Raw genomic sequence first — 56240 nt, 5'->3', positions numbered from 1 at the left:
GCGACAATCCGCGTGGCATGATGAACCTGCGGCGGCTGCGGGTCGAGGACGTGGCGATTCCCACCGTCGAGATCGTCGCCGTGCCCGATACCATCGGTCTGGACGAACTGGTGCAGGTGTTTCGCGAAAGCGGGCTCAGCCGGATCCCCGTCTATGAAGGCACGCTGGACCGGCCGCTGGGATTCGTCCACCTCAAGGATCTGGCGCTGACCCACGGATTCAATTGCGAAGAGCGGGAATTCGACCTGCGCTCCATGCTGCGCCCGCTGCTGTTCGTGCCGCCCTCGATGCCCATCGGTGTGCTGTTGGCCAAGATGCAGGCGGAACGGCGCCACATGGCGCTGGTGATCGACGAATATGGCGGGGTGGACGGGCTGGTGACCATCGAGGACCTGATCGAACAGGTGGTGGGCGAAATCGAGGACGAACACGACACCGAGGAAGATCGCACCTGGGTCAGGGAAAAGCCGGGCTGCTACGTGGCGCTGGCAAAGACCCCGCTGGAGGAATTCGAGGCCGAGATCGGCCGTTCCCTGACCGCGCATGAGGACGTGGACGAGGAAGAGATCGACACCCTGGGCGGGCTGGTCTTCATGCTTTCCGGGCGGGTGCCCGCGCGCGGAGAGGTGATCGTGCACCCCGACGGCACCGAGTTCGAGGTGATGGATGCCGATCCCCGCCGGATCAAGCGGCTGCGCGTGCGCCTGCCGGAGGCTGCCGCGTGACGGCCTTGCACCGCTGGCCGCTGTGGCTGCGCATGGGCGCGGCTGCGCTGCTCGGGGCGCTGGCTGCGCTGGGGCTGGCGCCCTGGGGCTGGTGGCCGCTGACGCTGGCGGGGCTGGCGGCGATGCCTGCCCTGCTGCTTTTCGCCGAGACACCGTGGCGCGCGGCGTTGCCGGGCTGGGCTTTCGGGGCGGGCTATTTCGCCCGGGCGCTGACATGGATCGTCGAGCCGTTCTTCGTCGAACCGGACCGCTATGGCTGGATGGCGCCCTTCGCGCTGATCTTCATGGCCGGGGGGCTGGCGCTGTTCTGGGGGGCGGCGTTCTGGGCCGCACACCGGCTGGCGCGGGGGGCGGGGGCGCGGGTCGGGCTTCTGATCCTTGCCTTCGGGCTGGCCGAATTCGGCCGCGCCTATCTGCTGACCGGCTTTCCCTGGGCGGGGCTTGCGCAGATCTGGACCGATACCCGCGTGGCGGCGCTGCTGGCGTGGATCGGGCCGCACGGGCTGGGGCTGGCGACGCTGGCAGTGGCGCTGCCGCCGGGGCTTGCCCTGGTGCATGGGCGGCGGCCGCGTGCGGTGCTGGCCGGGCTGATCCCGGCGGGGCTGCTGGTGCTGGCCGGGCTTGCCGCAGTGCGGGCGCAGCCCGATGTCGTCCCGACCGGCAAGACCGTGCGCCTGATCCAGCCCAACGCCCGGCAGGACCGCAAATGGGATCCCGCCTGGATCCCCGTCTATTTCCGCCGGCAGGTGGATTTCACCGCCGCGCCGGGCAGGGACGGGGCACGGCCGGACCTGATCGTCTGGCCCGAAAGCGCGGTGCCGGTGCTGCTGAACGATGCGGACGCGGCCTTTGCGGCCATCGCCCGGGCGGCGGACGGGGTGCCGGTGGCGCTGGGCATCCAGCGGCGCGAGGGGGCGCGGATCTACAATTCGCTGGTGGTGCTGGACGAGGCCGGCCGTGCCGCCGGTATCTATGACAAGCAACACCTCGTGCCCTTCGGCGAATACATCCCCTTCGGCGATCTGGCGGCACGCTTCGGGTTGCGCGGTTTCGCCGCACGCGAGGGGCAGGGCTACACGCCCGGCCCCGGCCCGAAGCTGCTGGAGCTGGGCGCGCTGGGCAGCGCGCTGCCGCTGATCTGCTACGAGGCGGTCTTTCCCCAGGACGTGAACGGCGCACCCGGGCGTCCGCGAATGCTGTTGCAGATCACCAATGACGCATGGTTCGGAACCCGCTCGGGGCCCTGGCAGCACCTGGCGCAGGCGCGGATGCGGGCCATTGAACAGGGCCTGCCGATGATCCGCGTGGCCAATACCGGAATCTCGGCCATGATCGACCCGCTGGGGCGCATCACCCGCAGCCTGCCGCTGGGACAGGCTGGGTATCTCGACGCCGAATTGCCGGCGCCTCTGGCACCGACCCTTTATTCCCGCACCGGCGATTCGCCGGTCTTCCTGCTGCTTCTGGCACTGGCCGGGGTCGTCGTCATGCAACAACGTGCCCATGCCCGCCAAAAGGGGAGTTGACCCCGCAGGGGGCGCCGCGTAACTGGACCCCTGACCCGTCACAACGGCTTCCTGGCGTGGCGGGGTTACACACCAATGGAGCACCTTTCATGTCCCGCAAGAACTACATCTTCACCTCGGAATCCGTCTCCGAGGGCCACCCCGACAAGGTTTGCGACCGCATTTCCGACGCCGTTCTGGATGCCTTCCTGACCGAAGACCCCTATGCGCGCGTCGCGTGCGAAACCTTTGCCACCACCGACCGCGTCGTGATCGGTGGCGAGGTGCGCGGCCCTGCCAGCGTGATCCAGCGCGTCGAGGAGATCGCGCGTTACTGCGTGCGGGACATCGGCTATGAGCAGGAGGGCTTTCACTGGGCCAACCTGAAGGTGGACAGCTACCTGCATGCCCAGAGCGCCGACATTGCCCAGGGCGTCGATGCCTCGGGCGACAAGGACGAGGGCGCCGGCGACCAGGGCATCATGTTCGGCTATGCCACCAACGAGACCGAAGCGCTGATGCCGGCCCCGATCCAGTATGCCCACGCGATCCTGCGCCGGCTGGCCGAGGTGCGCAAGAACGGCACCGAGCCCGCGCTGGGCCCGGACGCCAAGTCGCAGCTTTCGGTGATCTACCGCGACGGCCGTCCGGTGGGGGTAAGCTCGGTCGTTCTTTCGACCCAGCATCTCGACCCGGAACTGACCAGCGACGACATCCGCGAAATCGTCGCGCCCTATATCCGTGAAACCCTGCCCGACGGCTGGCTGACCAACGAAACCGAATGGCACGTCAACCCCACGGGCAAGTTCGTGATCGGCGGGCCGGACGGCGATGCGGGCCTGACCGGGCGCAAGATCATCGTCGATACCTATGGCGGCGCGGCCCCTCATGGGGGCGGTGCGTTTTCGGGCAAGGATCCCACCAAGGTGGACCGCTCGGCGGCCTATGCTGCGCGCTATGTCGCCAAGAACATCGTCGCCGCCGGCCTGGCCGACCGCTGCACGCTGCAGCTGAGCTATGCCATCGGGGTTTCCAAGCCGCTGTCGATCTACGTGGATACCCACGGCACCGGTCGCGACGTGCCGGATGCCGAGATCGAAAAGGCCGTGGGCAAGATCATCGACCTCAGCCCGCGCGGCATCCGCGAACATCTGAAGCTGAACAAGCCGATCTATCAGCGTACCGCGGCCTACGGCCATTTCGGCCGCGAACCCGATGCCGAGGGCGGCTTCAGCTGGGAGCGGACCGACCTCGTGGACGCGCTGAAAAAGGCGATCTGACCCCTGCGAGGACCAACCGGCGCGCCGGTTACCGGGCCGCCGGGCCCTCGCGGACCCATCCCGGCCCGAGCACCAGCCCGGCGTATTCCGCGGCCCGCTCGGCTTGTCCGGCCGGCAGCGGGCTGCCGCCGGGGGCAGGATGCGCCGACAGCTTTTCGAGTCGCGTCTCCACCTTGCCGTTGACGGCTGTGCAGTTGCGCAGCACGGGGGTGAGGCGGACCTTCTCCACATAGGTCCGCGTCTCACCCTGCCACGTCCCCTTGGCGAGCTTGAGGTTGAGGATCAGGCTGAGCGCAACATGCGGGGCCATGAAGCCCCATGTGAGAGTGCCCAGCGAATAGGCGATCACCGCGATCCGGTCCGGGTCGCGCCGGGTGCGGTAGAACTCGACCGGCTGGATGACGTGCGGGTGATGCGAGATGATGGCATCCGCCCCGTATTCGGTCAGCTCGCGGGCGGCGGCGATCTGGGCGTTGCGGGGGAAGAATTCGAACTCGTAGCCCCAGTGGAGCGAGGCAATCACGAAATCGCAGCCCTGTTCGCGGCAGTCGTCGATCTGGCGCCGGAGCAGGGTCAGGTCCGGCGCCCGCCCCTTGGGAACGAGCGGCGCGACGTGGATCCGGTAGCGCTCCTCCTCGGGCAGCGCGTGCCCGTTCAGCCCGAACCCGGCGGCGGCGAAGCCGATGCGGATGCCGTTGCGCTCCAGCACCATGCCGCGCCCGTAGCTGCTCGGCGTGCGGTTGGTGCCCAGATCGGCAATGCCCGCCGCGTCCATCGCCGCAAGCGTGGTTTCGAGCCCCTTCAGCCCCAGGTCGAAAATGTGGTTGTTGGCGGTGTGCAGAAGGGTAAAGCTTCGGTCGCCGTGCCGTGTCATCACCTCGAAATGGCGAGGGGCGCAGCATTCGATCGACGGACCCGTATCGCCGATCACCTCCTCCATCAGCGGCTGCGTCGTCACCGGTGATTCGAGGTTGGCCATGGAGATGTCCTGATCGAACAGCAGGTCGGCGACCCCTTCGAACAGGATGCCGACCGATTCCTCGATGTCCCAGACGCGAAGAAGATCGCCGGCCGCGCCGATGGTGACCGAGGCCGCGGGCTCGAACCCCTCGGGCAGGCGGACAGTGCCGGGATCGCGGTTCATCTCCCCGCCCGGCGGCGGCGCCGGTTCGGGCCGGGCGACTGGGTTTTTCGACTTGTGGATCCAGTAAAGCGAATCGAGCGGTCCCATCTCCTCGCTTGCGGCGGCGGCGTTGCGCAGCGGTGTTCGCCAGAAGCCCAACCGCTCGGCCAGCCCCGTCACCACGGGGATGATCAGCCGCGATGATGCAGAGGTGATGTGCAGCACCTCGGCCGGCGTGGATGGAAGCGGTGGCTTCATCATCTCCTCCTGCCCTGCGGCGAACGGCACGGCCATCGAACCACGCGACCGGGGCCGGCGTCAAAGGAAACGGGTCGGGGAGGGATCAGTCGCGATGCCGTGCGAGGAACCGGCGGATGTCGCTGTCCGACGGCTTGACCCCCGTGAACACCTCGACATAGGCCGGCATCCGGGCGATCCGCGCCGCGCGATCCTCGCTCACCCGCATCGAGATATATCCGATCTGGGTATAGATCACGGTCATGGCGCGCACCTCGGCCTCGGCCCGCGCATAGCCGAAGCGGGTGAACATCGCCTCGATCGCTGCCTTGCGCCGGGCATCGGCACGGTCCAGCCGTTCCTGCAGGGCCGGATCGTTGCGCGCCCAGTTGCGGATGGCCAGATCGAGCCCCGCGTCGAACAGCGCGTCGTCGAGCCAGCAGTCGAACAGGTTGAACATCGCCTCGCAGATGTTTTCCGCATAGGCCTCGCAGCGCGCCACGAGCTGTCCGGTATTGCGTTCCTCCCAGCGTCGAACCAGGGCCTCCAGCAGGGCGTCGCGGTCCTTGAAATGCCAGTAGAAGCTTGTGCGCGACAGGCCCAGCCGCTGCGCCAGCGGCATCACCTTGACCGCCTCCACGCCGGCCTCTTTCAGCAACGCGCAGGCGCCGCGCAGCCACGCCTCTTCCGATCCGCGCTGGCGGGATGTGGTCTTCATGTCCATGCCGAGCCCTTAACAGCGGCCGGTCGGTTCAGCAACAAACTTGACATGATAGTAGCTATGCTCGACACATATGTCGAGAAATCGGTTCGCGACGGGAGGAGTGGCGATGACGGCGACCGGGGCGCCGGGAACGGTGCGGCGGCGGGCACGGCGCGGGCGGACCGGCGGAGGGGCCGCGCCCAACGCTCATCTTCGGGTGCCGTGGATCACCCGGCGCATTCCGCCCCACGACCTTCTGGACGAGGACAGCCTCGAGCGGATCGAGCGGACCGCCGAGCGTATCCTCGCCGAGATCGGTATCGAGTTCCGGGACGATCCGGAGACCGTGCGCCTTTTTCGTGAAGCCGGGGGAGAGGTGCGGGAGATCTCGAAAGAGGTCTGGAACATCCGGTTCGAGCCGGGAATGATCCGGGAGATCCTGAAATCGGCGCCAGCGCGCTTCACCCAGCACGCGCGCAATCCGGCCAACTCGGTCGAGATCGGCGGCGACGCGGTGGTCTTCGCGCCCTCCTACGGCTCGCCCTTCGTGATGGATCTGGACCGCGGCCGCCGCTACGGCACGATCGAGGATTTCCGGAACTTCGTGAAGCTGGGTCAATCCTCGCCCTGGCTGCACCATTCGGGCGGCACGATCTGCGAACCCACCGACATCGCGGTGAACAAGCGCCATCTCGACATGGTCCATGCCCATATCCTCTATTCCGACCGGGCGTTCCTGGGCTCGGTCACCGCGCCGGAACGTGCCGCTGATTCGATCGAGATGTGCCGGATCCTGTTCGGTGCGGATTTCGTTGACCGGAACTGCGTCATCATGGGCAATTTCAACACCACCTCGCCGCTGGTGATCGACGGGGTGACCTCGCGCGGCATCCGCACCTATGCCGTGGCGGGGCAGGGCTCCATTCACCTGCCGTTTCTTCTGGGCGGGGCGGTTTCGCCCCTGACCATGGCCGGATCGGTGGCGCAGTGCCTTGCCGAAAGCATGACCTCCTGCGCCATCGCCCAGCTTGTCCGCCCCGGCGCGCCCGTGGTGCTGGGTTCGTTCCAGTCCACCATGTCGCTGCGTTCGGGCTCGCCCACCTTTGGCACGCCCGAGGCGGCGCTGGGCTCGCTGGCGATGGGACAACTTGCCCGGCGGCTGAACCTGCCGCTGCGCTGCGCGGGCAATTTCACCAATTCCAAGCTGCCCGATGCGCAGGCGATGAGCCAGGGGCTGATGTCGATGCTGTCGGCGGTGCAAAGCGGGGCGCACTACATCCTGCACTCGGCCGGGTTCCTCGACGGGCTGCTGTCCATGTCCTACGAGAAGTTCGTGATCGACACCGACCTTTGCGGCGCCCTGCACGCGTATCTGCGCGGGATCGAGGTGAACGAGGATGCGCTGGGTTTCGAGGCTCTGACCGAATGCGGGCCGGGGCAGCATCTATTTTCGACGGCCCACACCCTGCGCCACTACCAGAGCGCCTATTGGGACAGTGCTCTGGACGACAACCAGCCCTGGGAGACGTGGGATGAGCAGGGAAGGAGCGACATGGCTGCCCGCGCCAATGCCCGCTGGAAGAAGCTGTTGGCGGAATACGAAGCCCCGCCGCTGGATGAGGGAATCGATGAAGGCCTGCGGGATTTCATTGCCCGGAAGAAGGAGGCGGTCCCGGATGTCTGGTACTGAGGGGATCGGATCGCTTGCGCGATCCGATCGAGGCAGGGGGCGTTGCCCCCCGCACCCCCCAGAGTATTTCCGGCAAGAGGAAGGCTAAAATCACCTCTCTTCCTCTTGCCAGAAATACTCCCGCCGGAGGTATTGTGACGCGCTGCAGGCGCGACACAGACTGAAGCTGTGCCGCGTAGCGGCTCATTTTGATTGTAACCGCGAGGAAAACGGAACCGAGCCATGTCCAACGATCCGCTGCTGCAACCGTTCCGGCTGAAGCACCTCACGCTCCGCAACCGGATCATGACCACCAGTCACGAGCCGGCCTATCCCGAGGACGGAATGCCGAAGGACCGCTATCGCGCCTATCACGAAGAGCGGGCGAAGGCAGGGGTGGCGCTGACCATGACCGCGGGTTCGGCGGTGGTGTCGAGAGACAGCCCTCCGGTCTTCAACAACATCCTGGCCTGGAGGGACGAGGTGGTGCCGTGGGTCCGGCAGCTGACGGATGCCTGCCACGAACATGGCGCGGCGGTGATGATCCAGCTGACCCATCTGGGCCGGCGCACCGGCTGGGACAAGGGGGACTGGCTGCCCTCGGTGTCGTCCTCGCATCACCGCGAGCCGGCCCACAAGGCCTTTCCCAAGCTGGCGGAGGACTGGGACATTGCGCGGATCATCGCTGATTTTGCCGATGCCGCCGAGCGGATGAAGGAAGGCGGCATGGACGGGGTCGAGCTTGAGGCCTATGGCCACCTGATCGACCAGTTCTGGTCGCCGCTGACCAACGATCTGGACGGGCCATATGGCGGCGGGTCGCTGGACAGCCGGATGAGGTTCGGACTCGACGTGATTTCCGCGATTCGCGCCCGCGTGGGGAAGGATTTCATCCTCGGGGTCCGGTTCACGGCGGACGAAGCCCATCCCGGAGGGATCACGCCCGAGATCGGGGTGGAGATGGCCAAGCGGCTCGAGGCCACCGGGCAGGTCGATTTCATCAACGTGATCCGGGGGCGCATCCACACCGACCCGGCGTTGACCGACGTGATCCCGGTGCAGGGAATGCGCAGCGCGCCGCATCTGGATTTTGCCGGCATGGTTCGGGCCGAAACGGGGCTGCCCACCTTCCATGCCGCGCGCATCGCCGACGTGGCCACGGCCCGGCACGCGGTGGCCGAGGGGCTTCTGGACATGGTCGGCATGACGCGGGCGCACATGGCCGACCCCCATATCGTCAGGAAGATCGCTGAGGGGCGCGAGCATGACATCCGCCCCTGTGTCGGCGCCACCTACTGCCTGGACCGGATCTATCAGGGGGCGCCGGCGCTGTGCATTCACAACCCGGCGACCGGGCGCGAACTGACCATGCCGCATGTGATTGCGCCGGCCGCCGAGCGCAGGAAGGTGGTGATCGTCGGCGCCGGCCCCGGCGGGCTCGAGGCCGCGCGGGTGGCGGCCGAGCGCGGCCACGACGTAACCGTGTTCGAGGCCGCCTCCGAGCCGGGTGGCCAGGTGCGGCTTGCCGCGCGCAGCCCGCGCCGGCGTGAGATGATCGGCATCATCGACTGGCGCATGAGCCAATGCGCCGCCCGCGACGTGACATTCCGGTTCAACACCTGGGCCGAGGCATCGGATGTGCTGGGCCTGGACCCGGACGTGGTCATCGTCGCTACCGGCGGCCTGCCCGCCACCGAAATGTTCGAGGATGGCGAAGGGACCGACCTGATGGCGACAAGCTGGGACATCCTGTCGGGCGACGTGAAACCCGAGGGGTCAGTCCTGATCTACGACGAATCCGGCGATCACGCCGCGCTGCAGGCGGCCGAGGTGGTGGTGAATGCCGGGGCGCGGGTCGAGGTGATGACACCTGATCGGACGTTTTCGCCGGAGGTCATGGGGATGAACCTCGTGCCCTACATGCGCAGCCTGCAGGGCAGGGCCGCGACCTTCACCATCGCCCGGCGCCTGATCGGCGTGCGCCGGGAGGGCAACCGGCTGGTGGCCATCATCGGAACCGACTACAGCGACCACAGCTTTGAGGCCGAGTACGACCAGGTGGTGCTGAACTACGGCACCCGGCCGCTGGCCGACCTCTATTTCGAGCTGAAGCCGCATACGGTGAACCTGGGCGAAGTCGATCACGATGCGCTTGTCGAGGGGCGTCCGCAGGCGGTGGCGACCAACCCGGACGGGGCGTTCCGCCTGTTCCGCATCGGCGACGCGGTGTCGTGCCGCAACACCCATGCGGCGATCTACGACGCCCTGAGGCTGATGAAGGACATCTAGATGCGGCTGGGCGTGATCGGAACCGGCGAGATTGCCAGCGCCGCCCTGCGCGGGATCGCCGCGGATGGGCACGACATCGTGGTATCGGAGCGCAGCCGCGCCCGCTCGGCGGCGCTGGCGGCCGCGTTCCCCAACATCTCGGTCGCCCGGAACCAGACGGTGCTGGACCGCTCCGAGGTGGTGTTCCTGGGGCTCATGGCCGGGGCGGCGGCGCAGGTTTTGGAGGAGCTCCGCTTTCGCCCCGGTCTTCGCGTGGTCAGCTTCATGGCCGGGGTCTCGCTTGACGAGGTGCAGGACATGGTGCGCCCGGCCCGCGCGGCCGCCGTCATGATTCCCTTTCCGGCCATCGCCCGCGGGGGATCGCCGATCATGGTGCATGGCGATGCGGGGCTGATCCGCGACATTTTCGGTGCCCGCAACCGGGTGTTCGAACTGGCCAGCGATGACGAAATGGCGGCATGGCTCTGCGCGCAGGCGGTGCTGTCGCCGGTCGTTCGGATGGTAGGCGATGCGGCCGCCTGGCTGGGGCGGCGTGCGGCGAATCCGGAGGACGCCGAGAAATTCCTGCGCCTGCTGGTGGCGTCGAGCCTTTCCGCCAGCGACTGCGCATCGCTGATCGCGGCGCTTGATACCCCCGGCGGATTCAACCGGCGCCTGCGGCGTTACATGGAAGAGGGCGGGATGCGCGAGCGGCTGCTCCGGGGACTCGACCAGCTGGAGGGCGAGGCATGAAGTTTCCGCACATCTTCAGCCCGGTGCAACTGCGCCACCGGAGGCTGCGTAACCGGGTCGTGTTCGGCGCGCATACCACGAACATGGGGCGCGATGGCCTGCCCGGCGATCGGCACCTGGCCTACTACGTCGAGCGGGCCAAGGGGGGCGCTGCGATGATCGTGGTCGAGCCGATGCCGGTTCACCCTTCGGCGGTGCTCACGCGCGGCAATTTCCGCCCCGGCACCGACGAGGTGATCCCCCATTTCCGCCGCATCACCGAGGCCGTGCACGACGAGGGCGCGGTGATCCTGCAACAGCTTTACCATGTGGGCGCGCATGGGGATGCGGACAATTCCTGGCACGCCCACTGGTCGCCCTCGGGCGGGCCGAGCTGGCACGACAGCGACGCCAGCCACGCCATGAGCGAGGCCGAGATCGAGGAGACCATCGACGGCTTCGTGCAGGCGGCGGCCCGCTGCCGGAAGGCCGGTTTCGACGGGGTCGAGGTCTGGGCGGCCTATCACGGCCTGCTGGACCAGTTCTGGACACCCTTTTCCAACACCCGCGACGACAGGTGGGGCGGCAGCCTCGAGAACCGCACCCGGCTTTCGCGCGAGATCTGCCACCGGATCCGGCAGGCCTGCGGCGATGACTTCATCATCGGGCTGGCGGTCAATGACGAACCCGATGTGCCTGCCGCGCTGAGCCGCGAGAGCATGGCCGAAATCATTGCTCTGCACGATGCCCAGGAGGCGATGGATTACGTCACCTGCGGGGTGGGCAGCTATTTCGATTTCTACAAGCTGATGCCGACATTCCTTTACGGCGAAAAGCTGGGCGTCGATCTGGCGCAGACGCTCAAGGGCGTGGTGAAATACGCGCTGGTCACGGCCGAGGCGCATATCCGCACGCCCGAGAACGCCAACACCGTCCTTGGGGCGGGCGAGGCAGACCTGGTGTCGATCGTGCGCGGCCAGATTGCCGACCCGCACCTGGTGGCCAAGGCAGCCGAGGGACGCGAGGAGGACGTGCGCCGCTGCATCTCGTGCAACCAGCAGTGCTGGGGCCGGCGCGGCCGGGACTACTGGATTTCCTGTCTCGTGAACCCCTCGGTGGGGCGCGAACACGAATGGGGCGGGGACCGGGTCACGCCATCGCTCGCGCCGAAATCGGTGCTGGTGGTGGGCGGCGGGCCCGCGGGGCTGGAATGCGCGCGGGTGGCGGCCGAGCGCGGCCACGAGGTGACGCTGGCCGAGGCCGGGCCCGAGATCGGCGGGCAGTTCCGCCTTGCCGGGCAGCAACCGCGCCGGGGGCAGGTGAGCGACCTGCTGGGCTGGTATCGCCGGCAACTGGAACGTCTGGGCGTCGATCTGCGCTACAACTGCTTCATGGAAGCCGATGATATTGCCGCCTTCGGCGCCGACAAGGTGATCCTCGCCACCGGCTCGCTTCCTCCCGGCACCGGGTTCCAGCGCGCCCTGCCGCATCTGGCGACATTGCCGGGGCTGGAGCGCGGCCGCGTCTGGTCGGCCGAGGACGTGATGACCCGCACGGCCCGGCCCGGCAAGCGGGTGATCGTGTTGGACGAAGGCGGCAACTGGCGCGGCTGCGGCACCGCGTGGTGGCTGGCCGAGCAGGGGCACGACGTCACCCTCGTCACCCCCGACGCGCTTGTGGGCAAGGAATTGCAGCGCAGCGCCACCGACTGGCCGCTGCGGCGAAATCTCGCCCGGCTGGGCGCGCGGTTCGTGACCGACAGCGCCGTCGCCGAATGGACCGGGAAGGGCGCGCGGATCCTGTCGCTGCTCACCGGTGCGGAAGAGCTGATCGAAGCCGACGATCTGGTCATGGCCACGGCCAACCACGCCGACATGGGCCTGCGTGACGATCTCCAACGCCGCGGTGTCGCCCCGGTCCTGGTCGGCGACGCCAACGGCCCGCGCAACGCCGCTCTTGCCATCTTCGAAGGCCGCAAGGCCGCGTTGGCACTCTGAGCCGGTCGCTTGCGCCCCATTGCGGCTTGCGGCATTCAGGGCACATGACCCTGAACCCCGCCGACGCGGCCTTTGCCGAGATCCTGTGCGCGCAACTCCCGCCCGAGGTGCTCCGCCCGGTCGAACCCCGTTACCTGGAGGAGCCGCGCGGCCTGTTTCACGGGCGCTGCGGCCTGCTGGCCCTGCCGCGCAATACTGATGAGGCGGCCACCCTCGTCGCACTGGCTGCTGTCCACCGGGTGCCGGTGGTGCCCTTTGGCGGCGGAACCGGTCTGGTGGGCGGACAGGTCCGGCCCGAGGAACCCGCGCCCCTTGTCATCTCGCTCGAGCGGATGAATGCGGTCCGGGAGATCCATCCGCAGGAATTCGTCATCGTGGCCGAGGCCGGCGCCATCCTCGCCGACGTGCAGGCCGCCGCCCGCGCCGCCGACCGCCTGTTCCCGCTTTCGCTGGCCTCTGAGGGCTCGGCCCGGATCGGCGGGCTGCTTTCAACCAATGCCGGCGGGGTGAACGTGCTGCGCCATGGCAACGCCCGCGATCTGTGCCTCGGCATCGAGGCCGTGATGCCCGACGGCCGCATCTGGCACGGGCTGACGCGGTTGCGCAAGGACAACACCGGTTATGACCTGCGCGATCTGCTGGTCGGCGCCGAAGGCACGCTGGGCCTCATCACCGCCGCCGCGCTGAAGCTGGCGCCGATCCCCGCCGCCACCGGCACCGCCATGATCGCCGTGACTTCCCCGCAGGCGGCGCTCGCGCTTCTGTCGCTGGCCCGGGACCGGCTGGCGGAAGGCATCAGTGCCTTCGAACTGATCCACCGCCAGGGGTTCGATTTCCTGTCCGAGACCCTGCCCGACCTGCGCCAACCCTTCCCGGACCCGCCCGAATGGTGCGTCCTGATCGAGCTGGGGCTGGCCTCCGGCCTCGACCCGCACGAGGCGCTGACCGATCTGTTCGCCGCCGCTGCGGGTGCCGGACTGACCGACGACGGTATCATCGCCCGTTCCGCCGCGCAGCGCGATGCGCTGTGGGCGGTGCGCGAACGCATCCCCGAGGCCAACCGCCTGATCGGCGCCATATCCAGCCACGACATCTCGCTGCCCCTCGGCGCGATACCAGCCTTCATCGAACGGGCCCGCGCGGCGGTGACGCGAATAGGTCCGTTCCGCATCAACTGCTTCGGGCATCTCGGTGACGGCAATCTTCACTACAATGTCTTTCCGCCCCTCGGCACGGCGCGCGCGGATCATGCGCATCTGCGCGAGGCGGTGAAGCGCGCGGTGCACGACCTCGTTCACGAGCTGGGCGGTTCGGTCAGTGCAGAACATGGTATTGGCCGCCTCAAGGTGGCCGATCTGGAACGCTACGGCGACCCGGTGCGCCTCGCCGCCATGCGCGCGATCAAGACCGCCCTCGATCCGGCCGGCATCATGAACCCCGGCGCGGTACTGGGTTGAGCCCGTCCGGGCCGGTCAGACCCAGATGCGACGAAACTTCGCGCCGGCGCTTTTTCCCTTCCTCTTGCAAAAAATACTCCCGCCGGAGGCACCGCCGCGCCGCAAGGCGCGGCTCGGAAAACCTGGCGCGCGGGACGCGCGCCGCATTCGGGCAACGGCCGCGCTTCAATGAAGATTGCGCAGGCACGCCATCACCGCCGGCCGCACGGTGGTCTCCCCGCGGTGGCGCGCGTCCACGATGATCTTGCGCAGCTCGCCCAGATCGACCCGCCGCAGCAGGCTCTTGACCGGGCCGATCGACGCCGGCCGCATGGACAGCATCCGGATCCCCATCGCCGCGAAACAGGCGGCCTCGATCGGTCGGCCCGCATCCTCGCCGCAAAAGCTCAGCGGCGTGCCCGAGATCGCGCAGCGCTCGACGATCCGCTCGATCAGGCTCAGAAAACTCACGCTCAGCGTGTCGTAGCGCCGGCGCACGCGCTCGTTCTCGCGGTCGGCGGCAAAGAAGAACTGCTTGAGGTCATTGCCCCCGATCGATACGAAATCCACGTCATCGAAGAATTTCTGCGGCGCGAAGGCCAGCGAGGGCGTCTCCAGCATCGCCCCCACCTCCAGCCGTTCGGGCACCGGCCGGCCCAGCCTGCGTTCGCGCTCCAGCGTGCGGTCCACCTCGGCGCGGGCGGCCTTGTATTCCTCCCACTGGGCAATGAAGGGGAACATGATGGTCAGCGCCTGCCCGTCAGCCGCACGCACCAGCGCCTGCAGCTGCATCCGCATGATCCCCGGCTTGTCCAGCGCCACCCGGATCGCCCGCCAGCCCAGCGCCGGGTTGGGCTCGTCGGTGGGCTTCATGTAGGGCAGAACCTTGTCCGAGCCGATATCCAGCGTGCGGAACACCACCCGCTTGCCATGGGCGGCGTTCAGCACCCGGCGGTAAAGCTCCACCAGCTCGCCGCGCTTGGGCATGTGGCTGCGGACGAGAAACTGCAACTCGGTGCGGAACAGCCCCACCCCCTCGGCCCCGGAACTGTCCAGAGACGGCAGATCCGCCATCAGCCCGGCATTCATGTGCAGCGCCACCACCTGACCGTCGCGGGTCTCGGCCGGCTTGTCGCGGATCGAGGCATAGCGCTCCTGCGCCTGGGCCTGCATGGCGATCTTGTCGCGGAAGGCGGCCACCACCGTATCGTCGGGGCGCAGATGCACCACGCCATGGTCGCCGTCGATCATGATGTGGTCGCCGTTGAGCGCCTCGGTGGTGATCCTTTCGGCATTGACCACCAGCGGAATCGCCAGCGCCCGGGCCACGATCGAGGCGTGGCTGCCCACCGATCCCTCTTCCAGCACGATACCCCTCAGGCTGCGCCCGTAGTCGAGCAATTCGGCCGGGCCGATATTGCGGGCCACAAGGATCGGGTCCGACGGCCGCTCGGCCCCGGTTTCCGCCCCCTGGCCGGTGAGGATGCGCAGCAGCCGGTTGGACAGGTCGTCAAGATCGCTCAGCCGGTCGCGCAGATACGGGTCGGTCACCTGCGCCATGCGCGAGCGCGCCTGGCTCTGCTCCTTCTCCACCGCCGCTTCCGCGCTCAACCCGCGGGCGATGTCCTCTTCCATGCGCCGCATCCAGCCCTTGGAATTGGCAAACATCCGGTAGGCTTCGAGAACCTTGAGCTGCTCCTTGTCGCCGTCCTGCGACATCTCCAGCATCCGGTCCACGCCGACGCGCAGCTCTTCCACCGCCGCCTTGAGGCGCTCCAGTTCCATTTGCGGGTCATCGGCGATGGGATTGGTGACGACCACCCGCGGCTCGTGCAGCCAGACATGGCCTTCCGACGCGCCTTCCTGCGCGACGGAGCCGCGGATCATCACCGGCCGCTGGTGCAGCGGCGACAGCGCCGCGCCCTCGCCGACGAAGGCCCCCAGCTCGGCCATCTCGGCCAGGACCATGGCCACGACTTCCAGGGCATAGACCTCGTCCGAGGTGAAATTGCGCTCGTCTCGCGACTGGACCACCAGCACGCCCAGCTTTTCGCCGACCCGCTGGATCGGGATGCCCAGGAAGGAGGAATAGCGTTCCTCCCCGGTTTCGGGCATGTAGCGGAACCCCTTTTCCGACGGCGCATCGGGGGTGTTGACGACGGTGCCGGTGCGCGCCACCCGGCCGACCAGCCCCTCGCCAAGGCGCAGCCGGGTCTGGTGCACGGCTTCGGGTTTCAGCCCCTCGGTGGCGCACAGTTCCAGTGTCTCCTCGTCCCGGAACAGGTAGATCGAGCAGACCTCGGTTTCCATGCTGTCGGCGATCAACTGCACGATCCGGTCAAGGCGTGTCTGGCCGGCCTCGGGGCTGGCCATGACCTCGCGCAGCCGCTTCAGCAGCTTTCGACTTTCGCTTTCTGTCGCCTCGGGCATCGGCTTTTGTCACTTTGCAACTCGGGCCGGTCCCGGAATCCGGGTTTCAGGCGGCCTTGTCCAGTTCGAACGCATCATGCAGCGCCTGAACGGCAAGTTCCATGTATTTCCGATCGATGAGAACGGAAATCTTGATCTCCGAGGTGGTGATGACCTTGATGTTGATGCCCTCGTCCGAGAGCACCTTGAACATCTTCGCGGCCACGCCGGACTGGCTGCGCATCCCGATGCCGACCACCGACACCTTGGCCACGTTGCTGTCCACCACCAGCTCGGCATAGTTCAGCGCGCCTTTCTCCCTGATCTCGGACAGGGCGGCCTCGGCGCGGGCGACCTCGCCCACCGGGCAGGAAAAGGTCATGTCCGTGCGCCCCTCTTCCGAGATGTTCTGCACGATCATGTCCACGTTCACGCCCGCATCCGAGAGCGCGGTGAAGATGGTGGCGGCAATGCCGGGCCGGTCGGCCACGCTCAGCAGGGTCAGCTTTGCCTCGTCGCGCGAATAGGCCACGCCCGCAACAGGTTTCGATTCCATGATTTCCTCCTCGTCGCAGACCAGCGTGCCGGCCTCGTCGGATTGTTCCCCGAAGCTGCTGAGAACCCGCAGCTTCACGTGATGGCGCATCGCCAGCTCGACCGAGCGCGTCTGCAGCACCTTGGCGCCGAGGCTGGCCAGTTCCAGCATCTCCTCGAAGGAAATGCGGTCAAGCTTGCGCGCCTTGTCGCAGATGCGCGGGTCGGTGGTATAGACCCCGTCCACATCGGTGTAGATATCGCAGCGCACGGCGCCGAAAGCGGCGGCAAAGGCCACCGCCGTGGTGTCCGAGCCGCCCCGGCCCAGCGTGGTGATACGCCCGTCCGGGCCGATCCCCTGGAACCCTGCCACCACCGCCACCCGCATCCCTTCGGCGAACTTGGCGTTGATGTTGTCGGTGGGGATTTCTTCGATCCGGGCGGCGGCATGCGCATCGGTCGTCTTCACCGGCACCTGCCAGCCCTGCCAGCTGCGCGCCGGGATGTCCATTTCCTGAAGCGTCAGCGCCATCAGCCCGGCGGTCACGTTCTCGCCCGACGAGACCACTGCATCATATTCGCGCGCATCGAACAGAGGCGAGGTTTCCTCGACCCAGCCCACCAGCTCGTTGGTGCGCCCGGCCATGGCCGAGACGATGACGATCACGTCATGGCCCTTCGCCACCTCGACGCCGACGCGTTTGGCGGCGCGGCGGATGCGGTCGAGATTTGCAACTGACGTGCCGCCGAATTTCATCACCAGAACGGGCATGGACTTTCCCCTTGGGCCTTGGTTCCGGCGGGGTTTACGCGCAGAAGCGGCATGGTGCAAGACGCGCGAAAGGTCGCGGGAAGAGCAGGGGCGATCGGGCCGTGGCGGTTTTCAGTTGGCCTTGCGGCCGGGCAGGAAAGGCAGCGGCGCCACCGGGATGCCCTCTTCGATCAGCGCGCGCGCCTCGTCCGGCTTCGCCTCGCCATAGATCGAGCGTTCGGGCGCTTCGCCCGCGTGCATCGCGCGGGCCTCGGCGGCGAAGTTGCGGCCGACATAGTCCGAGTTTTCCTCCACATGCCGGCGCAGCCGGGCCAGAGCCTGTTCGGCCGGCGTGGCGGGTGTGCTCAGCGGGCGCGCAGGCGCGGTCGCCTTTTCGGGCGTGGCCGCATCGCGCGACGGGCGCACCCGCGGTGCCATGACCGATTTCTCCACCTTCGGCGAGCCGCACACCGCGCAGGACACCATGCCCGCCGCGTGCAGCTTGTCGAAGGCGTCCGCCGACTGGAACCAGCTGTCGAAGCTGTGGCCTTCGGCGCATTTGAGGGCGTATTGTATCATGTCCTTTCCACCTCGGGGTTGCGGATTAGATATCCACCCCGGCCCGAAGATCAAGAGACGCCGCCCGCGCACGCCGTCATGCCGCTCCTTGCCCGGCCCGGTTGCATCAGGTTACCCGGAACGGGTGGAATTTCCACGAAAAATCGCGCGCGGGGGGGATGTCATGACAATTTCGGACGCATCCGCGCGGCCAGCCGCTCGACCAATTCCTCGTGCGGGATGTCGGCGTCGATGGCCAGCCGCCGCAGCCCGAAATGGACATGGGCGACCTGCTGGTAATAGCGGGTGTAGACATAGTTCACCCCGGCCCCTGCCACCGCGCCCAGCAGCGGCACCGTCTGGGTCGCCAGCTTCTGCCCCAGCACCACCGCCAGTCGCGGCGCCACCGCCGCGATCAGTTTCTGCACCGCGCCGCCGGTCAGCGTCAGCCGCAGCGCGATGAAGCCCAGATCGGCCCCGTCATCCATCGCCAGCGGCCCGGCCGCGGCCAGAACCCGGATGCAGTCGAACTGCACGTTCTCGGCCGCCGGGTCGAAGTCGTGCTCGGCCGCAACCGCCTGGATGGCACGGAGGAGCACCGTCACCGTCGCCGGCAGTTCGATCAGCGCGGTGGCCAGTCCGCCCATGCCGCCGGCCGCGCCCATGGCGGTGGTCAGGGCGGTGTTCACCCACTCGGCCTGATCCGGCACTGTCGCGCGCGACTCCTGCGCCGCCTTCACCGCCGCCCACAGCGCCCGCTCGGTGGCCTCGTCCAGGCCCTGCCGGACCTGCGGCGGCAGCCGGTCGAGCAGCCCCTCGGCCTTGCCCCCCAGCAGATTGAGCAACTGGATCCCGGCGCCCGCGGCCGCCCGATAACGGGCCGCCAGGCGGTCGAGTTCGGCCTCGGGATCGACCGGGGGCACGGTCACGATGTCGTCCATGGCGCCTCCTCGGGCTCTGGCCTCAGGATCGTCCCATTCCGGTCCGGTTTCAATCCCCCGTGCGCCCCTCCTGTGCCGACATGCGTCTCAGTCGTCGCACGCGTCCCAGCGCGTCACCGCGCCGCGCACGTCCCGCCACGCTCCCGGGGCCAGTTCCAGCCCCAGAACCCGGTCGGGGTTGGTGGGGGGCGGCATCACCACCCCGTCGAGGCGGGCAAAGCCGAAACGGCCGTAATAGGGCGCATCCCCCACCAGCATCACCCGCGTCCAGCCGCCTGCGCGCGCCGCCTCCAGCCCGTCGCGGATCAGCGCCCCGCCCAGACCTTCGCCCTGGTGGGTGGGGTGCACCGCCACCGGCCCCAGCAGCAGCGCCGCGTGCCCGCCCACGCGCACCGGCCAGAACCGGATCGCGCCGGCCAGGATGTCGTCGTCGTCGCGGGCCACGAGCGACAGGCCCGGCACCGGCGGGATGCCCTCGCGCAGCCGGTAGGAGGACAGCGCCTCACGCCCGGGCGCAAAGCACAGGTCGAAAAGCGCCTCGACCTCCCACCAGTCGTCGGCTGTTTCCGGTTGCAATCGGATCACCTGGAGCCCCACCTCGGGAAATTCGGTGGCATTCGCCCTAGCACGGCGCTAACCCTTCGGCAAACAGATGGAGATAGCCCCATGTTCTACCGCCCCGAGGACGGCCACGGCCTGCCCCACGACCCGTTCAAGGCCATCGTCGCACCGCGCCCGATCGGCTGGATTTCCACCCGCGATGCGGACGGGCGCAACAACCTTGCGCCCTATTCCTTCTTCAACGGCATTGCCGACAATCCACCCATGGTGATGTTCTGTTCCATGGGGCCGAAACCCGGTTCCGGCCAGGCCAAGGACAGTATCGCCATCATCCGCGAAACCGGCCGTTTCGGCGTCAACGTGGTGTCGCAGGCACTGGCCGAGCAGATGAACCTGACGGCGGCGCATTACGACCGCGGCGTGGACGAATTCGAGCGCGCCGGGCTGGAGGTGATGGAGGGGCGGGTTCTCGACCTGCCGCTGGTGGCCGCCGCCCCGGTGGCGCTGGAATGCGAGCTGTGGCGCGAGATCGACCTGCCCGGCAGCGCGGTGATGATCACCGGCACGGTACGCGCGGTCCATATCCGCGACGAATTCCTGCGCGAGGGGCGGCTCGACGTGACCGCCTACCGGCCGCTTTCGCGGCTGGGCTACATGGATTACGCCGCCGTCGACGAGGTCTTCGCCATGCCCCGCCCCGACGACCTGCTCTGAGCGCGGGCAGGGGCCCCGGCGCGGTCAGGCCGCGTTCACGCAAAGCCGGGCAGGCGTTCGGGGCCGAAGGGGCGCAACATCTGCGGGTGCGCCCCGTCCGCGACGACCTCGGCCATCAGCTGTCCCAGCGCGGGGGCAAGCGTCACGCCGCTGTGGGTGACGATCACGAACAGTCCCTCGGCGCCGGGCATGGCGCCGGCGATGCTCAGCCCGTCCTGCGGCATGGCGCGGATGCCAACCTCGATCCGGCAGGGATCCAGCAATGCCGCGCCGGCGAAGGCGGGCATGATCTCGCGCATCCGTTCCAGCAGGGCGGTGGCATGGGGGCGCAGGGCAGCGGGATCGGGGGGCTCGGAAACCGCGCCGTCCTCGGCATCGGCGGCGATGCGCAGCCCGCCATCGGGTTCGGGCAGCACGTGCAGATCGCGCGGCCCGTCGATCCAGACCAGATGCCGCACCCGCCCCGCCTTGACCGGCGGGGTGGTGACCAGAAGCCCCGGCACCCGGCTCACCGGAAAGCGGGTGGCAAAGCCGTCATAGCCGGTCAGCGCCCCGAGCACGGTGGGCGTGTCGGGCCCCGCGGCGACCACCACCCGCGGCGCGCGCATCTCGCCCTTGGCGCTGCGCAGACCCGACACTGCGCCTGCCTCATCGGTCAGCAACTCCAGCGCGGCGCAGTTCTCGAACACTGCGCCCCCCGCCGCCTTGATCCGGCCCGCCATGAACCGGGCAAAGCGGGGGGCGTCGAGGCATTTGTCGGCCGGTGCCAGCAGGGCCTCGGTGTCGGGGGCAAGGGTCAGGTCGGGTTCGTGTGCCCGCACCGCCCGTGCATCCAGCCATGCCACCGGATAGCCCAGCCGCTCCAGCGCTGCCGCCTGCCGGTGCAGGGCGGCGTGGCGCGTCCCGTCCGAGCGCCGGGCCAGGATCAGCGCCCCGGTGCGGCGCAGCCCGATCGCCTCGGCCCCGAAGGCGGCGGCAAGACCGTCATACATGGACACGCTCAGCGCATTGAGCCGGTGATAGTCGGGATTGCCGGTCTTGCTGGTGGCGTTGACCCAGCTGAAATTGCGCGCCGTGGTCCCGCCGCCGATGCGGCCGTGCTCGACAACCGCCACTTTCAGGCCCCGCTGTGCAAGGTAATGGCCGTGGGTGCAGCCGATGATGCCCCCGCCCACGATGATCGCATCGAATTGCATGGCCCGGCCTCCCGCTCTGCCCGAATCATGGCCCTTCGGGAAAGGGTTAGCGCAACGGGGGCGGGCAGGAAACGCGGGCCAACTTCCCCGTTGCAGTCCGGGCGATCTGCACGCAACATCGCCGCCAGCTGACAACGGGAGGCGAGCCAGAGGCATGAACAGGAAAATCGGCGTGATCGGCGGATCGGGGATTTATGAAATCGACGGACTGGAAGGCGCGGAATGGACCGCCGTGGACACCCCCTGGGGGGCGCCGTCGGACGCGATCCTGACCGGGCGGCTGGAGGGGGTGGAGATGGCCTTTCTGCCCCGGCACGGGCGCGGGCATGTCCATTCCCCCTCGGACGTGCCCTATCGAGCCAATATCGATGCGCTGAAGCGGCTGGGCGTGACCGACGTGGTCAGCGTCTCGGCCTGCGGGTCGTTCCGCGAGGAAATGGCGCCGGGCGATTTCGTCATCGTGGACCAGTTCATCGACCGCACCTTCGCCCGGCCCAAGAGCTTCTTCGGCAGTGGCTGCGTGGCCCATGTGAGCGTGGCCAACCCCACCTGTCCGCGCCTGGGCGACGCCTGCGAGGCAGCGGCGCGCGCGGCCGGCATCACCGTGCATCGCGGCGGCACCTACCTGGCGATGGAGGGACCGCAGTTCTCGACGCTCGCCGAATCGCGGATGTATCGCGAACACTGGGGCGCGGATGTGATCGGCATGACCAACATGCCCGAGGCCAAGCTCGCCCGCGAGGCCGAGTTGTGCTATGCCTCGGTCGCCATGGTCACCGATTACGACAGCTGGCATCCCCATCACGGCGAGGTGGACATTTCCGACATCATCGCGATTCTCATGGGCAATGCCGACAAGGGCCAGGCGATGGCCGCGCGCTTGCCGGCGCTGCTGGGGGGGGCGCGCGCGCCCTGTCCGCATGGCTGCGACCGGGCGCTGGATCACGCCATACTGACCGCGCCGGAAAAACGCGACCCTGCGCTGGTGGCAAAGCTCGACGCCGTGGCAGGGCGGGTGCTGTGAACTTGAACAGACCCCGGCCCGGCCGCACCTTGGAACCCGAAGATTTCCGCTGAGGCGCTTGCGACACTGTGCCGCCGGTTGCGCGATCTGCCGACCATTGGGCCTTGATTCGCAGCGCCAGCTGGGCCAAACCGCCGCCGCATCGCCCGAAAGCCCGGACAGCAGAAGGACAATCCCCATGCCCCGCAACCGCACGGTCAAGGATTATATCCGCACCATTGTCGATTTCCCGCATGAAGGAATCATGTTCCGCGATGTGACCACGCTGTTTGCCGATGCGCGGGGGTTTCGCATGGCCGTCGACCAGATGCTGCACCCCTATGCGGGTGAACGCATCGACAAGGTGGTAGGGCTGGAGGCGCGCGGTTTCATTCTTGGCGGCGCCATCGCCCACCAGTTGGCCACCGGCTTTGTTCCGGTCCGCAAGAAGGGCAAGCTGCCCGGCACCACCATCAGCCAAGACTACAAGCTGGAATATGGCGAGGCGATCGTGGAGATCCATGACGACGCCATTCAGCCGGGCGAGAAGATCCTGCTGGTGGACGATCTGCTGGCCACTGGCGGCACCGCCGAGGCGGGCATCCGGCTGATTGAGCGGCTGGGCGGCGAGATCGTGGGCTGCGCCTTCATCATCGATCTGCCGGATCTGGGCGGGCGGAAGAAGCTGGAGGCAATGGGCATGGAGGTTCATGCCCTTTGCGCTTTCGAGGGGGCCTGAGGCCGCCCGGACGCCGCCCGTGGCGGCGTGCCTCCGGCGGGAGTATTTCCGGCAAGGGGAAAGGGGCGCGGTGTGCTCTTCCCCCCGTGCGTTGCTTCAGATCTCGAGCCGCAGGTGATAGCCGGGCGCATAGGCCAGCCGCACATGTGTCACCGGGGCGGCGGGGCCGAAGGTGGTGCGGGTCAGGACCATGATCGCGGCGCCCGTTTCGCAGGACAGGTGCCGGGCATCCTCGGCAGTTGCGGGGGCGGCGCAGTAGTCGAGCGTGCCGTGATCGAATGGTGCGTTGCGGACCAGCCATTCGTTGGGATCGATGCGGTCCAGCGGGGCATCGGCGAAATCCGGCACGGCGGCGAGATGCACCCAGCGGTCCTCGCAGGCGAAGGGGCGGCCGTCGGCCAGGTAGAGCGTTCGGACCCGTTCGACCGGCGCCGTGGCCGGCAGTCCCAGCGCCGCCCGGATCGGGGGTGGCAGGGGCGGGCGGTTTCGGTCGATGACCGCGTGGGAGGCGGTCTGTCCGCGGTTTTCGATCTCCTTGCGGATCAGCGGAATAGCCACCTGGGCCCGTCGCAGCGGGGCGGGGGCGACGCGGGTGCCGGCCTTGCGGCGGCGTTCGAGCCATCCGGCCTCGGCCAGGGCGCGCAGGGCGCGGTTCACGGTGGCCCGGGCGCAGCCCAGTTCGCGGGCCAGGTCGGCCTCGTTGGGGATCTGCTCTCCCGGGGCCCACTCGCGGCTGCGGATGCGGCGCAGCGCCTCGGCCTGGACATCCTGCCAGCCCAGGGCCATCAGAGCGCCTCGGCCAGGCGGGAGAGGGTGACACGCCAGCGGGCGGTGATGCGGTCGCGGGCGACGTGGCGGCCATCGCGGACCACGTGCCGGCCTGCCGACCAGACATCGCGCACCAGTCGGTCGCCGGTGGCGAATATCCACGTGTCGAGGAGCGAATCGCCGTGGCGCCCGGCCAGGTCGGGGTGGGTCGCATCCAGCGCCAGCAGGTCGGCGCGCCGCCCCGGCGCGATTGTCCCGCCGTCGCGCCCCAGCGCCCGTGCACCGCCCGCGCAGGCGGCATCGAACAGGCGTCGGCCGGTGGACCCGCCGGGTTCGGCCAGCACCGCGCGTCTGCGGTCGCGCAATCTCTGGGAATATTCGAGCAGGCGAAGCTCCTCGGAAAGGTTGATTCGGATGTTGGAATCCGAGCCTATACCGATCGCGCCGCCCTGTTCCAGCCATCGCGCGCCGTCGAAGATGCCGTCTCCCAGCGAGGCTTCGGTGATCGGGCACAGCCCCGCTATCGCGCCCGTCGCGGCCAGTGCGCGGGTTTCGGCGGCTGTCATCCGGGTGCAGTGGACGAGGCACCAGCGCCCGTCGGGGGGCTGGGTGTCGAGGAGGTACCGGACCGGGCGCGCGCCGTATGCAGCCCGGATCTCGTCCACTTCGGCCTGCTGTTCGGCCAGGTGCATGTGGAGCGGGCCGGTGGTGGCGCGGGCGATTTCGGCCAGCGCTTCGGGCGCCACCGCGCGCAGCGAATGCGGCGCGGCGCCGAGGCGGCAGTCGTCGGGCAGGGCGGCGAGGTGGCGGGCCGTCGCGTCATGCAGGGTCAGGAACCGTTCGAGCATGTTCCCGAACCGTCTCTGGCCGGAGCCCAGGGGGCGGCCATCGGCGCCGCCGCGCTGGTAGAGCACCGGCAGCAGGGTCAGGCCGATCCCGGTTTCGCGGGCTGCGGCGCAGATGCGCGCGCCTGTTTCGGCAAGGTCGGAATAGGGGGTGCCGTCGGGCTGGTGATGCAGGTAGTGGAATTCCCCGACCGCAGCGAAACCCGCCTCCAGCATCTCCATCTGCACCTGCGCGGCGAGGGCTTCGATGTCTTCCGGCGTCAGCCGTTCCAGAAACCGGAACATGAGCGCTCGCCACGTCCAGAAGCTATCCTCGCCTGCCTTCCCGCGCCGTTCCGCCAGCCCCGCCATCGCGCGCTGGAAGGCATGGGAGTGAACATTCGCGGGGGCGGGCAGCAGCAAGCCGGTGCGGTGGTCGGCGTGCCTGCCGGCGCGTGCCCCGCTCACCGAGGCGATCCGGCCATCGCCAGCAATGGTGACTTCGACATTCTCGACCCAGCCGGACGGAAGCAGGGCGGTTTCGGCGTGAATAACGGTCATGGAATTGCTCTTGACGACTCTATTATGTCTATACATAAAAGAAACAAGTGCAGTTTAACAAGGCCAAAGCCATGACCGATCGGGTTCTGACCGATGCACGGATTGCGACGATGCCGCCGCAGGGCGGCTATGGGCTGATCCGATCGGGCTGTGTGGTGATCCGGGGCGGCCGGATCGCGCATGTGGGCGAGGCGGTTCCGCCGGCCTTCCGCGCCCTGCCGCACGAGAGCCTGGGCGGGCGGTTGCTCACACCCGCCCTGATCGATTGCCACACCCACCTCGTCTTCGCCGGGAATCGAGCGGGCGAATTCGAGATGCGGCTTCAGGGGGTCGGATATGAAGAGATTGCCCGCGCGGGCGGCGGGATCCTGTCCACCGTCCGGGCCACGCGCGCGGCCAGCGACGAAGAGCTGGTCGAGGCGGCTCTGCCGCGCCTGGATGCGCTGATCGCCGAAGGGGCGGCGGTGGTCGAGGTCAAGTCGGGCTACGGCCTCGACCTTGATACCGAGCTGCGGATGCTGCGCGCGGCGCGGGCTCTGGAAAAATGGCGTAATATACGGATTTTAAACAGCTTTCTTGGCGCGCACGCGATCCCTCCGGATCATGATGGCCGTGCCGGAGCCTATATCGACGAGGTTTGCCTGCCCGGCTTGCGTGCGGCCCATGCCGAGGGACTCGTGGATGCGGTGGACGGGTTCTGCGAGGGGATGGCCTTCCCGCCAGACCAGATCGCGCGGGTGTTCGAGCTTGCACGCGAACTGGGCCTGCCGGTGAAGCTTCATGCCGAGCAGCTGTCGCATCTGGGCGGGGCGGCCCTTGCGGCGCGATACGGGGCGTTGTCGGCCGATCACCTCGAATACGCGACCGAGGCCGATGCCCGCGCCATGGCCGCCGCGGGGACCGTTGCCGTGTTGCTGCCCGGTGCCTTCTATACCTTGCGCGAAACACGGCGGCCTCCGGTTGCCGCGTTTCGTGCCCATGGGGTGGCGATGGCGCTGGCCACCGATTGCAATCCCGGCTCTTCGCCGATGACATCGCTGTTGCTGGCCATGAACATGGGCTGCACGCTGTTCGGGCTGACACCGGCCGAGGCGCTGGCCGGCGTGACCTGTCACGCGGCAAGGGCGCTCGGGCTGCGGGATGCCGGCTCGGTCGCGCCGGGAATGCGGGCGGACCTGGCGGTCTGGGATGTCGGGGAACCGGCGGAGCTTGCCTATCGTATCGGTTTCAATCCGCTCAACCGGCGAATTTTCGGAGGGGAGGGATGATCGTGACACCGGGGGCCGAGACGCTGGCCCGACTGGAACGCATCTGGCGCGAGGAACTGGCCGTCACGCTGGATCCGGCGGTGCGACCGGGTGTCGAGGCCTCAGCCGCGCAGGTGGCACGGGCGGCTGCGGGCGAAGCGCCGGTCTATGGTGTCAACACCGGCTTCGGCAAGCTGGCCAGCCGCAAGATCGCCCCGGCGGACACGGCAAAGCTCCAGGAAAACCTGATCCTGTCCCATTGCTGTGGCGTGGGCGAGGCGTTGGAGCGTGCGACCACCCGGCTGATGATGGTGCTGAAGCTGCTGTCGCTGGGGCGCGGGGCCTCGGGCGTGCGGTGGGAGATCTGCGCGCTGATCGAGGCCATGCTGGCGCGCGGCGTGACGCCGGTGGTGCCGCATCAGGGTTCGGTCGGGGCGTCGGGGGACCTGGCGCCGCTGGCACATATGGCGGCGGTGATGATCGGAGCGGGCGAGGCCGAGTTCGGCGGCGAGGTGATGCCCGGCGCGGCGGCGCTGGAGCGGGCAGGGCTTGACCCCGTGGCGCCGGGGCCGAAAGAGGGCCTGGCGCTCATCAACGGGACCCAGTTTTCCACCGCCTGCGCGCTGGTCGGGCTGTTCGAGGCCCGGCGCGCGGTAGAGAACTCCACCGTCATCGCGGCGATGAGCACCGATGCGATCATGGGATCGACCGCGCCGCTGGCTGCCGAAATCCACGCGCTGCGGGGCCATGCCGGTCAGATCGAGGTGGCCGCGCGGATGCGGGCGCTGATGGCGGGCAGCGAAATCCGCGAAAGCCACCGCGACGGCGATGCCCGGGTGCAGGATCCCTACTGCATCCGCTGTCAGCCGCAGGTCGTGGGCGCGGCAAGGGACGTGAACGACATGGCCGCCCGCACGCTCGAGATCGAGGCCAATGCCGTCACCGACAACCCGCTGGTTCTGGCGGGGCAGGGGCGGATCGTGTCGGGCGGCAATTTCCATGCCGAGCCGGTGGGTTTCGCCGCCGATCAGATTGCGTTGGCGCTGGCCGAGATCGGCGCCATTGCGCAGCGCCGGGTGGCGCTCATGGTCGATCCCGCGCTTAGCCACGATCTGCCGCCCTTCCTGACCCCCGATCCGGGGCTGAACTCGGGCTTCATGATCGCCGAGGTGACCACCGCCGCGTTGATGTGCGAGAACAGGCACCTTGCCAACCCCTGCGTGACCGACAGCACGCCGACCTCGGCCAATCAGGAGGATCATGTGAGCATGGCCGCGCACGGGGCGTACCGGTTGCGGCGGATGGCACGGAACCTTTCGGTGATCCTCGGGGTCGAGGCGCTGTGTGCGGCCGCCGGGATCGAGGCCCGCGCGCCGTTGAAGACCTCTGCGCCGTTGCGCCGGGTCATCGCCCGGCTGCGGCAGGAGGTGGCTCCGCTTGACCGCGACCGCTGCCTTGCCCCCGATATCGCGCGGGCGGCAGACCTGGTGCGTGGCGGCGCATTGGTGGAGGCCGTGGCATGATTTCGATCGAACGGGGTGAAAGCCCGCTCATCCTGGCCTTTCCGCATAGCGGGACCGAGATGCCGCCCGAGATCTTCGCGCGGCTCAACGACACCGGAAAACGGCTTGCGGATACCGACTGGTACGTCGATCGGCTTTACAGGGGGTTGGTTGACGATGTTACGATCGTCCACACGGATATCCACAGGTATGTGGTGGACGTGAACCGCCCGCCGGACGGCAAGAGCCTTTATCCGGGGCAGAACACGACCGATCTGTGCCCGATGACCGATTTCGACGGAAATCCGATCTACCGGGACGGCCGGGCACCCGATGCAGATGAAATCGCCGCCCGCACCGCGCGGTTTCACACCCCCTACCACGCGGCCTTGTCCACAGAGATCGCCCGTGTGAAGGCGATTCACGGATTTGCAATACTTTACGATTGTCACTCAATACGATCACGTATTCCCTATTTGTTCGATAAAATTTTGCCTGACTTCAATATTGGCACAAATTTGTCCACAAGTTGCCATCAGTCTGTGGAAAAATGCGTGGAAGAAATCTGCCGTTCCGCCGACGGCTTCACCTGCGTTCTCAACGGCCGCTTTCGCGGGGGCTGGACCACGCGACACCATGGCTGCCCGGACGCGGGAATCCACGCGATCCAGATGGAACTGGCGCAGTCGGCCTACATGAACGAGGCCGAGGATCGGCAATGGAACGCACGGCGCGCCGAGCGGCTACGCGGCCATTTGTCCATCATCCTCAATGCCTTGCTGTCCATTGCTGAAACCGGAGTCCTGAAATGATCCTCAACCGTCACAACACGCGCGACATTTTCCCGCCCACCGGGACCGAACTCGTCGCCAAAAGCTGGCTGACCGAGGCGCCGTTGCGGATGCTGATGAACAATCTTCACCCGGAAGTGGCTGAAAATCCGCACGAACTTGTCGTCTACGGCGGAATCGGCCGCGCCGCCCGCAGCTGGGAGGATTTCGACCGGATCGTCGCCTCTCTCGTCGATCTCGAGGCCGACGAGACGCTTCTGGTGCAGTCAGGTCGGCCTGTGGGCGTGTTTCGGACCCATGAAAACGCGCCTCGCGTGCTGATCGCGAACTCCAACCTGGTGCCGCACTGGGCGAACTGGGATCATTTCAACGAACTCGACCGCAAGGGGCTGATGATGTACGGCCAGATGACCGCGGGATCGTGGATCTATATCGGCACGCAGGGCATCGTTCAGGGCACCTATGAAACCTTTGCCGAGGTCGGCCGGCAGCATTACGGGGGCGAACTGCGCGGGAAATGGATCCTGACTGCCGGTCTTGGCGGCATGGGCGGGGCGCAGCCGCTGGCTGCGGTGATGGCCGGGGCCTGCTGCCTGGCGGTGGAATGCGATCCCGACCGGATCGATTCCCGCCTGCGCACCCGGTACCTGGACGAGAAGGCCGATACGCTGGACGAGGCGCTGGCAATGATCGACCGCTGGACGGCAGCCGGCGAGGCCAGGTCGGTGGGCCTTCTGGGCAACGCGGCCGACATCTTTCCCGAACTGGTGCGGCGGATGCGCGCGGGCGGCCCGCGCCCCGATCTCGTCACCGACCAGACCAGCGCCCACGACCCGATCAACGGCTACCTGCCGCAGGGCTGGACCCTGGGCGAGTGGCGCGCAAGGCGCGAAAGCGGCCCGCGGGCGGTTGAGGCCGCGGCGCGGGCCAGCATGAAGGTTCACGTCGCCGCGATGGTCGATTTCTGGAACGCGGGTGTTCCGACGCTGGATTACGGCAACAACATTCGCCAGATGGCGAAGGACGAGGGTCTGGAGGACGCATTCGCCTTTCCCGGCTTCGTCCCGGCCTGCATCCGCCCGCTGTTCTGCCGCGGGGTGGGACCGTTCCGCTGGTGCGCGCTCTCGGGCGACCCCGAGGACATCTGGCGCACCGACGAGAAGATGAAGGAGCTTTTCCCCGACAACGCTCATCTGCACCAATGGCTGGGCATGGCGCGCGAGCGCATCGCCTTCCAGGGGCTGCCGGCGCGGATCTGCTGGATCGGACTGGGCGAGAGACACAAGGCGGGGCTGGCCTTCAACGAGATGGTGCGCACCGGCGAACTGAAGGCGCCGGTGGTGATCGGACGCGACCACCTCGATTCCGGATCGGTTGCCAGCCCCAACCGCGAAACCGAGGCGATGAAGGACGGCTCGGACGCGGTTTCCGACTGGCCGCTGCTCAATGCGCTGCTGAATACCGCCAGCGGTGCAACCTGGGTCAGCCTGCATCATGGCGGGGGGGTCGGGATGGGCTTTTCCCAGCACGCCGGCATGGTGATCTGCTGCGACGGAAGCCGCGCCGCCGACGAACGGATCGCGCGGGTGCTGTGGAACGACCCCGCCACCGGGGTCATGCGCCACGCGGATGCAGGTTACGACATCGCCGTCGATTGCGCCCGCGAGCACGGGCTGAAGCTGCCGGGTATCCTCGGCTGAGGCTCAGGCATCGCCGCGGCGGGCCCGGATCCGCGCCGTTTCATCCGCATCCAGCCGCGGCGGGTCGCCGATGACGACCACGCCGAACAGTTCGCGCGCCTGCGTCCGGCTGTAGCGCTCCAGCCGCACATCCTGCAGCACCGCCTGTGGGTCGCGCTGGAACGGGTCGCCATAGCCGCCACCGCCCGGCGTCTGCACATGCACCCTGTCGCCCGCCTGCAGGGGGATGTCCTGTTCCTTGGACAGATGTTCCGGCACATGCGCCTTTCCCGAACGCCACACCGTCACCCGGTTGGGCGCGCCTTCCTTCCCGCCCAGCGCCCCCTGGGGCCCGAACCGCCCGTGATCCATGACGAAACTCGCCCGTGCCGTGCCCCGGCGCAGCTCCACCTCGTAATCCAGCCCGAACCCGCCCCGATGCCGCCCGGCGCCGCCCGATCCCTCGCGCAGCGCATAGCGGCGGTAAAGCACGGGAAACTGCTGCTCCATGATCTCCACGGGCGGCGCCTTCGAGATGCCGATGGTGGAACAGCCGTTCGACAGCCCGTCATGGTGGGCATTACCGCCATAGCCGCCCCCCGAGATCTGATACATCACATAATCGCGCCCCCGCGCCGGGTCGTGCCCGCCCAGCGCGAAATTGCCCGAGGTGCCGGCAGGCGCGGCCGTCACCCGGTCGGGCAGGGCCTCGACCAGAGCGGCAAACACGGCCTCGGCAATGCGCTGGCTGACCTCGGCCGCACAGCCCGACACAGGCCGCGGATAGCGTGCATCCAGAAAAGTGCCCTCGATCCCCCGCACGCGCAGCGGCTCGAAGGCGCCGGCGCTGATCGGAACCTCGGGAAAGATGTGGCGCATGGCCAGATAGACCGAACTCAGCGTGGTTGCCCGGACCGAATTCATCGGCCCGGCACAGGGCGGCGAAGAGCCCGAGAAATCGAACACCAGATCCTCGCCCGCCCTGGTCACGGTCTGCCGGATCGCCAGCGGTTCATTCACCACCCCGTCGCTGTCCACCCAGGCCGTGGCGCGATAGCTGCCCTCGGGGATCTCGGCGATGAAGGCCCGCATCTGCACAGCCGCCCGGCGACGCAGCTCGGCAATGGCCTCCCGCACCGTGTCGTCGCCGTAACGATCCAGCAGCGCATGCAGACGCCGCTCCCCCACCAGCAGAGCCGCCGCCTGCGCCTTGACATCGCCGATGCGCTGCTCGGCCACGCGGATGTTGGAGGAAATGATCGCCATGATCTCTGCGTCCAGCTCCCCCCCCTTGAACAGCCGGACGGGGGGCAGCCGCAGTCCCTCCTGCTCCACCGCCGTGGCGCTGGCCGAAAACCCCCCCGGCACCATGCCCCCGGTATCGGGCCAGTGACCGGTATTGGACAGCCAGCAGAAGATTTCCCCCTTCCGCCAGAAGGGTCGGGCAAAGCGCACATCCATCAGATGCGTGCCGCCAAGATAAGGATCATTGACGATATAGATGTCATCGGGCTGCGGCGCGGCAGCCCGCCCCTCGCGGATCATCTCGACAAGGATGCGCGTCGAATGCTGCATCGTGCCCACGAAGACCGGCAGCCCGCCCTCCCCCTGCGCAATCAAGGCTCCGTCCTCGGCCGAATAGATCCCGTCCGAACGATCATTGGCCTCGGCGATCACGGGCGAAAACGCGGCCCTCGAAAAGCTCAGATCCATCTCGTCGCAGACCTGCTGCAACCCCGCCTGAATGACGGTCAGCGTAACCGGATCAAGCGCCATGCCACCGCCTCCCGCACCTGTGCGGCTTCTTCCTCTTGCCCCAAATACTCCGGGGGGTGAGGCCCGCAAGGGCCGAGGGGGGCAGCGCCCCCCTGTCCCCGGGCGCCATCATCCTGCCCCTCCGATCTCGATCAGGATATTCCCCTCCCGATCGCCGTCGGCCCGGTCGCCGGGCTCGATCAGAATCGTGCTGTCCATCTGCTCCACGATGGCCGGCCCCGAAATGCTGAACTGCCCGGGCAGAAAGTCGCGCCAGTAGACCGGGGTGTCGTGCCATGCCCCGTCGAAAAATACCGCCCGCCGCCCCGAAAGGGCCGCCTCGGGCGTCGCCCGCCGCTCCGCCGGATCGATCAACGCCGAAAGATCCAGCTCGTCCCGAACCCCGATGACCGAGGTGTTGACGTTCACCACATTGGCCCGGATCTCCGACAGCTCCACCCGGAAGCGGTCGAAATAGGCCGCCTCGAACAGGGCCCGCAGCCCGGCCCGGTCCACATCCGGGCGCTCCAGCGGCACCCGCAGCAGATGCGTCTGCCCCACGAACTGCATGTCCACGCTGTAAAGATGCCGGATCTCGCGGATCCCGATCCGCTCGCGCGCGATCAATGCCTCGCCCTCGGCCGCCTGCGCGGCAAAGACCGCTTGCAGCTGCCCCTCGTCCAGAGCATCCAGCGGCCTGTTGACCGTGTTGACGAAATCATGCCGCAGATCGGCCACCACGCAGCCGATGGCATTGGTGATGCCGGGGCGCGCGGGCACCAGAACCCGCGGAATGCCCAGCTCGCGGGCCAGCGCACAGGCATGCAGCGGCCCCGCCCCCCCGAAGGCGAACAGCGCGAAATCGCGCGGATCCGCGCCCTGCGCGATCGAGACCATCCGAATCGCCCCGGCCATCTTCAGATTGGCCACCCGGATCACCGCCGCCGCCGCCGCTTCTGCGTCCAGCCCCAGCGGTGCGCCCAGCTCGCGAGCGAAGACATCCTTCACCTGCGCCACCGTCACCCCGCCCCCCACCGTGCGGATCCGCCCCGGATCCAGCCGCCCCAGGATCAGGTTCGCATCGGAAATGGTGGGGCGCCGCCCGCCGCGCCCGTAGCAGATCGGCCCCGGATCGGCGCCGGCGCTTTCCGGCCCCACCTCCAGCAGCCCCGAGGCATTGACCCGCGCGACCGAACCTCCGCCCGCGCCCACGGTGTGCACATTCACCATCGGCACATGGATGGGCATGGCGTATTCGATCTCGATCTCGTTGGAAACGCTGGGCTGGGCGCCGCGGATCAGCGCCACATCGGTCGAGGTGCCCCCCATGTCGTAGGTGATGAGGTCGCAATACCCGGCGCGCCGCCCGGTGAAGGCCGCCGCCATCACTCCCGAGGCCGGCCCCGACATCACCGTCTTGACCGCCTCTTCGGCCACCCGCGACGACGACACCATCCCGCCATTGCCGTTCATCACCAGAAGCTCGCCGTCATGTCCCGACCGGCGCAGTTCGGCAACCAGCCGGCGGATGTAGCGGTCCAGCAGCGGTTGCACCGCCGCATTCGCCGCCGCGGTCACCCCGCGTTCGAATTCGCGACTTTCCGACAGCAGCGCATGCCCCATGGTGATGTAGTCGTTGGGCCAGAATTCGCGCAGGATTTCCGACGCGCGCAATTCGTGCGCCGGGTTGGCATAGGCGTGCAGGAAATGCACCACCACCGCCTCGCAGCCGGCCCTCAGCAGACGTTTCCCCGCTGCCCGAAGGGCCGCTTCGTCCAGGGGCTCGACCACCTGCCCGTCGCAGTCCATCCGCTCGGGCACCTCCAGCCGCAGGTCGCGCGGGATCAGCGGGGTGAAGGTGCCGGTCATCCCGTAGGGGCGGGGGCGGGTGCGCCGGCCGAGCTCCAGCACGTCGCGAAAGCCGCTGGTGGTGATCAGGCCGGTTTTCGCCAGCTTGCGTTCGAGAACGGCATTGGTGGTGGTCGTCGTGCCATGCACGATCAGATCCAGCCCGCGCAGGTCGCAGCCCGCCGCCCGCAGGGCCTCCATCACCCCGAAGGCCTGGTTGTCCGGGGTGGTGGGCACCTTGGCCAGCCGCACCCGTCCCGTTGCCTGGTCAAGCGCGATCAGGTCGGTAAAGGTGCCGCCGACATCCACGCCGACCACCGCGCCGGAAGACCGTTTCGCCATGCCCCTCCCCGAAGCCTGCCTGTCGGGTGCAGGTTTCATCGGGGGCGTGTGGTTGTCAACTCGCGCATGTCCCGCGGTCGCGCCCGGCCGCGTGGCGCGGCCTGCGGCACGATTCGTTCAAGAAACTGGACAGATCGCGGCCGAGGCTGCACAATTTGCGCCAACCGGCCCGGCAAACGGGCCGGACCGACTGCCAGCATGGGGGAAAATCCGATGACCGATTCGACCGGGAAGCCTGCCGGGACGACCCGCCGGGGTGCGCTCAAGACGCTGGGCCTTGCCGCAGGGGGGGCAGCGGCATCCACGACCCTGCCGCTGTGGGCGCGTTATGCCAGCGCGCAGAGCGCCGAACCCATCCGCATCGGCTTCCAGGTTCACCGCACCGGCATCGGCGCGGCCTATGGCCGGTGGTACGAGCGCACCACAATGGCCGCGGCAAGGCGGATCAATGCGGCAGGCGGCATCAATGGCCGGCCCGTGGAGATCGTCGCCGAGGATGACGGCACCGATCCCAAGCGCGGCGCCGAGGTGGTCGAGAAATTCGCCAACCAGCACGGGGTGGACGTGGCCTTCGGCACGCTGTTCAGCCATGTAGTCATCGGCTCGGCCCCGCGCGCGGGCGAGTTGAAGCTGCCCTATTTCGTGGTTTCCGAAGGCCACCATGTGGCCAGCGGCATGCTCAACCGCTGGACGCTGCAGCCGGGCATCACCGACGTGAAAAGCCAGGTCCAGGCGATGGCGCCCTTCGTGAAGGAGAACCTGGGAAAGAAGGTCACGATGATTTTCCCAGACTTCGCCTTCGGGCACAATCACCGCGACTTCTTCACCGAGGCGATGAAGGCGCAGGGCGGCGAGGTTCTGGAGCACATTGCCATTCCGCCGACCGAGACCAGCTTCACCCGCTATTTCCCGAAGATCCCGCGCGAGACGGAGGTGCTCTATCACGTCATGGTCGGCCCGGCGGTGCTGACCTTCGTCAAGGAGATGGGCGAGTTCTTCGGCCCCTCGCGCCCCGAGATCTTCGGCTTCATCGACAGCCTGGAAGCGGTGGACATCGCCAGCCCCGGCCTGGAGTTCTTGGAAGGCACCTATTTCTGGGAGGGCATGCCGCGGCACGCCCAGCCCGATCAGACCGAATATGACAAGGCCTATCGTGCCGCCGTGGGGGTGGATGCGAAGGGGGCCTCGCTGGACGATCCGAAGGATATCGCCACTTTTGCACACATGTTCGGCTGCTGGGAGACGCTTTACGTCATCAAGGCGGGGATGGAGGCGGCCGGCTATCGCGGGCCGCAGGACCGGGCGGTGCTGATCGAGGCGGTCGAGGCGATGCGCGAGATGCCCGAATCGTTCGAGCATCCGCAGGGGCCGAAGCTGTTCAACGGCAAGACCCACCAGGTGTTTGGCGTGCAGTATATCAGCCAGGTCGAGGCCGGACAGCTGAAGGTCAGGCACGTGACGTCCCTGGATGACGGGTTCTACCCGGACGAGGTCGATTACACCACGCAGGCGCTGTAGCGGCGGATGCAGGGGATGCCCGATCCGGCGGAACCGGGGCTCTGCCCCGGACCCCGGAGTATTTGAGGCAAGAGGAAGGGCGCCGCGGGCGGTTTCGGCCGCGCCGGGACGGGCAGGTGAGGGATGGAATTCGGACCATATCTGATGCTTGCCACGCTGGAGGGGGCAGTGACGGCGGCAGTGCTGGCGCTGACCGCGGTCGGGCTGAGCCTGGTGTTCGGCGTGATGCGCGTGGTCAACGTGGCCCATGGCGAATTCTTCATGCTGGGTGCGGTTCTGGCGTGGTGGGTGGCGCATCTGGTCGGTGGCGGTCCGGTGGCTGGTTTCGTGGCCGCTCTGCTGGTGGCGCCGGTTCTGGTTGCGCTGGTGGCGGTGGCGGCGGATGTGCTGGTTCTCAAGCGCATCGGTTACGACCCCGAGCGCACGATTGTTGCCACCATTGGCATTCTCTACATCATCCAGCAGGTTACGTTGATGACCTACGGTCCCGATGCGCGGCCGGTCGAGCCGCCCTTCAATACGCGTCTTGCCCTGCCCTGGGTCGAGTGGACCGGCACGGGGTTGAAGCTTTACTGGCCTTGGGGGCTTTCGACGACCTCCTACAAGCTGGCGGTGATCGGTGCCGCGGCGGTGGTTCTGCTGGGGGTGCGGGTATTGATGGCGCGGTCGCGGATCGGGCTGTTGATGCGGGCAACGCAGGCTGACCGCGAGATCGCGCTGGCCTTCGGCATTCCGGTCGAGCGCATCTATGCCATCGTGTTCGGCCTGGGGGCGGGACTGGCGGCGCTGGCGGCGGTGTTGATCGTGCCGATCAGTCAGGCCCATTACCTGATGGGGGGCGATCCGCTGCTGCTGTCGTTCATCGTCGTCATCATCGGCGGGTTGGGAAGTCTGCCCGGCACCGTGGTTGCTGCGGTGCTGATCGGATTGTCCGACGGGATCATCTCGGTTTTCTTTTCGCCGACGCTGGCCAAGATCCTGGCGACGCTGCTGGTGGCGCTGGTGCTGGTGTTCCGCCCGCAGGGGCTGTTCGGGGGTGGGCGCGCATGAAGGGGGCGGGCAAATCGGTCGCCCTGCATGGCGGGTTGATCGTGCTGCTTTTCGCGTTGCAGTTCGTGCTGCCCGCCTATCACCATGGCAACCTGGCGCGGATCATGGTGCTGGCGAGTTTTGCCATCGCCTACAACGTGATGTTCGGCTATACGGGGTTGCTGAGCCTCGGTCATGCGCTGTTCTTTGCCGCCGGCATGTATGGCATGGGACTGGCCATGCAGCATGGCGGGGTGGCGGCCGGTCCGGCTCTGGTTCTGGGGCTGCTGGCGGGAGTGCTGGTGTCGGGGGCGCTGGGGATTCTGGCCCTGCGCACCTCCGGGGTGGCCTTCATGATCGTGACTCTGATGTTCGCGCAGGCGGGATATCTGACGATCCTGTATTTCGGTTCCTTGACGCGCGGCGACGAGGGTTTCGTCATTGCCCGCGCCGCGCGGGTGCTGGGCGGGATCGACCTGTCGGACCCGAGTAACCGTTATTTCGCGGCGCTGGTGCTGTTCGGGCTGTGCCTCGGCGCGGTCCTGTGGCTGGTGCACAGCCCCTTCGGGCGGGTTCTGATCGCCATCCGCGAGAATGAGGAGCGCGCGCGGATGCTGGGATATGACGTCTTTGCGCACAAGCTGGCGGCGGTGGTGATCTCGGGCTCCATGTCGGCGGCGGCGGGGGCGACCTATGGCCTGTTGTTCGGCTATGTGGGCGCAAGCTTTGCCTCGGTCCAGTATTCCATCTTCCCGTTGTTGTGGGTGCTGCTGGGGGGGGCGGGCACGGTGATCGGCCCGTTCCTCGGAACGCTGTTCATGTTCTACCTGATCGACCTTTCCAGCCAGGTGACCAGCGCCTACATGCTGGTGGCCGGTATCGTGCTGGTGGGGTTGACGCTGTTTGCGCCGCAGGGGCTGGCCGGCGAGTTGCGCGCGCGGCTGTGGAGGTGGCTGCCGTGAGCCTTCTGTCCACCCGCGGCCTCAGCAAGCATTTCGCCGGGCTGCACGCGGTGCGGGCGGTCGATTTCGACCTTCCCGAAGGTCAGATCCGTGCCCTGATCGGTCCCAACGGGGCCGGCAAGACGACCTTTGTCGGGATGCTTTGCGGGCGGATCGTGCCCAGCGCCGGTTCGGTCATCTTCGACGGGCGGGACATCTCGCGCCTGCCCGCGCACCGGCGGATCCGGCTGGGCATGGCCTATACTTTCCAGATCACCTCGGTCTTCGCGGGGCTTGGCGTGGCCGAGAACGTGGCTCTGGCGGCCCGGCGGCGGCTGCGCGGGGCGCGGGAGGTGGCGCGCGCGGTGGGTGCGGCGCTGGACCGGGTGGGACTTGGCGACCGGCATGACCAGGTGGCGGGCGATCTCAGCTATGGCCACCAGCGGCTGCTGGAAATTGCCATGGGGATCGTGCAGGCCCCGCGCCTGCTGATCCTGGACGAGCCCACCCAAGGGCTGGCCGACAGCGAGATCGCCGCCTTCAAGGCGTTGATCCGCGACCTTTCCGCGACCACGACGATCCTGCTGATCGAACACAACATGAGCGTGGTCATGGAAACCGCCGACATGGTGACGGTAATGAATTCCGGCGAAATACTGGCCGAGGGAACGCCGGTCGAGATCCATGCCGACCCGGCCGTGCAGGCCGCCTATCTGGGAACGGGATGATGCTGGAAGTGGAGGCGATCGATGCCGGATACGGGCGCGCGCAGGTTCTGCGGGGCCTGTCCCTGAGCGTGGCGCCGGGCGAGATCCTGTGCCTTCTGGGCCGCAACGGGGCGGGCAAGACCACCACAATGAAGGCGATCATGGGGCTGGTGCCGCTGACCTCGGGCGCGGTCCGGTTCAACGGAGAGACCCTCGGCGACCTGCCCGCGCACAAGGTGCCTCTGCGCGGCATCGGTTACGTGCCGCAGGGGCGGCGGCTTTTCGGTGAACTGACCGTGGCGCAGAACCTGGAAATCGGCCTGCTGGCGCGGGGGTCGGACCGGGCCGTTCTCGGGGATGTGCTGGAGCTTTTCCCGCGTCTGCGGGAGCGACTGGAGCAGCGCGCCGATACGCTTTCGGGCGGGGAGCAGCAGATGCTGGCCACCGCCCGCGCGCTTTGCCTGCGCCCCGAATTGCTGCTGATGGACGAGCCGACCGAGGGGCTTCAGCCCTCGATGATCGAGGCGATCCGGAAGGTGGTCGCCCTGATGCGCGACCGCGGCACTGCGGTGCTGCTGGTGGAACAGCGGGTCGATGCGGTGCTTTCCATCGCCGATCGCGTCGCCTTCATCGAGAACGGCCGCAATCTGGAAACGCTCGACGCGGCGGCGCTGCGGGCCGATCACCGGATCATCGAACGTCACCTCGGTGTCTGAATCCCGCGCCCGTCGCCGCTCTGCGGCCCTTCGCCTCGCCCGTTCGCCGTGGACTTTCCTCCATCCCGTGTTGACAGTGCCGCAGGTGCTGCCCCAAAGTCCGCCTGTATCCAGACGGGGAAGGATGCGCCGGGGCGCGAGGAGGTGCCAGTGGGCGAGCATTTCCGGCCGGAAACGCTGAACGAGGCGCTCGACATTCTTGCCCGGCAGCCGATGACCCCGGCGGCCGGCTGCACCGACCTTTTCCCGGCGACCGAGGCGCAAACGCTGCCGGGGCCGGTGCTCGACCTGACCGGGATTGCCGAGCTGCGCGGCATCACCTCTACCGGGCAGGGTTGGCGCATAGGCGCGACCACCACCTGGGCCGACATCCTGCACGCCGAACTGCCGCCCGGTTTCGACATGCTGCGCGACGCGGCGCACGAGGTCGGATCGGTGCAGATCCAGAATGCCGGCACGGTGGGGGGGAACCTGTGCAATGCCTCTCCGGCGGCCGACGGGGTGCCGCCGCTGCTGGCGCTGGAGGCGCGGGTCGAGATCGCCTCGGCCACGGGCCGCCGGCTTGTGTCGCTTGGCGCCTTCATCACCGGGGTGCGGCGCACCGTTCTGGCGCCCGGCGAACTGGTCGTTGCGGTTCATGTTCCGCGTGCGGAGGGTGCGGGACACAGCCGGTTTCTGAAGCTGGGGTCGCGGCGCTATCTGGTCATCTCGATCGTCTCGGTCGCCGTGCGGGTGGTCGCCCGGAACGGGAGCGAACGCCCTGATGCCCGGAACGGGCGCGAACGTATTGATGCCGGGAACGGGTGCGCGGAGTCGGTCGCGCTTGCCGTCGGGGCGTGCAGCCCGGTGCCGGTCCGGTTGCGCGAGGCCGAATCTGCGCTTGTCGGGCTGCCGCTGGCGGATCTGGCCGGGGCGCTTGATGCCGGGGCGGTTCGGGCGGCCTTGTCGCCGATCTCGGATGTGCGGGCCGATGCCGGCTATCGGCTGGAGGCGGCGGTGACGCTTCTGCGCCGCGCGCTTGCGGAACTGGCCGGGGAGGATGGCCAATGACCGACCGCCAGGCGATCACCCTTACGGTCAATGGCGCGTGCCATGACATCCGCGTGGCGCCGGGGCGGCGGCTGTCGTCGGTGCTGCGCGAGGATCTTGGCCTGACCGGCACCAAGGTGGGTTGCGATGCGGGCGATTGCGGGGCCTGTACCGTGCTTCTGGACGGCGAGCCGGTCTGCGCCTGCCTGACCCCGGTGGCGCATGCGGCAGGGCGGCGCGTGACCACGGTGGAAGGGGTCGGCGGCGAGATCGGAGAGCGGCTTCAGGCCGCCTTCCTGCGCCATGGCGCGGCGCAGTGCGGGATCTGCACGCCGGGCATGCTGATGGCGGCGGCGGCGCTTTTGCGGCACACGCCCTTTCCCGACCGCGCTTGCGTCGAGGACGCGCTGGGCGGGGTTCTGTGCCGCTGCACGGGCTATGCAAGCATCGTCGAGGCGGTTCTGGACGCGGCGGGCAGCGGCGCGTCCCCCGCGCCGGAGCCGGGCGGTGCCGTGGGCAAGCCGCTGCCTCGGCTGGACGGTGTGCCGAAGGTGACCGGTGTAGAAGCTTTCGGCGCCGACGAATGGCCGCCCGGCGCGCTCCTGCTGCGGGTCGTGCGGTCGCCGCATTTTGCGGCTCGCTTCACCCTTGGCGATGTGGCCGGCTGGGTGCCCGAGGGGGTCCGGGTCTTTACCGCCGCCGACGTGCCGGGCGAAAACCGTTTCGGCACCATCCCCGCCTATGCGGATCAGCCCGCGCTGGCCGAGGGGCGCGTGCGCATGCGGGGCGAGGCGGTGGCGGTGGTGGCCGGCCCGCCGGACGTGGTCGATGCGCTGGACCTCGACCGCTTCCCGGTGACGTGGCAGCCGGAAGAGCCGGTTCTGGGTCTCGATCGCGCCCTGGCCTGGGATGCGATGCAACTGCACGAGGGGCGCGACGGCAATATCCTGATTACCGGCCGGGTGCGGCGCGGCGATGTGGAGGCGGGCTTTGCGGCGGCGGCGGTGCAGGCCGAGGTGACGGTGGAGACCCCTTTCGTCGAACACGCCTATGTGGAGCCCGAGGCCGGCGCGGCATGGATGGAGGGCGATGTCCTGGTGATCCGGGCCTGCACCCAGGCACCGGTGATGGACCGCGACGATACTGCCCGCCTGCTGGGCCTGCCGCCCGGGCGGGTGCGGGTCATTCCAGCGGCCACCGGCGGCGGTTTCGGCTCCAAGCTGGATCTTTCCGTGCAACCCTTTCTGGGGCTGGTTGCGCTGCTGACCGGGCAGCCCTGCCGGATGGCCTACAGCCGCCGCGAGAGCATGGCTGCGACCACCAAGCGGCATCCGTCGCGGCTGCGGGCGCGGGCGGCGGCCGATTCGGAGGGGCGGCTGCTGGCGATGGAATTCGAGGGCGATTTCGACACCGGGGCCTATGCCAGCTGGGGTCCGACCGTGGCGGTTCGGGTGCCGGTTCATGCCTCGGGGCCCTACAGCATTCCGAATTACCGCGCCGAGGCGCGGGCGGTGCACAGCAACGGCCCGGTTTCGGGGGCGTTCCGGGGCTTCGGCGTGCCGCAGGCGGCGATCGTGCAGGAAATCCTGTTCGACGATCTTGCACTGGCGGCGGGGATCGACCGGCTGGAGTTCCGCCGCATCAACGCGCTGGGCGACGGGGATCGCACCGTGTGCGGGCAGCAGCTGTTCGGGGTGGGCATCCGCGACTGCCTGGATGCGCTGGCCCGGCCCTGGGCCGAGGCGCTGGCCGAGGCGCGGGCGGTCAATGACACCGGCGCGCGGCTCCGGCGCGGCGTGGGGGTGGCTTCGTGCTGGTATGGCTGCGGCAACACGGCGCTGCCCAATCCCGCCACCATCCGCCTCGGCGTGACGGCCGAGGGCCGGATCGTGCTGCACCAGGGGGCGGTGGATATCGGGCAGGGCTCGAACACGGTGATTGCGCAGATCTGCGCCGATGCGCTGGGCGTGGCGCTGTCGGATCTGGAACTGGTCGGAGCCGACACGGCGCTGACGCCCGATTGTGGCAAGACCTCGGGTTCGCGCCAGACCTTCGTCACCGGCAATGCGGCGCTGCGTGCCGGCCGGGCGCTGCGGGCGCGGATCCTGGTGCTGACCAACATGGGTGATGATGCGGTGATTGAACCCGAGCCGGGCGCGCTGCGGGTCCGGGACGGGCGCGGCGAGCGGCGCATCGACCTTGCGGCGATGGCGCCCGACGAACACGGCTATGTTCTGGCCGCCGAGGAAAGCTATGACCCGCCGACCGGGGCGCTGGACGAGAACGGGCAGGGCGCGCCCTATGCGGTTTACGGATATGGCGCGCAGATGGCCGAGGTCGAGGTGGATACCGGCCTTGGCACGGTTCGGGTGCGGCGGGTCACCGCCGCCCATGACGTGGGCCGCGCGATCAATCCGGCTCTGGCGAAGGGCCAGATCGAGGGTGGCATCGCCCAGGGTCTGGGGATGGCGCTGATGGAGGAATTCGTCCCCGGCCGCACCGAGAACCTGCATGACTATCTGATTCCGACGGTGGGCGACATGCCCCGGATCCGTTCGATCCTGATCGAGAAGCCCGACCCCGAGGGGCCTTTCGGCGCCAAGGGGTTGGGCGAGCATGTGCTGATCCCTACTGCTCCGGCCATCCTGAACGCGATCCGCCATGCCTGCGGGGCGCGGATCACGCGGTTGCCGGCACGGCCGGACCGGGTTCTGGCGGCAATCCGCGAGGCGGGAAGATGAGGCCGGGCAGGGCCGCGGGGGGCTCTGCCCCCGTCCGCCTGCGGCGGACTCCCCCGGGATATTTCCGGCCAGAAAAAGGCGGGAGGGCGCGGCGATGAGCGCCCGCCGGATGCGCGAGGACAAGATCCGCTGCGATGCCTGTCCGGTGATGTGCTATATCGCCGAGGGCCGGATCGGCGCCTGCGATCGCTATGCCAATATGGGCGGGCGCATCATGCGTTGCGATCCGCTGACCGTGCTGGACCGGTCGCTGGATCGTGGCGACGAGATCAAGCCTTTCCTCAAGGCCCATTGGGACGGGCGCGAGGTGTCGGGGGATGATCTTTTCGTGACCGGGGCGGGGGCGGGGACCACCTATCCCGATTACAAGCCCGCGCCCTTCATCGTCAGCCGCGAACTGGACGGGGTGGATTTCGTCACCGTGGTGACCGAGGCGATCTTTTCCTATTGCGGGGTCAAGGTGAAGATCGACACCGACCGGCATCTTGGCTCCGAGGCCGCCTGGGTGCGGTCGCGCGGCGAGGTTGTGGGCCATGTGACCACAGCGGAATATGGGTCTCAGATGATGAGTCTGGGAGGTGTCGATCACCTGACCGGCGGCAGCAAGGCCGAGGGACGTGCGACTTGCGACGTGCTGCTGCGCCTGTGCAATCGCGAGGCGGTTGAGCTGACTGTGGACGGCGGTGCCTCGGTGGTGGTGCAGGCGGGTCAGCCGCCGATTGTGGACGGGGTGCGGGAAGAGCGGATGCGGGTGGGCTGCGGCTCGGCCACGGCGGGGATGTTCGCGGGTCAGTGGCAGGGCAAGGTGGACGAGGTGGTGGTGGTGGACGATCACATCACCGGGGTGGTCAGCGAGCATCAGGCTGGCAAGGTTCTGGGCTGGGCGCCCACCGGGATACGCATCCGTGGGCACCGCTCGACGCCGGGGCGCTATTTCCGGGTGGCCGAGCCGGGCTCGGGCTGGGGGGGGACGGATATCGAGGATCCGCTGACCATTCTGGGCGAATGGGATCCGAAGAAGGGTGCGAGGCCGGGGCTGACGCTGCTGATGGTGTCCACCACCGGCGAGCAGTGGGGCTATTACGTGCTGGACGAGGATCTGGTGCCGCGCCCGGCGCCTCTGCCCGAGGATCTGCGCCCGACGGTCGATCTGATCGCCGAGAATTGCGAACCGGCCCTGTGTTCGGTGCTGTTCATGGCCGGTGCCGGGGGCAGTCTGCGAGCGGGGGTCACGGCCAACCCGGTGCGGCTGACGCGGGCGGTGCATGCCGGGCGGGTGCGGGTCAGCTGTGGCGGGGTGCCGGCCACGGTCTGGCCGGGCGGGGGCATCACCCTGATGGTGGACGTGATGGACATGCCCGAGGGCTCGTTCGGACATGTGCCGACGCCGGCCCTTGTCGCGCCGTTGGAGTTCACTCTTGCGCGCGGGGATTATGCGGCGATGGGCGGACATGTGGAGAAGATTCGCGATATGCGCGACATTCTCGAACATGGCGGTGAATATGGGGGCGAGATCCGCGCCCTGAGCCGGCCCGGAGAGGATCTCTAGCATGGCGGGCGGGCCGCAGGTTTCCTTCCTGCCCGACGGGCGGCGGCTGCATCTGCATCATGGGCCCATCGACCTGATCGTCGAGGCGCGGGGGGCGGGGCGGAAGGCGGCCCTGGCGGCGGCGGCGCGGCGTTTTGCCTCCGTGCTGGAGGAACTGGTTGCCGAGCTGGACCTGTTGCGGGCGCCGGCCGGAAGGGCCATGCAGCCCCGCGGGGTCGTGGCGCGGGAAATGGCGGCGGCGGTGGCCCCCTTTGCCGCAGAGGGCTTCATCACCCCCATGGCGGCCGTGGCCGGCGCCGTGGCCGACGAGATCCTGCGGGAGATGGTCGCGGCCGGGCCGCTGCGCCGGGCCTGGGTGAACAATGGCGGCGACGTGGCGCTGCATCTGGCGCCGGCAGAGGCGATGACGGCGGCGGTGGCGGGGGTGCCGGGCGGACTCATCCGCATCCCCGACCGCAGCCCGGTGCGCGGAGTGGCCACGTCGGGCTGGCGCGGGCGCAGCCACTCGCTGGGGATTGCCGATACGGTCACCGTGCTGGCTCGCAGCGCAGCACAGGCGGACGCGGCGGCGACGCTGATCGCCAATGCGGTAGACCTGCCGGGAAGTGCTAGGGTGCGCCGCCGGCCGGCCCGGGATCTGGTCCCTGACAGCGACCTGGGCGAGAGACTGGTGACGGTCGGGGTGGCGCCGCTGAGCGCGACCGAAATCGCCGCGGCGCTGGACCGGGGGTTGGCGCAGGCCGAGGCCTGCCGCCGCCGCGGCCTGATCGAGGCGGCGCTCTTGGGTCTTTCGGGGCACTTGCGCACGACCGGCTGGTGCGATTTCATCGACATGGCAACGAAGGACACAGCCCATGCCTGATTTTCCCCTGCGCAAGATCGTCACCTTCATCGAGGACATCCACCATGACGGCGGCCCGCCGCCCGCGCAGCCGAGGCGCCGGGCCGCGGTCGTGGCGGTGGTGAAAAACCCCTTTGCCGGGCGCTTCGTCGCGGATCTGCAGCCGGCGATGGAGGATCTCAAGCCGCTGGGCCTGATGATGACCGACCGCCTGATCGAGGCGATGGGCGGGATCGAGGGGATCGACGGCTATGGCAAGGCCGCCATCGTCGGCGAGGGGGGTGAGCTGGAGCATACCGCGCTGTGGCATGTGCCCGGCGGTTATGCCATGCGTGCGCGTCTGGGCGAGGCAAAGGCTATCGTCCCCTCCTGCATGAAGGCGGGGGGCGTGGGCACGCGCATCGACGTACCGCTGGGGCACATCAACGCCGCCTATGTGCGCAGCCATTTCGACGGGATCGAGATCGGCATCTCCGACGGGCCGCGGGCGGATGAGCTGCTGCTGGCGCTGGCCATGGCCCGCGGTCCGCGCATTCACCACCGCATGGGCGGGCTGGCGGCCGAGGAGGTGAAGGGCGAGGACGGGTTGCGATAGGGCGCGCCGCGGCTGAGCTTATTCAATTCTCTGCTCAAGAGGAGGGCAGGCGGCCGCCCGGGTGGGCGCGAATGCGCACCTTCAAAGCGACTGTGCCAAAGGCGCACCTTCGGGGCGACGGGGCGGGCGGGCGCATGCCCGGGTCGCGTTGCGCCCCGGGCAAAGCGAAACCATCCGATCAGAGAGCCGGCATGCCCCGGCAGGATCCGCCGGCCATTTCCCCCGGCTCCCGGCCGGGCGCGGGGTGGCTCAGCCCGCGACCAGATCTCAGCCCGCGACCAGATCCACGAAGCGGTCGATCTGATCCCGACTGATGGACCAGTCGCAGACGAACCGCCCGGCCAGCATCTCGTCGGGGTCGTCGCCCTCCAGCGTGCAGTTCCACATGTAGTAGGCCGCGCCCGCCTCGTGCAGCCGCCGGTGGATGCGGCGGGGCAGGGCGGCGAAGATCATGTTGGCCTGGGGCTCGTGCAGGAACGCCGCGCCGGCGGCGCGCAGACCCGTCGCCAGCCTGGCGCCATTGGCGTTGGCGGCGCGGGCGAGGTCAAGCCACAGCTCGCCCTCCAGATACGCGGCCATCTGCGCAGACAGATAGCGATGCTTGGAAAACAGATGCGCCCCCCGCTTGCGGCGCAGCTCGAATTCCCAGGCATGGGCGGGGTCGAAGAAGATCACCGCCTCGACCCCCATGCAGCCGTTCTTGGTTCCCCCGAAGGAGAGCGCATCCACGCCTGCCTTCCATGTCATCTCGGCCGGGGAGCAGCCCAGCCGCACCAGCGCATTGGCAAAACGCGCCCCGTCCATGTGCACGGGCAGGCCGTAGTCCTTCGCCACCGCCGTCAGCGCGCGCAGTTCGTCCAGGGAATACACGGTGCCGCGCTCGGTCACCTGGGTGATCGAGACCGGGCCGCGCTGGGGGCCGTGCACGCCGCGGGTTTCTTCGGCCTCGATGGTGGCGCGCAGGGCGTCGGCGCTCATCCGGTCCTCGCCCGGGACAAGGGTCAGCTTGGCCCCGCCAGTGTAGAATTCGGGGGCGTTGCACTCGTCCTCGTGGATATGGGCGACGGGGGCGCAGAACACCGTCTGCCAGGGCTGCGCCAAGGTGGCCAGCGCCAGAGAATTGGCCGCCGTGCCCGTGGCCACCAGGTAGATCGCGGCCTGGGGGGCCTCGAAGATCTCGCGCAGTTGCCTGCGTACTTCCTCCATCAGCGCATCAGCCCCGTAGGCGGGGGCAAAACCTTCATTGGCGGCGGCCACCGCGTCCATGATCGCCGGATGCACCGGGCCGGCATTGTCGGAGGCAAAGAACATCAGATTGGCTCCTCCAGGATGTGGTCTTCCCACTCTTCTTCGGGGGTTTCGAATTCGCTGACCGTAAGGCCGCGCACGGAAATTCCGGCCTCGTGCACGGTTTCCGGGTCGCCCGAGATCAACGGATGCCACCAGTAAAGCGGCCGACCTTCCCGCACCAGCCGATAGGCGCAGGTCTGCGGCATCCAGTAGGCGTTGTCGTCTAGGTTCTCGGGGCGCAGGACGATGCATTCGGGAACGAACTGGTGGCGGATGTCATATTGCGCACAGCGGCAGGAGTGGTCGTCCAGCAGCCGGCAGGCGACACGGGTCAGCGCCACCTCGCCGGTGTCCTCGTCCTCCAGCTTGTTCAGGCAGCACTTTCCGCAACCGTCGCACAGCGCCTCCCATTCGCGGCGGGTCAGGCGCGCAAGCGGCTTGCGCTCCCAGAAGCGGGGCGCCAGCCCGGATCTGTCGATCGGATCCTTCACAGCTGGTCCAGGATCTCGCGGGCGCGGTCGCAATCCTTGCGCATCTGCGCGACCAGCGCGTCGAGGCTGTCGAATGTCATCTCGGGGCGCAGGTATTCCACCAGCCCGACGGACAGTTGCACGCCGTACAGATCGCCCGAGAAATCGAAGATATGGGTTTCGAGATTGGCAACCTTTCCATCGAACATCGGCCGCACGCCAAGGCTCGCGGCACCGCGCCAGCTGCCGGCATGCGGCCCTTCGAGGATATCGACCAGTACCGCGTAAACCCCGAAGGCGGGCGGGTGCAGCCCTTCGATCGACATGTTGGCGGTGGGAAAGCCCATCTCCCGCCCGCGTTGTTCGCCGGCGATGACGGGCCCGTCGATCCGGTGCCAGTGGCCCAGCATGTCGCGCGCGTCGCGCGGGCGGCCCTCGGAAAGGGCGCGGCGAATCGCGGTCGAGGACACCACCCTGTCGCCGCTTTCCAGAAGCGGGGCCACGGTCACGCCGAAACCCATCTCGCGGCCGAATCGAACCATGTCCTGCGCATTGCCGCTGCGCCCCTTGCCGAAACGGAAATCACCCCCCACCACCACATGCGCCAGCCCCAGCCCGTCGGCAACCACCTTTCGGGCGAATTCCTCGGGCGTCATCGCGGCAAGGGCAGCGTTGAAATTCAGTTCATAAAGCTTTTCCACCCCCAGCTTTTCCAGCCGGTGGGCTCGGGCCTCACGTCGCATCAGGCGAAAGGGCGGGGCGTCGGGAGCGAAATATTCGCGCGGGTGGGGCTCGAAGGTGACAACGCCCAGCGGCGCGCGCGGCGCGGCCTTGCGGGCAAGGTCGATCACCGACTGGTGACCCAGGTGAACCCCGTCGAAATTACCGATCGCGGCAGAGGCGCCGCGATCTTCGGGTTCGACGAACTGATAGTCCCGGATGATCCGCATGGGGCCTGCCTAACCTTCCCTGCGACCTTCCGCAAGACGGCGCGACATCCTGTACAGCGGCCCCCCTTCACCGGCATCAACCATGAGGAAAAATGCCCCGGCACCGCCCGGCTCCCGCGCGCGCCGGTCCCCTGCCTTGCCCCCTTCCTCTTGCCCGAAATACTCCCGCCGGAGGCACCGCCGCGCCGCAAGGCGTGGCCAGCAGAAGACGTGGCCCGCTTGCGGGCCTCCGCCGACCCCGGCTCAGTCGAACTTGCGACTGGGTGCCAGCACCATGGCTTCGCCGACCAGAACCTTCTTTCCATCCACCGAGCAGTGGCAATCCAGCTTGACCCGCCGTTTCGCGATGTCGATGTCGATCACCTTGACCTCGGCGTGAACCGTGTCGCCCGGCCGCACCGGGGCGAGAAATTTCAGCGTCTGCCCCATGTAGACCGTACCGTGGCCCGGAAGCTGCTCGCCAATCACTGCCGAGATCAGCCCCGCCGTCAGCATGCCATGCGCGATCCGGCCCTGGAAGATCGTGTCACGCGCATAGTCATCGTCCAGATGCACCGGATTTCGATCGGTCGAGACCCGCGCGAACAGCTCGATATCCTCGTCGGTCACGACCTTCCGCAGATAACGGGTCATCCCCATTTCGATATCTTCGATGCAGATCGTGCCGCGCGGAAGATTGTCCAGCATGTCATCCTCTCGGGTCATATCGGGTAATTTTGTTCGGCGAATAGCCATTTTCATGCAACTTTATTGCTTTGCAGGTGCAGAAAATCAACCCCTTTTCGTCAGCGCAATTTCCCGATGGCATAGGTCGGAGACATCTCTTCCTTTTCCAGATAGGCGTTCAGGGCTGCTTCATCGGGGTGATCCTTGGTTCCCGTCTCGACCGCGGCGAGGCCGCCGGTGATGAACAGGGAATCGATATCCTCGCCCATCGCCCCGGCAATGTCGGTATGCAACCCGTCGCCGATCGCCAGCATCCGCGCCTCGGGCACCAGCTGTCCGATCTCGGCCAACCGGCGGCGGGCGAGGTCATAGATCGGCGGGTGCGGCTTGCCGAAATAGAGGCTCTCGCCCCCCATTTCCGTGTAAAGCCGGGCCAGAGCCCCTGCGCACCATTCGCGCCGCGCGCCCCGGTCCACCACGATATCGGGGTTGGCGCAGAGCAGCTTCATCCCCTTCTGCTTGGCATAAAGAAAGGTGGGACGGTTCACCTCGGGGTCGGCGAAGGGATCGAACGGGCCGCAGCAGACGATGCCCTCGGCCTCTTCCAGGGGGACAAGTTCGATGGGCACCGGGTTCTCGACCACGTGGATGGGTTCGAAGAATCCGGCATCGCGTTCCCACTCGCCCATGAAGAACACCCGTCTGCCGACTACGCCCCGGAACATGGCCGCCCGGGCGCTGTCGCCGCTGGTCGCGATGGTATCCCAGCTGTCCTCGGGCACGCCAAAGCGTTGCAACTGCCGTGCCACTCCCTTGCGCGGCTGCGGAGAGTTGGTCAGCAGGCACACCGTCCCACCCCCCGCGCGATAGGCCTGCAACGCGTCAACGGCCTCGGGAAAGGCGGTGACACCGTTGTGGACGCAGCCCCACAGATCGACAAGCAGCGCGTCGTAACGGTCCGAAATCTCGGACAGGGCGGAGATGATGCGGGTCATGGCCAACCTTTCATCCTGTCAGATCCTGGGCCCAAGCTATGTCAGGCCCGGCCCGCCTTGGCCAGCCGGTTTCCGGTGCGGGGTTGCAGCGCATGCAGATCGGTGCATGTAATGCGGGATGCCGCCCATCCAGGCGATGCGAAGAGGAGGAAACATGACCCGGACCGGCACGTTGCCAGAAGATTCGGCCGACAACGCGGTCAGGATCTACCGGGACGCTCTTGCCGGGCGGTTCGAGGGCATCCTGACCTGGCCCGACCTCGACGCGCTGTGGACCCGGCTGCGCACCGCGCCCGAGGGCTGGTATGTCCACGACCCGGACGCACCGCCCCCCGACCGGCCCGCCAGCGAGACCGCCTTCCGGCAGGCGCTCGACCGGGCGGAGGCGATGTTTTCCCATGCCCGCAGCCGGGACTGGTGCGGCGCCGTCTATGTGGACGACCGCAACAACCCCGGTCTGGTCAAGATCTTCGACCCCTTCGGCATGTCTGCCTGCGGCGGCGGCAGCGCCGCGACCCGGCCCTGGCTCATTCTCAGCCGCATCCCTCCGGCGCCGCTCGCAGACCCCGCCGAATCGCCACGCCGCAGGGGCCTGCTGTCGCGCCTTGCGCACCGAGGCTGAGCGCAGCGGAAAAAGGCCGACCCGCCACCGCGATACCGATCCACTCCCCCGCCCATTCTTTTTCTGGCCTGAAAATATCCCGGGGGGTGAGGCCCGCCGGGCCGAGGGGGGCAGCGCCCCCCTGATCCCCGCATCAATGCAGCCGCCCGCCCTCGGGCACGGCCTGATCCGGCCCGACCAGGACAATCCCGCCATCTGCGTCCGGCACACCCAGCACCAGAACTTCGGACATGAACCGCCCGATCTGGCGCGGCGGGAAATTTACCACCGCCAGCACCTGCCGTCCGACCAGATCACCAGGCGTGTAATGGGCCGTGATCCGGGCCGAGGATTTCTTCTCTCCGATCTCGGGGCCGAAATCGATCCACAGCTTGATGGCGGGCTTGCGCGCCTCCGGGTAGGGCTCGGCCCGAACCACGCGGCCCACGCGGATATCCACCGCCAGGAAATCGTCAAACGAAATCTCAGCCACGCGACAACTCCCGCGATCGTTCCGTTGCCGCCGCCACCGCGCGCCTCATCAGTGCCGGAAAGCCGGTTTCCTCATCCATCAGAACTTCCAACGCTGCCTGCGTAGTGCCGCCGGGGCTGGTCACGTTCACCCGCAGTTGCGCAGGACTTTCGTCCGAGGCCTCGGCCAGTGCCCCGGCCCCGGCCACCGTCGCACGCGCCAGTTGCAGTGCCAGATCCGGCGACAACCCCTGTGCCTCGCCCGCCGCGGCCAGGGTCTCGATCAGATGAAACACGTAGGCCGGGCCGGAACCGCTGACGCCGGTCACCGCATCCATCTGCGATTCGTCCTCCAGCCGCACGGTCTGCCCGACCGCGGCCAGAAGGCTCTCGGCCAAGGCCAGGTCGCCCTCGCCACAGGCGGCATTGCCAACCAGCGCCGTGATCCCGCGCCGAATCGCCGCCGGCGTGTTCGGCATCGCCCGCACGATCGGCGTGCTCGCCCCCAGCGCCGCCTCGAAGGTCGAAATCGGCGTGCCCGCGGCAATCGACACGAACAGGGTTCCACCGCCGCCCAGCGCCTTCAGTGCCGGCAGGGCTTCGCCCATCATCTGCGGCTTCACCGCCACCAGGGCAATGGCCGGGCTCTCGGGCAGCGGCGCGTTCACATGCACCCCCTGCGCCAGCACCCAGTCGGAAGGAGCGGGATCGACGACCCAGACCTCGGCCGCGGGCAGACCGCCCTCCAGCCAGCCGCTCAGCAACGCCGACCCCATCCTGCCGCAGCCCAGAAGCACCAGCCCCCGGTCGGCAACCGCTTCCATCACCATGGATCGCCCCTCCCGCCGTTGTCAGCCCCGGGTCCGGGTTTACGCGCGCCCCCAGGCTTCGGCAATGGCAACCTGCAACGCCTCGCGCGGGCTTCGCCCGCCCCACAGCAGCAGCTGGACCGCAGGGTAATAGCGCTCGGCGCTCAGCACCGCCGCGGTGATCATCCGGTCGATCTGCTCGGCACTGGCTGTCTGACCGCCAGTCAGCATCAACCCGTAACGATACACCATCAGCTTCTGCTCTGCCCACCAGGTGAAGGCACCGGCCCAGCACTGATCGTTGATGTCGTTGATCAGTTCGTAGAGCCCGCCCAGATGCTCCTCGGGCGGCTCCATTTCGTAGGTGCAGATCAGGCGCAGCGTCTCGTCATGACCCGACCAGGCAAGCGTGATCGAATAGGTCCGCCACTGGCCCTCGACCGCCATGGCGATCTGGTCGTCCCCGATGCGATCGAAATCCCAGTCGTGATGCGCCGCGAGGTCCTCGACGATGTCGATCGGGTGAAGGTCGTCCTCCAGAATGTGTTCGGAAAGGGCCATGCTGTCACCTCATCTTGCTCTAGCGTCAGAGGGCGCGAGGCACCCCAAGTGCTAGTTGCCTGCTACAGAAAGCGCGGGCTCGGCCGTGCCTTCCTACCAGATATGGTGATCCCGCCGAACCTTTCTGGCAAGCCTTATTTTGTGGATAACGCCAACAAGTTGTGGATGGCGGGCTCACGGCACCGAAATACCGTGTCGTCGTCGGTCACGACGCCTGCCGCGCGCGTCTTCTGAGCGACAGGGCGATGCCGCCCAGAACCAGAGCCGTACCGACCAGAAACCGCGGGCTTGGCGCCTCGGCCAGAAGCAGCGCTCCGCCCGCCAGCGCGATCACGGGCACGCTCAGCTGCACCAGCGCCGCCACTGCCGCGTCGATGAGCGGCACGATCGCGTACCACAGCGCATAGCCAAGCCCCGAGGTCACCGCGCCCGACAGGACCGCCAAGGCAAGGCCGGACGGCGCGCCTCCCGCAGCCAGTTCGCCCGAAAGGTACGGGGGCAGCGCCACCAGCGGCAGGGCCATCGCGAAGTTCGCTGCGGTTGCCGAAACCGGATCCGCCTCGCCCCTGCCGGCAAGCGTATAGGCGCCCCAGCCGACGCCTGCCACCACCATCATCGTAGCGCCGGCCGGCTCGGCCTGCCAGCCCCGGCCCGGCCACAGGATCCAGACCAGGCCGGCAAAGGCGACTGCCGCGCCCGCGACCTGCCGTCCCGTGGCGGGCGACCCGGACAGGGCGGCGAACAGGAACATGGTGATCTGCACCGCGCCGAACAGGATCAGCGCCCCCACGCCCGCGTCGAGCGTACGGTAGGCCTGCGAAAACCCGATCATGTAGGCCGCCAGCGCCGGTGCTCCGATCAGCTGCCGCCACCCCACCGGCATCCGTCTCCGCCGGTGCATGGCCAGGAGGCCCAGCATCGCCACACCCGCGGCAACCCGTGTGAAGGAAAACGCCCCCGGCGTGATTGCGCCGCTGTCCACGGCCAGCCGGTTCAGCAGCGAATTGGCGGCAAAGGCGGTCATGGTCAGCGCGATCAGCAGGGCAAGGCGAAAGGACATGGGCGAAACGATGACCGCCGCCGGCCCCCCGGTCAACTGCCCGGTCCCGCACATCTGCCCACATCCGCGCGAGCAGTCGTTGCGGCAAGTCCCGGCGCGCACATCGAAAAAGGGGCTGCCCGAAGGCAGCCCCCGTGAACCGTTGCGGTTCGGGTCGGCTTACATCATGCCGCCCATGCCGCCCATGTCGGGCATGCCGCCGCCGGCATTGGCGCCTTTCGGCTCGGGCTTGTCGGCCACCATGGCTTCGGTGGTGATGAGCAGCCCGGCGACCGAAGCGGCATCCTCCAGCGCGGTGCGGACCACCTTGGCCGGGTCGATCACGCCGTCCTCGAACAGGTTGCCATAGGTTTCGGTCTGGGCATTGAAGCCGAAGGAGGCCGTGTCGCTTTCGCGGACCTTGCCGGCCACCACGGCACCGTCAACACCGGCATTCTCGGCGATCTGGCGCAGCGGAGCCTCGACAGCCTTCTGGACGATGGCGATGCCGGCGTCCTGATCTTCGTTGGCGCCCTTGAGATCCTTCAGCACCTTGCCGGCCTGGACCAGGGCGACACCGCCGCCGACCACGACACCTTCCTGCACCGCGGCGCGGGTGGCGTTCAGAGCGTCATCGACGCGGTCCTTGCGCTCTTTCACCTCGACCTCGGTCATGCCGCCGACGCGGATCACGGCAACGCCGCCGGCCAGCTTGGCCACGCGCTCCTGCAGCTTCTCGCGGTCGTAGTCCGAGGTGGTCTCCTCGATCTGGGTGCGGATCTGGGCAACGCGGGCCTCGATCTCGGCCTTGTCGCCGGCGCCGTCGATGATGGTCGTGTCATCCTTCTTGATGATGACCTTCTTGGCGCTGCCGAGCATGTCGAGGGTCACATTCTCCAGCTTCATGCCCAGATCTTCCGAGATCACCTGGCCGCCGGTCAGGATGGCGATGTCCTGCAGCATGGCCTTGCGACGATCACCGAAGCCCGGCGCCTTGACGGCGGCAACCTTCAGCCCGCCGCGCAGCTTGTTGACCACAAGCGTGGCCAGGGCCTCGCCTTCCACGTCCTCGGCGATGATCAGCAGCGGCTTTTGCGACTGGATCACCGATTCAAGCAGCGGCACCATCGGCTGCAGCGAGCTCAGCTTCTTCTCGTGCAGCAGGATGAGCACGTCTTCCAGCTCGGCGGTCATCTTGTCGGCATTGGTGACGAAGTAGGGCGAAAGATAGCCGCGGTCGAACTGCATGCCTTCGACCACTTCGGTTTCGGTCTCCAGACCCTTGTTCTCTTCGACGGTGATGACGCCCTCGTTGCCGACCTTCTGCATGGCGTCGGCGATCTGGCGGCCGATTTCCTCTTCGCCGTTGGCCGAGATGGTGCCGACCTGGGCGACCTCGTCGCTGTCCTTGACCTCGCGGGCCATCTTCTTGATTTCCGCGACGACCTTGTCGGTGGCGAGGTCAATGCCGCGCTTGAGGTCCATCGGGTTCATGCCGGCGGCCACGCGCTTCATGCCTTCGGTGACGATGGCCTGGGCCAGAACCGTGGCGGTGGTGGTGCCGTCGCCGGCCTCATCATTGGTGCGCGAGGCGACTTCCTTCACCATCTGCGCACCCATGTTCTCGAACTTGTCCTCAAGCTCGATTTCCTTGGCGACCGTCACACCGTCCTTGGTGATGCGCGGCGCGCCGAAGCTCTTGTCGATCACGACGTTGCGCCCCTTGGGGCCAAGCGTCACCTTCACGGCGTCGGCAAGAATGTTGACACCGACCATCATGCGATTGCGGGCTTCGGTGTCGAACTTGACGTCCTTTGCAGCCATGTTTCTCTCTCTCCTGAGTCAGCTTGTTTCCTGGTTGGATTTCCGGGTTCGAACGACGATGCGCGGCCTTCAGGCGGCCTTGGCGGCCTTTTCGTCGTCGATGATGCCCAGGATGTCGCTTTCCTTCATGATCAGCAGCTCTTCGCCGTCGATCGTGACTTCCGTACCCGACCACTTGCCGAACAGGATGCGGTCGCCTTCCTTGACGGACATCGGGATCAGCTCGCCGCTGTCCTTGCGGGCGCCCTCGCCGCAAGCAACCACAATGCCCTCGCTGGGCTTTTCTTTCGCGCTGTCGGGAATGATCAGGCCACCGGCGGTCTTTTCTTCGCTTTCCACGCGGCGCACCAGCACCCGGTCATGAAGCGGTTTGAATGCCATCTTTGCAGCTCCTTGAGGCTCAAAGTTCATTGTCCTTTCACCCCGCGCTCCCTGCGGCGAGGCTGTTAGCACTCACCCTTGTCGAGTGCTAACGGCGCATAGCTAAGAACACGATCGCC

49 protein-coding genes and 1 riboswitch (1 of these 50 cut by a window edge) are annotated in these 56240 nt (G+C 68.0%); of the genes, 26 read left to right on the top strand and 23 right to left on the bottom strand.

What is annotated here, in order from left to right:
- The 3 genes from ACZ5CM_RS13115 to metK form a co-directional block, all read left to right on the top strand.
- A protein-coding gene (locus ACZ5CM_RS13115) for a hemolysin family protein (RefSeq protein WP_464639218.1) crosses the window boundary here: on the top strand, positions 1-725 show its 3' portion. 181 nt of this gene lie to the left of the window's left edge; only the last 725 of its 906 coding nucleotides appear in the window; its start codon lies off the left edge, out of view; its stop codon occupies positions 723-725.
- The gene (gene lnt / locus ACZ5CM_RS13110) at positions 722-2251 is read left to right on the top strand and encodes an apolipoprotein N-acyltransferase (RefSeq protein WP_464639217.1); all 1530 of its coding nucleotides are present in this window, start codon (positions 722-724) and stop codon (positions 2249-2251) included. The genes ACZ5CM_RS13115 and lnt overlap by 4 nt, the downstream gene beginning before the upstream one ends.
- 32 nt (positions 2252-2283) lie before the next feature.
- Positions 2284-2334: riboswitch (SAM-SAH riboswitch) on the top strand.
- 6 nt (positions 2335-2340) lie between these two features.
- Positions 2341-3510 (top strand): methionine adenosyltransferase, encoded by a 1170-nt coding sequence (gene metK / locus ACZ5CM_RS13105; RefSeq protein ID WP_464639216.1) that lies wholly within the window; start codon positions 2341-2343, stop codon positions 3508-3510.
- 28 nt (positions 3511-3538) lie between these two features.
- Here the strand turns inward: metK and ACZ5CM_RS13100 are convergent, their stop codons facing one another.
- Positions 3539-4927: a CapA family protein gene (locus ACZ5CM_RS13100; RefSeq protein WP_464639215.1), complete on the bottom strand. Its 1389-nt coding sequence runs from the start codon at positions 4925-4927 to the stop codon at positions 3539-3541.
- Between the two features lie 49 nt (positions 4928-4976).
- On the bottom strand, positions 4977-5594 hold the full coding sequence (locus ACZ5CM_RS13095) for a TetR/AcrR family transcriptional regulator (RefSeq protein ID WP_464639214.1): 618 nt from the start codon (positions 5592-5594) through the stop codon (positions 4977-4979).
- A 106-nt stretch (positions 5595-5700) separates the two neighbouring features.
- On the opposite strand from ACZ5CM_RS13095, the gene ACZ5CM_RS13090 reads away from it, so the two are divergent.
- The 5 genes from ACZ5CM_RS13090 (at position 5701) to ACZ5CM_RS13070 (ending at position 13696) form a co-directional block, all read left to right on the top strand.
- Positions 5701-7263, top strand: a complete 1563-nt coding sequence (locus tag ACZ5CM_RS13090; protein ID WP_464639213.1) for a trimethylamine methyltransferase family protein — start codon at positions 5701-5703, stop codon at positions 7261-7263.
- A 222-nt stretch (positions 7264-7485) separates the two neighbouring features.
- Positions 7486-9531, top strand: a complete 2046-nt coding sequence (locus ACZ5CM_RS13085) for an oxidoreductase (RefSeq protein ID WP_464639212.1) — start codon at positions 7486-7488, stop codon at positions 9529-9531.
- Complete coding sequence (locus ACZ5CM_RS13080; RefSeq protein ID WP_464639211.1) at positions 9532-10263, top strand: NAD(P)-binding domain-containing protein; 732 nt, start codon at positions 9532-9534, stop codon at positions 10261-10263.
- Positions 10260-12239 carry an oxidoreductase gene (locus ACZ5CM_RS13075; protein WP_464639210.1) on the top strand — a complete coding sequence of 660 codons (1980 nt, stop codon included), beginning with the start codon at positions 10260-10262 and terminating at the stop codon, positions 12237-12239. Before ACZ5CM_RS13080 ends, ACZ5CM_RS13075 begins: the two co-directional genes overlap by 4 nt.
- A 44-nt stretch (positions 12240-12283) precedes the next feature.
- The gene (locus ACZ5CM_RS13070; protein WP_464639209.1) at positions 12284-13696 is read left to right on the top strand and encodes an FAD-binding oxidoreductase; all 1413 of its coding nucleotides are present in this window, start codon (positions 12284-12286) and stop codon (positions 13694-13696) included.
- 165 nt (positions 13697-13861) lie between these two features.
- Here ACZ5CM_RS13070 and ptsP read toward each other — a convergent pair whose 3' ends face one another.
- The 5 genes from ptsP to ACZ5CM_RS13045 form a co-directional block, all read right to left on the bottom strand.
- Positions 13862-16105, bottom strand: coding sequence for a phosphoenolpyruvate--protein phosphotransferase (gene ptsP, locus ACZ5CM_RS13065; RefSeq protein ID WP_464639208.1), 2244 nt, complete (start codon positions 16103-16105; stop codon positions 13862-13864).
- Between the two features lie 46 nt (positions 16106-16151).
- Positions 16152-17390, bottom strand: a complete 1239-nt coding sequence (locus ACZ5CM_RS13060; protein ID WP_464639207.1) for an aspartate kinase — start codon at positions 17388-17390, stop codon at positions 16152-16154.
- A 111-nt stretch (positions 17391-17501) separates the two neighbouring features.
- Complete coding sequence (locus ACZ5CM_RS13055) at positions 17502-17948, bottom strand: DUF1178 family protein (RefSeq protein ID WP_464639206.1); 447 nt, start codon at positions 17946-17948, stop codon at positions 17502-17504.
- Positions 17949-18109: 161 nt separating this feature from the next.
- Entirely contained in the window at positions 18110-18868 is a 759-nt protein-coding gene (locus tag ACZ5CM_RS13050) for an EcsC family protein (RefSeq protein WP_464639205.1), read from the bottom strand.
- Between the two features lie 87 nt (positions 18869-18955).
- Positions 18956-19453, bottom strand: a complete 498-nt coding sequence (locus ACZ5CM_RS13045; RefSeq protein WP_464639204.1) for a GNAT family N-acetyltransferase — start codon at positions 19451-19453, stop codon at positions 18956-18958.
- 81 nt (positions 19454-19534) lie between these two features.
- Here ACZ5CM_RS13045 and ACZ5CM_RS13040 point away from each other — a divergent pair, with 81 nt between their 5' ends.
- Positions 19535-20143 carry a flavin reductase family protein gene (locus tag ACZ5CM_RS13040; protein WP_464639203.1) on the top strand — a complete coding sequence of 203 codons (609 nt, stop codon included), beginning with the start codon at positions 19535-19537 and terminating at the stop codon, positions 20141-20143.
- 35 nt (positions 20144-20178) lie between these two features.
- On the opposite strand, the gene ACZ5CM_RS13035 is transcribed toward ACZ5CM_RS13040, so the two are convergent.
- Positions 20179-21339 carry an NAD(P)/FAD-dependent oxidoreductase gene (locus ACZ5CM_RS13035; RefSeq protein ID WP_464639202.1) on the bottom strand — a complete coding sequence of 387 codons (1161 nt, stop codon included), beginning with the start codon at positions 21337-21339 and terminating at the stop codon, positions 20179-20181.
- Between the two features lie 154 nt (positions 21340-21493).
- Here ACZ5CM_RS13035 and ACZ5CM_RS13030 point away from each other — a divergent pair, with 154 nt between their 5' ends.
- Both ACZ5CM_RS13030 and ACZ5CM_RS13025 read left to right on the top strand, forming a co-directional pair.
- A complete protein-coding gene (locus ACZ5CM_RS13030) occupies positions 21494-22363 on the top strand; it encodes an S-methyl-5'-thioadenosine phosphorylase (protein WP_464639201.1) in 870 nt (289 codons plus the stop codon).
- A gap of 178 nt (positions 22364-22541) precedes the next feature.
- Complete coding sequence (locus ACZ5CM_RS13025; protein WP_464639200.1) at positions 22542-23081, top strand: adenine phosphoribosyltransferase; 540 nt, start codon at positions 22542-22544, stop codon at positions 23079-23081.
- Between the two features lie 96 nt (positions 23082-23177).
- On the opposite strand, the gene ACZ5CM_RS13020 is transcribed toward ACZ5CM_RS13025, so the two are convergent.
- Entirely contained in the window at positions 23178-23867 is a 690-nt protein-coding gene (locus ACZ5CM_RS13020; RefSeq protein WP_464639199.1) for a GntR family transcriptional regulator, read from the bottom strand.
- Entirely contained in the window at positions 23867-25234 is a 1368-nt protein-coding gene (locus ACZ5CM_RS13015) for a formimidoylglutamate deiminase (protein WP_464639198.1), read from the bottom strand. The genes ACZ5CM_RS13020 and ACZ5CM_RS13015 overlap by 1 nt, the downstream gene beginning before the upstream one ends.
- A gap of 71 nt (positions 25235-25305) precedes the next feature.
- On the opposite strand from ACZ5CM_RS13015, the gene hutI reads away from it, so the two are divergent.
- The 4 genes from hutI to hutU are packed head-to-tail and all read left to right on the top strand — an operon-like array spanning position 25306 to position 30474.
- Positions 25306-26502 (top strand): imidazolonepropionase, encoded by a 1197-nt coding sequence (gene hutI, locus ACZ5CM_RS13010; RefSeq protein WP_464639197.1) that lies wholly within the window; start codon positions 25306-25308, stop codon positions 26500-26502.
- Positions 26499-28004 carry a histidine ammonia-lyase gene (gene hutH, locus ACZ5CM_RS13005; protein WP_464639196.1) on the top strand — a complete coding sequence of 502 codons (1506 nt, stop codon included), beginning with the start codon at positions 26499-26501 and terminating at the stop codon, positions 28002-28004. Before hutI ends, hutH begins: the two co-directional genes overlap by 4 nt.
- Entirely contained in the window at positions 28001-28795 is a 795-nt protein-coding gene (gene hutG, locus ACZ5CM_RS13000; protein WP_464639195.1) for an N-formylglutamate deformylase, read from the top strand. The genes hutH and hutG overlap by 4 nt, the downstream gene beginning before the upstream one ends.
- On the top strand, positions 28792-30474 hold the full coding sequence (gene hutU / locus ACZ5CM_RS12995) for a urocanate hydratase (RefSeq protein WP_464639194.1): 1683 nt from the start codon (positions 28792-28794) through the stop codon (positions 30472-30474). Before hutG ends, hutU begins: the two co-directional genes overlap by 4 nt.
- A gap of 3 nt (positions 30475-30477) precedes the next feature.
- Here the strand turns inward: hutU and ACZ5CM_RS12990 are convergent, their stop codons facing one another.
- Positions 30478-32229 carry a hydantoinase B/oxoprolinase family protein gene (locus ACZ5CM_RS12990; RefSeq protein ID WP_464639193.1) on the bottom strand — a complete coding sequence of 584 codons (1752 nt, stop codon included), beginning with the start codon at positions 32227-32229 and terminating at the stop codon, positions 30478-30480.
- A gap of 108 nt (positions 32230-32337) precedes the next feature.
- Entirely contained in the window at positions 32338-34398 is a 2061-nt protein-coding gene (locus tag ACZ5CM_RS12985; protein WP_464639192.1) for a hydantoinase/oxoprolinase family protein, read from the bottom strand.
- Between the two features lie 213 nt (positions 34399-34611).
- Here ACZ5CM_RS12985 and ACZ5CM_RS12980 point away from each other — a divergent pair, with 213 nt between their 5' ends.
- The 10 genes from ACZ5CM_RS12980 to ACZ5CM_RS12935 all read left to right on the top strand — a co-directional run bounded on the left by ACZ5CM_RS12980 (position 34612) and on the right by ACZ5CM_RS12935 (position 46064).
- Positions 34612-35916 (top strand): ABC transporter substrate-binding protein, encoded by a 1305-nt coding sequence (locus ACZ5CM_RS12980; protein ID WP_464639191.1) that lies wholly within the window; start codon positions 34612-34614, stop codon positions 35914-35916.
- A 123-nt stretch (positions 35917-36039) separates the two neighbouring features.
- Positions 36040-36966, top strand: a complete 927-nt coding sequence (locus ACZ5CM_RS12975) for a branched-chain amino acid ABC transporter permease (RefSeq protein WP_464639190.1) — start codon at positions 36040-36042, stop codon at positions 36964-36966.
- The gene (locus ACZ5CM_RS12970; RefSeq protein ID WP_464639189.1) at positions 36963-37907 is read left to right on the top strand and encodes a branched-chain amino acid ABC transporter permease; all 945 of its coding nucleotides are present in this window, start codon (positions 36963-36965) and stop codon (positions 37905-37907) included. Before ACZ5CM_RS12975 ends, ACZ5CM_RS12970 begins: the two co-directional genes overlap by 4 nt.
- A complete protein-coding gene (locus tag ACZ5CM_RS12965) occupies positions 37904-38614 on the top strand; it encodes an ABC transporter ATP-binding protein (RefSeq protein WP_464639188.1) in 711 nt (236 codons plus the stop codon). The genes ACZ5CM_RS12970 and ACZ5CM_RS12965 overlap by 4 nt, the downstream gene beginning before the upstream one ends.
- A complete protein-coding gene (locus tag ACZ5CM_RS12960) occupies positions 38614-39309 on the top strand; it encodes an ABC transporter ATP-binding protein (RefSeq protein ID WP_464642608.1) in 696 nt (231 codons plus the stop codon). Before ACZ5CM_RS12965 ends, ACZ5CM_RS12960 begins: the two co-directional genes overlap by 1 nt.
- 150 nt (positions 39310-39459) lie before the next feature.
- Positions 39460-40359 carry an FAD binding domain-containing protein gene (locus ACZ5CM_RS12955; protein ID WP_464639187.1) on the top strand — a complete coding sequence of 300 codons (900 nt, stop codon included), beginning with the start codon at positions 39460-39462 and terminating at the stop codon, positions 40357-40359.
- Positions 40356-43079 (top strand): molybdopterin-dependent oxidoreductase, encoded by a 2724-nt coding sequence (locus ACZ5CM_RS12950; protein WP_464639186.1) that lies wholly within the window; start codon positions 40356-40358, stop codon positions 43077-43079. Before ACZ5CM_RS12955 ends, ACZ5CM_RS12950 begins: the two co-directional genes overlap by 4 nt.
- A 94-nt stretch (positions 43080-43173) precedes the next feature.
- Complete coding sequence (locus tag ACZ5CM_RS12945) at positions 43174-44628, top strand: 6-hydroxynicotinate reductase (protein WP_464639185.1); 1455 nt, start codon at positions 43174-43176, stop codon at positions 44626-44628.
- A gap of 1 nt (position 44629) precedes the next feature.
- Entirely contained in the window at positions 44630-45490 is an 861-nt protein-coding gene (locus tag ACZ5CM_RS12940) for a UPF0280 family protein (RefSeq protein ID WP_464639184.1), read from the top strand.
- Positions 45483-46064 (top strand): amino acid synthesis family protein, encoded by a 582-nt coding sequence (locus ACZ5CM_RS12935; protein ID WP_464639183.1) that lies wholly within the window; start codon positions 45483-45485, stop codon positions 46062-46064. The genes ACZ5CM_RS12940 and ACZ5CM_RS12935 overlap by 8 nt, the downstream gene beginning before the upstream one ends.
- A gap of 267 nt (positions 46065-46331) precedes the next feature.
- Here ACZ5CM_RS12935 and ACZ5CM_RS12930 read toward each other — a convergent pair whose 3' ends face one another.
- The 5 genes from ACZ5CM_RS12930 to ACZ5CM_RS12910 all read right to left on the bottom strand — a co-directional run bounded on the left by ACZ5CM_RS12930 (position 46332) and on the right by ACZ5CM_RS12910 (position 50435).
- Positions 46332-47375: a threonine aldolase family protein gene (locus tag ACZ5CM_RS12930; protein WP_464639182.1), complete on the bottom strand. Its 1044-nt coding sequence runs from the start codon at positions 47373-47375 to the stop codon at positions 46332-46334.
- Positions 47375-47845 carry a YcgN family cysteine cluster protein gene (locus tag ACZ5CM_RS12925; RefSeq protein ID WP_464639181.1) on the bottom strand — a complete coding sequence of 157 codons (471 nt, stop codon included), beginning with the start codon at positions 47843-47845 and terminating at the stop codon, positions 47375-47377. The genes ACZ5CM_RS12930 and ACZ5CM_RS12925 overlap by 1 nt, the downstream gene beginning before the upstream one ends.
- Positions 47842-48774, bottom strand: a complete 933-nt coding sequence (locus ACZ5CM_RS12920; RefSeq protein WP_464639180.1) for a bifunctional riboflavin kinase/FAD synthetase — start codon at positions 48772-48774, stop codon at positions 47842-47844. Before ACZ5CM_RS12920 ends, ACZ5CM_RS12925 begins: the two co-directional genes overlap by 4 nt.
- A gap of 243 nt (positions 48775-49017) precedes the next feature.
- Entirely contained in the window at positions 49018-49461 is a 444-nt protein-coding gene (locus tag ACZ5CM_RS12915; RefSeq protein ID WP_464642606.1) for a MaoC family dehydratase, read from the bottom strand.
- A gap of 98 nt (positions 49462-49559) precedes the next feature.
- Positions 49560-50435, bottom strand: a complete 876-nt coding sequence (locus ACZ5CM_RS12910; protein WP_464639179.1) for a TIGR01459 family HAD-type hydrolase — start codon at positions 50433-50435, stop codon at positions 49560-49562.
- Between the two features lie 154 nt (positions 50436-50589).
- On the opposite strand from ACZ5CM_RS12910, the gene ACZ5CM_RS12905 reads away from it, so the two are divergent.
- On the top strand, positions 50590-51057 hold the full coding sequence (locus ACZ5CM_RS12905) for a hypothetical protein (RefSeq protein WP_464639178.1): 468 nt from the start codon (positions 50590-50592) through the stop codon (positions 51055-51057).
- Between the two features lie 133 nt (positions 51058-51190).
- Here the strand turns inward: ACZ5CM_RS12905 and ACZ5CM_RS12900 are convergent, their stop codons facing one another.
- From ACZ5CM_RS12900 to groES, 6 genes are all read right to left on the bottom strand, one after another.
- Positions 51191-51529, bottom strand: coding sequence for a tRNA-binding protein (locus tag ACZ5CM_RS12900; RefSeq protein WP_464639177.1), 339 nt, complete (start codon positions 51527-51529; stop codon positions 51191-51193).
- Entirely contained in the window at positions 51522-52337 is an 816-nt protein-coding gene (gene proC / locus ACZ5CM_RS12895; RefSeq protein WP_464639176.1) for a pyrroline-5-carboxylate reductase, read from the bottom strand. The genes ACZ5CM_RS12900 and proC overlap by 8 nt, the downstream gene beginning before the upstream one ends.
- 39 nt (positions 52338-52376) lie before the next feature.
- On the bottom strand, positions 52377-52877 hold the full coding sequence (locus ACZ5CM_RS12890) for a type III secretion system chaperone family protein (RefSeq protein WP_464639175.1): 501 nt from the start codon (positions 52875-52877) through the stop codon (positions 52377-52379).
- A 205-nt stretch (positions 52878-53082) separates the two neighbouring features.
- The gene (locus ACZ5CM_RS12885) at positions 53083-53937 is read right to left on the bottom strand and encodes a DMT family transporter (RefSeq protein ID WP_464639174.1); all 855 of its coding nucleotides are present in this window, start codon (positions 53935-53937) and stop codon (positions 53083-53085) included.
- A 159-nt stretch (positions 53938-54096) separates the two neighbouring features.
- Entirely contained in the window at positions 54097-55740 is a 1644-nt protein-coding gene (gene groL, locus ACZ5CM_RS12880; protein ID WP_464639173.1) for a chaperonin GroEL, read from the bottom strand.
- A 69-nt stretch (positions 55741-55809) separates the two neighbouring features.
- A complete protein-coding gene (groES, locus tag ACZ5CM_RS12875; RefSeq protein WP_464642604.1) occupies positions 55810-56121 on the bottom strand; it encodes a co-chaperone GroES in 312 nt (103 codons plus the stop codon).
- Between the last annotated feature and the right edge of the window lie 119 nt (positions 56122-56240).

Source organism: Piezobacter thermophilus (assembly GCF_055386745.1).
This window is presented reverse-complemented; position numbering and strand designations above follow the sequence as displayed.

What these genes read in the sequence shown, in the direction of transcription:
- ACZ5CM_RS13060 (WP_464639207.1), bottom strand. Translation starts at nt 17,390, where the DNA reads ATGCCCGTTCTGGTGATGAAATTCGGCGGCACGTCAGTTGCAAATCTC.
- hutG (WP_464639195.1), top strand. Translation starts at nt 28,001, where the DNA reads ATGATTTCGATCGAACGGGGTGAAAGCCCGCTCATCCTGGCCTTTCCG.
- ACZ5CM_RS12935 (WP_464639183.1), top strand. Translation starts at nt 45,483, where the DNA reads ATGCCTGATTTTCCCCTGCGCAAGATCGTCACCTTCATCGAGGACATC.
- ACZ5CM_RS13015 (WP_464639198.1), bottom strand. Translation starts at nt 25,234, where the DNA reads ATGACCGTTATTCACGCCGAAACCGCCCTGCTTCCGTCCGGCTGGGTC.
- ACZ5CM_RS12930 (WP_464639182.1), bottom strand. Translation starts at nt 47,375, where the DNA reads ATGTTCTTTGCCTCCGACAATGCCGGCCCGGTGCATCCGGCGATCATG.
- ACZ5CM_RS13095 (WP_464639214.1), bottom strand. Translation starts at nt 5,594, where the DNA reads ATGGACATGAAGACCACATCCCGCCAGCGCGGATCGGAAGAGGCGTGG.
- hutI (WP_464639197.1), top strand. Translation starts at nt 25,306, where the DNA reads ATGACCGATCGGGTTCTGACCGATGCACGGATTGCGACGATGCCGCCG.
- groL (WP_464639173.1), bottom strand. Translation starts at nt 55,740, where the DNA reads ATGGCTGCAAAGGACGTCAAGTTCGACACCGAAGCCCGCAATCGCATG.
- ACZ5CM_RS12890 (WP_464639175.1), bottom strand. Translation starts at nt 52,877, where the DNA reads ATGGCCCTTTCCGAACACATTCTGGAGGACGACCTTCACCCGATCGAC.
- ACZ5CM_RS12885 (WP_464639174.1), bottom strand. Translation starts at nt 53,937, where the DNA reads ATGTCCTTTCGCCTTGCCCTGCTGATCGCGCTGACCATGACCGCCTTT.
- hutU (WP_464639194.1), top strand. Translation starts at nt 28,792, where the DNA reads ATGATCCTCAACCGTCACAACACGCGCGACATTTTCCCGCCCACCGGG.
- ACZ5CM_RS12915 (WP_464642606.1), bottom strand. Translation starts at nt 49,461, where the DNA reads ATGCTGGACAATCTTCCGCGCGGCACGATCTGCATCGAAGATATCGAA.
- ACZ5CM_RS12990 (WP_464639193.1), bottom strand. Translation starts at nt 32,229, where the DNA reads ATGGCGCTTGATCCGGTTACGCTGACCGTCATTCAGGCGGGGTTGCAG.
- ACZ5CM_RS13070 (WP_464639209.1), top strand. Translation starts at nt 12,284, where the DNA reads ATGACCCTGAACCCCGCCGACGCGGCCTTTGCCGAGATCCTGTGCGCG.
- ACZ5CM_RS13035 (WP_464639202.1), bottom strand. Translation starts at nt 21,339, where the DNA reads ATGCAATTCGATGCGATCATCGTGGGCGGGGGCATCATCGGCTGCACC.
- ACZ5CM_RS12905 (WP_464639178.1), top strand. Translation starts at nt 50,590, where the DNA reads ATGACCCGGACCGGCACGTTGCCAGAAGATTCGGCCGACAACGCGGTC.
- ACZ5CM_RS13055 (WP_464639206.1), bottom strand. Translation starts at nt 17,948, where the DNA reads ATGATACAATACGCCCTCAAATGCGCCGAAGGCCACAGCTTCGACAGC.
- hutH (WP_464639196.1), top strand. Translation starts at nt 26,499, where the DNA reads ATGATCGTGACACCGGGGGCCGAGACGCTGGCCCGACTGGAACGCATC.
- ACZ5CM_RS12970 (WP_464639189.1), top strand. Translation starts at nt 36,963, where the DNA reads ATGAAGGGGGCGGGCAAATCGGTCGCCCTGCATGGCGGGTTGATCGTG.
- ACZ5CM_RS12940 (WP_464639184.1), top strand. Translation starts at nt 44,630, where the DNA reads ATGGCGGGCGGGCCGCAGGTTTCCTTCCTGCCCGACGGGCGGCGGCTG.
- ptsP (WP_464639208.1), bottom strand. Translation starts at nt 16,105, where the DNA reads ATGCCCGAGGCGACAGAAAGCGAAAGTCGAAAGCTGCTGAAGCGGCTG.
- ACZ5CM_RS13025 (WP_464639200.1), top strand. Translation starts at nt 22,542, where the DNA reads ATGCCCCGCAACCGCACGGTCAAGGATTATATCCGCACCATTGTCGAT.
- ACZ5CM_RS13080 (WP_464639211.1), top strand. Translation starts at nt 9,532, where the DNA reads ATGCGGCTGGGCGTGATCGGAACCGGCGAGATTGCCAGCGCCGCCCTG.
- ACZ5CM_RS12945 (WP_464639185.1), top strand. Translation starts at nt 43,174, where the DNA reads ATGAGCGCCCGCCGGATGCGCGAGGACAAGATCCGCTGCGATGCCTGT.
- ACZ5CM_RS12980 (WP_464639191.1), top strand. Translation starts at nt 34,612, where the DNA reads ATGACCGATTCGACCGGGAAGCCTGCCGGGACGACCCGCCGGGGTGCG.
- ACZ5CM_RS13075 (WP_464639210.1), top strand. Translation starts at nt 10,260, where the DNA reads ATGAAGTTTCCGCACATCTTCAGCCCGGTGCAACTGCGCCACCGGAGG.
- ACZ5CM_RS13085 (WP_464639212.1), top strand. Translation starts at nt 7,486, where the DNA reads ATGTCCAACGATCCGCTGCTGCAACCGTTCCGGCTGAAGCACCTCACG.
- proC (WP_464639176.1), bottom strand. Translation starts at nt 52,337, where the DNA reads ATGGTGATGGAAGCGGTTGCCGACCGGGGGCTGGTGCTTCTGGGCTGC.
- ACZ5CM_RS13040 (WP_464639203.1), top strand. Translation starts at nt 19,535, where the DNA reads ATGTTCTACCGCCCCGAGGACGGCCACGGCCTGCCCCACGACCCGTTC.
- ACZ5CM_RS12985 (WP_464639192.1), bottom strand. Translation starts at nt 34,398, where the DNA reads ATGGCGAAACGGTCTTCCGGCGCGGTGGTCGGCGTGGATGTCGGCGGC.
- ACZ5CM_RS13090 (WP_464639213.1), top strand. Translation starts at nt 5,701, where the DNA reads ATGACGGCGACCGGGGCGCCGGGAACGGTGCGGCGGCGGGCACGGCGC.
- groES (WP_464642604.1), bottom strand. Translation starts at nt 56,121, where the DNA reads ATGGCATTCAAACCGCTTCATGACCGGGTGCTGGTGCGCCGCGTGGAA.
- ACZ5CM_RS12920 (WP_464639180.1), bottom strand. Translation starts at nt 48,774, where the DNA reads ATGCGGATCATCCGGGACTATCAGTTCGTCGAACCCGAAGATCGCGGC.
- ACZ5CM_RS13030 (WP_464639201.1), top strand. Translation starts at nt 21,494, where the DNA reads ATGAACAGGAAAATCGGCGTGATCGGCGGATCGGGGATTTATGAAATC.
- metK (WP_464639216.1), top strand. Translation starts at nt 2,341, where the DNA reads ATGTCCCGCAAGAACTACATCTTCACCTCGGAATCCGTCTCCGAGGGC.
- ACZ5CM_RS12910 (WP_464639179.1), bottom strand. Translation starts at nt 50,435, where the DNA reads ATGACCCGCATCATCTCCGCCCTGTCCGAGATTTCGGACCGTTACGAC.
- ACZ5CM_RS13050 (WP_464639205.1), bottom strand. Translation starts at nt 18,868, where the DNA reads ATGGACGACATCGTGACCGTGCCCCCGGTCGATCCCGAGGCCGAACTC.
- ACZ5CM_RS12975 (WP_464639190.1), top strand. Translation starts at nt 36,040, where the DNA reads ATGGAATTCGGACCATATCTGATGCTTGCCACGCTGGAGGGGGCAGTG.
- ACZ5CM_RS13020 (WP_464639199.1), bottom strand. Translation starts at nt 23,867, where the DNA reads ATGGCCCTGGGCTGGCAGGATGTCCAGGCCGAGGCGCTGCGCCGCATC.
- ACZ5CM_RS12960 (WP_464642608.1), top strand. Translation starts at nt 38,614, where the DNA reads ATGCTGGAAGTGGAGGCGATCGATGCCGGATACGGGCGCGCGCAGGTT.
- ACZ5CM_RS12950 (WP_464639186.1), top strand. Translation starts at nt 40,356, where the DNA reads ATGACCGACCGCCAGGCGATCACCCTTACGGTCAATGGCGCGTGCCAT.
- ACZ5CM_RS13100 (WP_464639215.1), bottom strand. Translation starts at nt 4,927, where the DNA reads ATGGCCGTGCCGTTCGCCGCAGGGCAGGAGGAGATGATGAAGCCACCG.